Origin of the sequence: Actinophytocola sp. (assembly GCF_035634895.1) — a bacterium.
Classification (GTDB): Bacteria; Actinomycetota; Actinomycetes; order Mycobacteriales; family Pseudonocardiaceae; genus Actinophytocola.
On record NZ_DASQCC010000239.1, the window covers coordinates 1 to 53,273 of the forward strand.

50 protein-coding genes, 3 tRNA genes and 6 pseudogenes are annotated in these 53,273 nt (G+C 68.0%); 41 read left to right on the forward strand and 18 right to left on the reverse strand.

Going from position 1 to position 53,273, the window contains the following annotated elements; genetic code table 11:
• Nucleotides 1-136: pseudogene (locus VET29_RS36950) on the forward strand (IS701 family transposase); the annotation flags it as partial.
• Nucleotides 137-240: 104 nt separating this feature from the next.
• Here the strand turns inward: VET29_RS36950 and VET29_RS36955 are convergent.
• On the reverse strand, nucleotides 241-654 hold the full coding sequence (locus tag VET29_RS36955) for a GlcG/HbpS family heme-binding protein (RefSeq protein ID WP_324929645.1): 414 nt from the start codon (nucleotides 652-654) through the stop codon (nucleotides 241-243).
• Nucleotides 655-748: 94 nt separating this feature from the next.
• Here VET29_RS36955 and VET29_RS36960 point away from each other — a divergent pair, with 94 nt between their 5' ends.
• Nucleotides 749-1,435, forward strand: coding sequence for a TetR/AcrR family transcriptional regulator (locus tag VET29_RS36960; protein WP_324929647.1), 687 nt, complete (start codon nucleotides 749-751; stop codon nucleotides 1,433-1,435).
• Here the strand turns inward: VET29_RS36960 and VET29_RS36965 are convergent.
• From VET29_RS36965 to VET29_RS36975, 3 genes are all read right to left on the reverse strand, one after another.
• The gene (locus VET29_RS36965) at nucleotides 1,425-2,357 is read right to left on the reverse strand and encodes an SDR family NAD(P)-dependent oxidoreductase (protein ID WP_324929649.1); all 933 of its coding nucleotides are present in this window, start codon (nucleotides 2,355-2,357) and stop codon (nucleotides 1,425-1,427) included. The genes VET29_RS36960 and VET29_RS36965 overlap by 11 nt on opposite strands.
• The gene (locus VET29_RS36970; protein ID WP_324929651.1) at nucleotides 2,354-2,995 is read right to left on the reverse strand and encodes an NAD(P)-dependent oxidoreductase; all 642 of its coding nucleotides are present in this window, start codon (nucleotides 2,993-2,995) and stop codon (nucleotides 2,354-2,356) included. Before VET29_RS36970 ends, VET29_RS36965 begins: the two co-directional genes overlap by 4 nt.
• A gap of 114 nt (nucleotides 2,996-3,109) precedes the next feature.
• Nucleotides 3,110-4,837 carry a PstS family phosphate ABC transporter substrate-binding protein gene (locus tag VET29_RS36975; RefSeq protein ID WP_324929653.1) on the reverse strand — a complete coding sequence of 576 codons (1,728 nt, stop codon included), beginning with the start codon at nucleotides 4,835-4,837 and terminating at the stop codon, nucleotides 3,110-3,112.
• A gap of 254 nt (nucleotides 4,838-5,091) precedes the next feature.
• Here VET29_RS36975 and VET29_RS36980 point away from each other — a divergent pair.
• From VET29_RS36980 to VET29_RS37030, 11 genes and pseudogenes are all read left to right on the forward strand, one after another.
• Nucleotides 5,092-5,265: pseudogene (locus VET29_RS36980) on the forward strand (SigE family RNA polymerase sigma factor); the annotation flags it as partial.
• A 187-nt stretch (nucleotides 5,266-5,452) separates the two neighbouring features.
• Nucleotides 5,453-5,614 carry a sigma factor-like helix-turn-helix DNA-binding protein gene (locus tag VET29_RS36985; RefSeq protein ID WP_324929743.1) on the forward strand — a complete coding sequence of 54 codons (162 nt, stop codon included), beginning with the start codon at nucleotides 5,453-5,455 and terminating at the stop codon, nucleotides 5,612-5,614.
• Nucleotides 5,604-6,521 carry a hypothetical protein gene (locus tag VET29_RS36990; protein WP_324929655.1) on the forward strand — a complete coding sequence of 306 codons (918 nt, stop codon included), beginning with the start codon at nucleotides 5,604-5,606 and terminating at the stop codon, nucleotides 6,519-6,521. The genes VET29_RS36985 and VET29_RS36990 overlap by 11 nt, the downstream gene beginning before the upstream one ends.
• Before the next feature lie 90 nt (nucleotides 6,522-6,611).
• Nucleotides 6,612-7,616: an acyl-CoA dehydrogenase gene (locus VET29_RS36995; protein ID WP_324929657.1), complete on the forward strand. Its 1,005-nt coding sequence runs from the start codon at nucleotides 6,612-6,614 to the stop codon at nucleotides 7,614-7,616.
• On the forward strand, nucleotides 7,613-8,935 hold the full coding sequence (locus VET29_RS37000) for a bifunctional PIG-L family deacetylase/class I SAM-dependent methyltransferase (protein WP_324929660.1): 1,323 nt from the start codon (nucleotides 7,613-7,615) through the stop codon (nucleotides 8,933-8,935). The genes VET29_RS36995 and VET29_RS37000 overlap by 4 nt, the downstream gene beginning before the upstream one ends.
• Nucleotides 8,932-9,630, forward strand: a complete 699-nt coding sequence (locus VET29_RS37005; RefSeq protein WP_324929662.1) for a glycosyltransferase — start codon at nucleotides 8,932-8,934, stop codon at nucleotides 9,628-9,630. The genes VET29_RS37000 and VET29_RS37005 overlap by 4 nt, the downstream gene beginning before the upstream one ends.
• A 216-nt stretch (nucleotides 9,631-9,846) precedes the next feature.
• Entirely contained in the window at nucleotides 9,847-10,104 is a 258-nt protein-coding gene (locus tag VET29_RS37010; protein WP_324929664.1) for a hypothetical protein, read from the forward strand.
• A gap of 1,277 nt (nucleotides 10,105-11,381) precedes the next feature.
• A complete protein-coding gene (locus tag VET29_RS37015; protein ID WP_075123646.1) occupies nucleotides 11,382-11,807 on the forward strand; it encodes an SsgA family sporulation/cell division regulator in 426 nt (141 codons plus the stop codon).
• A gap of 95 nt (nucleotides 11,808-11,902) precedes the next feature.
• Nucleotides 11,903-11,975: transfer RNA gene (locus VET29_RS37020), tRNA-Gly, on the forward strand.
• Between the two features lie 41 nt (nucleotides 11,976-12,016).
• Nucleotides 12,017-12,088: transfer RNA gene (locus VET29_RS37025), tRNA-Cys, on the forward strand.
• Nucleotide 12,089: 1 nt separating this feature from the next.
• Nucleotides 12,090-12,164 (forward strand) — tRNA-Val (locus VET29_RS37030).
• Nucleotides 12,165-12,781: 617 nt separating this feature from the next.
• On the opposite strand, the gene VET29_RS37040 is transcribed toward VET29_RS37030, so the two are convergent.
• Entirely contained in the window at nucleotides 12,782-13,375 is a 594-nt protein-coding gene (locus VET29_RS37040) for a CGNR zinc finger domain-containing protein (protein WP_324929668.1), read from the reverse strand.
• 57 nt (nucleotides 13,376-13,432) lie between these two features.
• Here VET29_RS37040 and VET29_RS37045 point away from each other — a divergent pair, with 57 nt between their 5' ends.
• The gene (locus VET29_RS37045) at nucleotides 13,433-14,104 is read left to right on the forward strand and encodes an AzlC family ABC transporter permease (RefSeq protein ID WP_324929670.1); all 672 of its coding nucleotides are present in this window, start codon (nucleotides 13,433-13,435) and stop codon (nucleotides 14,102-14,104) included.
• The gene (locus tag VET29_RS37050; RefSeq protein ID WP_324929672.1) at nucleotides 14,101-14,409 is read left to right on the forward strand and encodes an AzlD domain-containing protein; all 309 of its coding nucleotides are present in this window, start codon (nucleotides 14,101-14,103) and stop codon (nucleotides 14,407-14,409) included. Before VET29_RS37045 ends, VET29_RS37050 begins: the two co-directional genes overlap by 4 nt.
• A 29-nt stretch (nucleotides 14,410-14,438) precedes the next feature.
• Here VET29_RS37050 and VET29_RS37055 read toward each other — a convergent pair whose 3' ends face one another.
• Nucleotides 14,439-15,413, reverse strand: a complete 975-nt coding sequence (locus VET29_RS37055; RefSeq protein ID WP_324929674.1) for a GlxA family transcriptional regulator — start codon at nucleotides 15,411-15,413, stop codon at nucleotides 14,439-14,441.
• A 116-nt stretch (nucleotides 15,414-15,529) separates the two neighbouring features.
• On the opposite strand from VET29_RS37055, the gene VET29_RS37060 reads away from it, so the two are divergent.
• Nucleotides 15,530-16,168 (forward strand): HD domain-containing protein, encoded by a 639-nt coding sequence (locus VET29_RS37060; RefSeq protein ID WP_324929676.1) that lies wholly within the window; start codon nucleotides 15,530-15,532, stop codon nucleotides 16,166-16,168.
• Nucleotides 16,169-16,170: 2 nt separating this feature from the next.
• Nucleotides 16,171-16,668, forward strand: a pseudogene (locus VET29_RS37065) (NADP-dependent oxidoreductase); the annotation flags it as partial.
• On the opposite strand, the gene VET29_RS37070 reads toward VET29_RS37065, so the two are convergent.
• Together VET29_RS37070 and VET29_RS37075 are read right to left on the reverse strand one after the other, a co-directional pair.
• On the reverse strand, nucleotides 16,667-17,488 hold the full coding sequence (locus VET29_RS37070) for an NAD(P)H-binding protein (RefSeq protein WP_324929679.1): 822 nt from the start codon (nucleotides 17,486-17,488) through the stop codon (nucleotides 16,667-16,669). The pseudogene VET29_RS37065 and the gene VET29_RS37070 sit on opposite strands and share 2 nt — an antisense overlap.
• Nucleotides 17,481-17,894, reverse strand: coding sequence for a nuclear transport factor 2 family protein (locus VET29_RS37075; protein WP_324929681.1), 414 nt, complete (start codon nucleotides 17,892-17,894; stop codon nucleotides 17,481-17,483). The genes VET29_RS37070 and VET29_RS37075 overlap by 8 nt, the downstream gene beginning before the upstream one ends.
• Before the next feature lie 91 nt (nucleotides 17,895-17,985).
• Here VET29_RS37075 and VET29_RS37080 point away from each other — a divergent pair, with 91 nt between their 5' ends.
• Nucleotides 17,986-18,582 (forward strand): TetR/AcrR family transcriptional regulator, encoded by a 597-nt coding sequence (locus tag VET29_RS37080; protein WP_324929683.1) that lies wholly within the window; start codon nucleotides 17,986-17,988, stop codon nucleotides 18,580-18,582.
• Between the two features lie 97 nt (nucleotides 18,583-18,679).
• Here VET29_RS37080 and VET29_RS37085 read toward each other — a convergent pair.
• Together VET29_RS37085 and VET29_RS37090 are read right to left on the reverse strand one after the other, a co-directional pair.
• Nucleotides 18,680-18,866 (reverse strand): annotated as a pseudogene (locus VET29_RS37085) (transposase); the annotation flags it as partial.
• An 84-nt stretch (nucleotides 18,867-18,950) separates the two neighbouring features.
• On the reverse strand, nucleotides 18,951-19,166 hold the full coding sequence (locus VET29_RS37090) for a hypothetical protein (protein ID WP_324929684.1): 216 nt from the start codon (nucleotides 19,164-19,166) through the stop codon (nucleotides 18,951-18,953).
• A 74-nt stretch (nucleotides 19,167-19,240) separates the two neighbouring features.
• On the opposite strand from VET29_RS37090, the gene VET29_RS37095 reads away from it, so the two are divergent.
• Nucleotides 19,241-20,527 (forward strand): hypothetical protein, encoded by a 1,287-nt coding sequence (locus VET29_RS37095; protein ID WP_324929686.1) that lies wholly within the window; start codon nucleotides 19,241-19,243, stop codon nucleotides 20,525-20,527.
• Nucleotides 20,528-20,725: 198 nt separating this feature from the next.
• On the opposite strand, the gene VET29_RS37100 is transcribed toward VET29_RS37095, so the two are convergent.
• On the reverse strand, nucleotides 20,726-20,878 hold the full coding sequence (locus VET29_RS37100) for a hypothetical protein (protein ID WP_324929688.1): 153 nt from the start codon (nucleotides 20,876-20,878) through the stop codon (nucleotides 20,726-20,728).
• A gap of 169 nt (nucleotides 20,879-21,047) precedes the next feature.
• Nucleotides 21,048-21,368, reverse strand: a pseudogene (locus tag VET29_RS44240) (PadR family transcriptional regulator); the annotation flags it as partial.
• A 12-nt stretch (nucleotides 21,369-21,380) separates the two neighbouring features.
• On the opposite strand from VET29_RS44240, the pseudogene VET29_RS37105 reads away from it, so the two are divergent.
• Nucleotides 21,381-21,830: pseudogene (locus VET29_RS37105) on the forward strand (VC0807 family protein); the annotation flags it as partial.
• 64 nt (nucleotides 21,831-21,894) lie between these two features.
• Complete coding sequence (locus VET29_RS37110; RefSeq protein ID WP_324929690.1) at nucleotides 21,895-22,026, forward strand: hypothetical protein; 132 nt, start codon at nucleotides 21,895-21,897, stop codon at nucleotides 22,024-22,026.
• Between the two features lie 107 nt (nucleotides 22,027-22,133).
• Here the strand turns inward: VET29_RS37110 and VET29_RS37115 are convergent, their stop codons facing one another.
• Nucleotides 22,134-24,563, reverse strand: a complete 2,430-nt coding sequence (locus VET29_RS37115) for an ABC transporter permease (protein WP_324929692.1) — start codon at nucleotides 24,561-24,563, stop codon at nucleotides 22,134-22,136.
• Nucleotides 24,560-25,234, reverse strand: coding sequence for an ABC transporter ATP-binding protein (locus VET29_RS37120; protein ID WP_324929694.1), 675 nt, complete (start codon nucleotides 25,232-25,234; stop codon nucleotides 24,560-24,562). The genes VET29_RS37115 and VET29_RS37120 overlap by 4 nt, the downstream gene beginning before the upstream one ends.
• A gap of 143 nt (nucleotides 25,235-25,377) precedes the next feature.
• On the opposite strand from VET29_RS37120, the gene VET29_RS37125 reads away from it, so the two are divergent.
• From VET29_RS37125 to VET29_RS37195, 15 genes are all read left to right on the forward strand, one after another.
• The gene (locus VET29_RS37125; protein WP_324929696.1) at nucleotides 25,378-26,511 is read left to right on the forward strand and encodes a sensor histidine kinase; all 1,134 of its coding nucleotides are present in this window, start codon (nucleotides 25,378-25,380) and stop codon (nucleotides 26,509-26,511) included.
• Nucleotides 26,508-27,185 (forward strand): response regulator transcription factor, encoded by a 678-nt coding sequence (locus VET29_RS37130; RefSeq protein WP_324929698.1) that lies wholly within the window; start codon nucleotides 26,508-26,510, stop codon nucleotides 27,183-27,185. Before VET29_RS37125 ends, VET29_RS37130 begins: the two co-directional genes overlap by 4 nt.
• A 228-nt stretch (nucleotides 27,186-27,413) precedes the next feature.
• Nucleotides 27,414-28,166: a hypothetical protein gene (locus VET29_RS37135; protein WP_324929701.1), complete on the forward strand. Its 753-nt coding sequence runs from the start codon at nucleotides 27,414-27,416 to the stop codon at nucleotides 28,164-28,166.
• Between the two features lie 412 nt (nucleotides 28,167-28,578).
• Nucleotides 28,579-29,025: an RHS repeat-associated core domain-containing protein gene (locus tag VET29_RS37140; RefSeq protein ID WP_324929703.1), complete on the forward strand. Its 447-nt coding sequence runs from the start codon at nucleotides 28,579-28,581 to the stop codon at nucleotides 29,023-29,025.
• Between the two features lie 689 nt (nucleotides 29,026-29,714).
• On the forward strand, nucleotides 29,715-31,448 hold the full coding sequence (locus tag VET29_RS37145) for a hypothetical protein (protein WP_324929705.1): 1,734 nt from the start codon (nucleotides 29,715-29,717) through the stop codon (nucleotides 31,446-31,448).
• Complete coding sequence (locus VET29_RS37150; protein WP_324929707.1) at nucleotides 31,445-32,341, forward strand: hypothetical protein; 897 nt, start codon at nucleotides 31,445-31,447, stop codon at nucleotides 32,339-32,341. The genes VET29_RS37145 and VET29_RS37150 overlap by 4 nt, the downstream gene beginning before the upstream one ends.
• 208 nt (nucleotides 32,342-32,549) lie before the next feature.
• Nucleotides 32,550-33,434 (forward strand): vWA domain-containing protein, encoded by an 885-nt coding sequence (locus VET29_RS37155; protein ID WP_324929709.1) that lies wholly within the window; start codon nucleotides 32,550-32,552, stop codon nucleotides 33,432-33,434.
• Nucleotides 33,431-35,002 (forward strand): Hsp70 family protein, encoded by a 1,572-nt coding sequence (locus VET29_RS37160; RefSeq protein ID WP_324929711.1) that lies wholly within the window; start codon nucleotides 33,431-33,433, stop codon nucleotides 35,000-35,002. The genes VET29_RS37155 and VET29_RS37160 overlap by 4 nt, the downstream gene beginning before the upstream one ends.
• Nucleotides 34,999-37,560: a hypothetical protein gene (locus VET29_RS37165; RefSeq protein WP_324929713.1), complete on the forward strand. Its 2,562-nt coding sequence runs from the start codon at nucleotides 34,999-35,001 to the stop codon at nucleotides 37,558-37,560. The genes VET29_RS37160 and VET29_RS37165 overlap by 4 nt, the downstream gene beginning before the upstream one ends.
• A gap of 85 nt (nucleotides 37,561-37,645) precedes the next feature.
• Nucleotides 37,646-38,698, forward strand: a complete 1,053-nt coding sequence (locus tag VET29_RS37170) for a TRAFAC clade GTPase domain-containing protein (RefSeq protein ID WP_324929715.1) — start codon at nucleotides 37,646-37,648, stop codon at nucleotides 38,696-38,698.
• Entirely contained in the window at nucleotides 38,695-40,953 is a 2,259-nt protein-coding gene (locus VET29_RS37175; protein WP_324929717.1) for a GTPase-associated protein 1-related protein, read from the forward strand. The genes VET29_RS37170 and VET29_RS37175 overlap by 4 nt, the downstream gene beginning before the upstream one ends.
• The gene (locus VET29_RS37180) at nucleotides 40,953-42,605 is read left to right on the forward strand and encodes a TRAFAC clade GTPase domain-containing protein (RefSeq protein ID WP_324929719.1); all 1,653 of its coding nucleotides are present in this window, start codon (nucleotides 40,953-40,955) and stop codon (nucleotides 42,603-42,605) included. The genes VET29_RS37175 and VET29_RS37180 overlap by 1 nt, the downstream gene beginning before the upstream one ends.
• On the forward strand, nucleotides 42,602-42,736 hold the full coding sequence (locus VET29_RS37185; RefSeq protein ID WP_324929721.1) for a hypothetical protein: 135 nt from the start codon (nucleotides 42,602-42,604) through the stop codon (nucleotides 42,734-42,736). Before VET29_RS37180 ends, VET29_RS37185 begins: the two co-directional genes overlap by 4 nt.
• Before the next feature lie 18 nt (nucleotides 42,737-42,754).
• Complete coding sequence (locus tag VET29_RS37190; RefSeq protein WP_324929723.1) at nucleotides 42,755-44,134, forward strand: TIR domain-containing protein; 1,380 nt, start codon at nucleotides 42,755-42,757, stop codon at nucleotides 44,132-44,134.
• A 16-nt stretch (nucleotides 44,135-44,150) separates the two neighbouring features.
• On the forward strand, nucleotides 44,151-46,985 hold the full coding sequence (locus VET29_RS37195; RefSeq protein ID WP_324929725.1) for an NACHT domain-containing protein: 2,835 nt from the start codon (nucleotides 44,151-44,153) through the stop codon (nucleotides 46,983-46,985).
• Between the two features lie 143 nt (nucleotides 46,986-47,128).
• Here the strand turns inward: VET29_RS37195 and VET29_RS37200 are convergent, their stop codons facing one another.
• Nucleotides 47,129-48,025 carry an aminoglycoside phosphotransferase family protein gene (locus tag VET29_RS37200; RefSeq protein ID WP_324929727.1) on the reverse strand — a complete coding sequence of 299 codons (897 nt, stop codon included), beginning with the start codon at nucleotides 48,023-48,025 and terminating at the stop codon, nucleotides 47,129-47,131.
• A gap of 114 nt (nucleotides 48,026-48,139) precedes the next feature.
• On the opposite strand from VET29_RS37200, the gene VET29_RS37205 reads away from it, so the two are divergent.
• Nucleotides 48,140-48,508, forward strand: a complete 369-nt coding sequence (locus tag VET29_RS37205; RefSeq protein ID WP_324929729.1) for a hypothetical protein — start codon at nucleotides 48,140-48,142, stop codon at nucleotides 48,506-48,508.
• A 91-nt stretch (nucleotides 48,509-48,599) separates the two neighbouring features.
• On the opposite strand, the gene VET29_RS37210 is transcribed toward VET29_RS37205, so the two are convergent.
• Complete coding sequence (locus VET29_RS37210; protein ID WP_324929731.1) at nucleotides 48,600-49,067, reverse strand: GNAT family protein; 468 nt, start codon at nucleotides 49,065-49,067, stop codon at nucleotides 48,600-48,602.
• A gap of 180 nt (nucleotides 49,068-49,247) precedes the next feature.
• Here VET29_RS37210 and VET29_RS37215 point away from each other — a divergent pair, with 180 nt between their 5' ends.
• From VET29_RS37215 to VET29_RS37225, 3 genes are read left to right on the forward strand one after another with little or no spacing between them, the layout of a single operon-like run.
• Complete coding sequence (locus VET29_RS37215) at nucleotides 49,248-49,973, forward strand: GAF and ANTAR domain-containing protein (protein ID WP_324929733.1); 726 nt, start codon at nucleotides 49,248-49,250, stop codon at nucleotides 49,971-49,973.
• A gap of 26 nt (nucleotides 49,974-49,999) precedes the next feature.
• Nucleotides 50,000-50,740: a GAF and ANTAR domain-containing protein gene (locus tag VET29_RS37220; protein WP_324929735.1), complete on the forward strand. Its 741-nt coding sequence runs from the start codon at nucleotides 50,000-50,002 to the stop codon at nucleotides 50,738-50,740.
• A 33-nt stretch (nucleotides 50,741-50,773) separates the two neighbouring features.
• The gene (locus VET29_RS37225) at nucleotides 50,774-51,517 is read left to right on the forward strand and encodes a Type 1 glutamine amidotransferase-like domain-containing protein (protein ID WP_324929737.1); all 744 of its coding nucleotides are present in this window, start codon (nucleotides 50,774-50,776) and stop codon (nucleotides 51,515-51,517) included.
• A gap of 77 nt (nucleotides 51,518-51,594) precedes the next feature.
• Here the strand turns inward: VET29_RS37225 and VET29_RS37230 are convergent, their stop codons facing one another.
• Complete coding sequence (locus tag VET29_RS37230; RefSeq protein WP_324929739.1) at nucleotides 51,595-52,080, reverse strand: SRPBCC domain-containing protein; 486 nt, start codon at nucleotides 52,078-52,080, stop codon at nucleotides 51,595-51,597.
• An 87-nt stretch (nucleotides 52,081-52,167) separates the two neighbouring features.
• Here VET29_RS37230 and VET29_RS37235 point away from each other — a divergent pair, with 87 nt between their 5' ends.
• Nucleotides 52,168-52,848 (forward strand): TetR family transcriptional regulator, encoded by a 681-nt coding sequence (locus VET29_RS37235; protein ID WP_324929741.1) that lies wholly within the window; start codon nucleotides 52,168-52,170, stop codon nucleotides 52,846-52,848.
• A 65-nt stretch (nucleotides 52,849-52,913) separates the two neighbouring features.
• On the opposite strand, the gene VET29_RS37240 is transcribed toward VET29_RS37235, so the two are convergent.
• Nucleotides 52,914-53,273 (reverse strand): helix-turn-helix domain-containing protein (locus VET29_RS37240; RefSeq protein WP_414636709.1); only part of this gene is annotated, 360 nt, incomplete at its 5' end.

Consider the following 53,273-nt stretch of genomic DNA (forward strand, 5'->3'; position numbering starts at 1 on the left):
AACCGGCCTCGGACTCACCCACTTCGAAGGCCGCAACTGGACCGGCTGGCACCGCCACGTCACCCTGGTCACCGCCGCCCACCTCTTCCTCACCGAACTCCGCCTCCACAGCCCAAAAGCAGCTGGGGCGGCCTAACCCTCTACAAGATCCTCACCGAACTCCAGGTCCTGCTGGCCACCTGGACAGGCCGATGCCCCACCTGCCACCAACGACCACCATGACGAACTAACAAAGTCCTACTAGTTGCCAACGGCGAGCCCGGCAAGTCCCGCTTCGGCGCACTCGTCGTCCTGTTGCGGCAGTCCCCCGCTGACCGCGATGGCGCCCATGACGGTGTCGGCTCGCTGAATCAGCAGCGAACCCGCGCCAGCCAGGATGGGCCGGCCCGCGGCCCGGTCGAGCTGGCTGAAGAAGGCGGGCCATGCCTCCTGCATCTGGCGCAGTATCGCGCCGTCACGACGGATGAGAGCCACACTGGCCGCTTTGTGCTCGGCGATTCCGGCCGACAGCGGCGGCGCGCCGTCCATGCGGCCGAGGGCCTGCAGGTGGCCACCTTCATCGACGACGGCGACCGTGATGTGGGTGCCCAGCTCCTGGGCCCGCCGATGCGCGCTGTTGATCAACTCGTGGGCCTCGCGAAGCGTGACTGGCATGACTCCCCCTTTAGTGGACAGCTGTCCTTGTATGGCCGACTGTATTCTCATGGTCGGTTGTAGTGCAAGATTCGATGACTGGGATGATCTACCGATGGACAGCACCCCGAGAGCTCGTTCAGCCGCCCCTCGGCGACCGAATGCCCGAGGCCAGGGTGAGCTGCTGCGAGAAGAGATCGTTTCCTGCGCGGTAAACGTGCTCGACGAGCTTGCCGACGACGAAGCGCTGTCCCTGCGCGCGATCGCACGCGCACTGTCGATCTCCCCAACCTCGGTCTATCTGTACTTCCCGGACCGCGACGCGCTCGTACTGGCCGCTATGCAACGCTGCCACGAAGACATGCTGCGAACCGCTTCCGGTGCGGAGGCAGGACACGAGGCCCCGGCGTCGCGGCTGCGCGCGCGGATCCTGGCGCAGGCGACCTGGGCGCAGGAACATCCCGGTCTCTACAAGGTGATGCACGAAAGCAAGACCAGCCGGCGTCCCGGCATGCCGTTCAAAGAGGTTCTGCTGGCACGGACCGCGGCTGCCGTACAGGAGTGCATGGATGCCGGGGCCGCTCCTCCCGGTGACCCGATCACCGTGGCCCTCGACCTCCGCGCCGCGGTGATCGGCATGCTCTCGCTACGGATCAACGAGCCCAACCTGCCGTGGCCGCCCCTCACGGAGCAGGTCGATCGATTTCTCACCAAGCTCGTCGGACTCGCACCATCTTCGGTGACCTCTGGCCGGGAGCCGAGGCCTACTGATCAACAACGCCGGAAACCGATCACGGGATAGACCCAGGTCTTTGCCAGTGGGCGAAGTGGGTTTGGCTCAGCGTGAGGAGTCTGTGTTGGGTGGCGGGGTCGTGGGATATCGGCGGGGTGCTTGTTTCCGTGTCGCGGTTGAAGTAGCGGCCGGTGATGCCAGCCATGGTGGGGTCGGTCGCGATGCGTGTCGCGGTTTTCGCTCCCTCGGTGGGGGCGAGCATGCTGCGGCGAATGAGTGTGCGCAAGGGGCGTAGGAGTGGGGGGATGAGGTCGTCGATGATGTCGGTGGCGACGATTCCTGGGTGCAGGGCGTTGAGGGTCACTCCGTCGGCGGCGAGGTCGCGGGCGAGGGCGTAGCCGGCGGTGACGGTCATGAGCTTGGCGCGTGCGTAGGCCTCGAACGGCGCGAACCCGGCAGCGGGGTTGAGTTGCCTGAGGTCGTCAATGCTGGACAGGTCGAGGGTTGCGGGGCGGGGCTTGCCGGCGAGTTTGATCTGGCGGGTGTCGTTGAGGGTGTCGCTGGCGACGTTCACCACGCGGGCCTGGCCGCGTCGTAGCGGTAGGTCCAGCAGGGTGGTGAGACCGTAGGCGGCAAGGTAGTCGAGGGCGATGTGCATCTCGATGCCGTCGGCCGAGACGCGGTGGTCGGCGAAGTGTGCGCCGGCGTTGTTGATCAGGATGTGGATGCGGTCGTGACGGTCCACGATGGACTTCGCCGCGGTCACGACGTCCGCGCGCCGGGACAGGTCCGCGGGGATGACGTCGAGTCGGTTCGCTGCCTGCGAGCCGATGTGTGCACGGAGAGCGTCCGCACGAGCGGGGTTACGGGCGACGGTGACCACGTGCGCACCGGCGCGGACGAGGTCGGCGGCGATGATCTGGCCCATGCCGCCGGTCGCGCCGGTGACGACGGCGACTTTCCCCGTCAGGTCAGGGATGGCGGCGTTCATCGGGTGATCCGCGGGTAGGCGCAGGCGTACCGCGGGGTTTCTGCCTCGTCGACAAGGAACGCGGCGAGATCGGCGCGTCCGACCGAACTCCACAGCCGGATGGGCAGGTTGGTGCCGGCCCTGTACTTCCCGATCGCGTCGTGGTCGGACAGCTTCGGTGGCCGCACAATCGTCCACTTCAGACCGGAGGCGGTGATGAGCGGCTCCATCGTCTCCTTGTCGCGCATCCGCTCGGCCACATTCGCCCACACCGCCAACGAGTACAGGGACTTGTCGTGCGTCTCCAGCACGCCGTGCGCGCTGAGGGCGATCAGGCGAGCCACCCCGACCGCCTTCATCGCCGTGACCGCGGAGCGGATGCCGTCGGTGCAGACCGTCGTCGGCCCCTTGTCCGCTCCGCCCAGCGCGCTGATCACCACGTTCGTACCCGGCAGGGCACGCGTGAGGGCCGAGACGTCGGTGACCTCGGGCCAGGTCACCTCGCTGAGACCCTCCGTCGGCTCGAACGTTCCCGCCCGGCGGACGAGCGCGATCACGTGGTGCCCGCGCTGAAGCGCCGTGGACACCACGTGACGTCCGGTGGCACCCGTCGCCCCGAGGACCGCCAACGTCTTCTTCTGTGATACATCCTGTCTCATATCTCAAGGATGCATGCTGACCGCATTACGAGTCAAGTTGTCTCATAAGATGCTTCGTGACCAGCCCGCCTCACTTCACGCGACGTGGCATGACCGGGCGGATCGTTCTGGTCGCTACTTGGCCTGGCACAACAGGTAGGTCTGGCCGTCCGTGGTGACGCACGGCGTGTATCCCGCCTCGACGAGTTCCGCGTAGACCGACTTGGTTCGCAGGTACCCGATCAGTGACTCGAGAACGGTGCCCTGGTCCGGCTCACCTTTGGTGTACAGGTACTCGATCGCCCAGAACGGGTATCCGGCGGCCGCGGAACTGACGTCCGGGTACTGCCCGTCGAGTTTCTGCACGGTGACCGGCAGGCGGTCGCTCGTCGCCTGGTTGGCGGTCGCCAGGTCCACGTAGCCGATCGCACCCGGGGTGGCCGCGACCTCGTCCACGAGACCCTCGGCCGAGTTCCGCTCGCACCGGATGACCGGCGCGTCGACGACACGGTCGGCGTTTTCGCACGAGTCGGAGGTGAGCTCGCCCTGCGACTCGCCGCCGAGCATGGTCTGCTCGAACGTGCGCCGCGAACCCGATTCCCCACCTCGACCGACAACCCGGATCGGTATCGACGGGCCGGCACGCAACTGGTTCCAGTCCCGGTAGCGGCCGGCGTAGATATCCCGGACCTGCTCGATGGTCAGCTGGTCGACGCCGACGGCGTTGTTGACGATCATGGTGTAGACGATCACCGCCACCGGCCGCGCGGTCATGTCCTGGGTGGCCTCGCCGGCCCTCCCGTCGGACAGCGCCGCGATCTCGTCCTGCCGCGCCGGCTCGACACCGGCCACCTCCCGCACTCCTTCGGCGCTGCCGTTGGCCGTCACGGTGATCTCGGCCCCACAGGTGGCGGAGTACTCTTTGGCGACGTCGGTCATGGTCGGGGCGAACGCGGTCGAACCGACGATCGTCAGACTGCCCTCGGCACAGTCGACGACCGGGCCAGAGGTGTTGATCGGCAGGATCACCACAGCGGCGATCCACAGGCCGGCCAACAGGACCCCGAACGCCGCGGTGACCAGCGGCCACAGAGACCGCCGCACGTTCCGCTCGTCCTTGATCCGCTTGTGACCGACCGGACCACTCACGCCCTTGCTGACGGGACCCGCGCGTTTGCCCTCCGGCTCGCTGAGTACCACGATCAGCTTGAACCGCTCCCTGGCCTTCAGGTGCAACGACGGTTTGAGACGGATGCCGTGCCACACCGGCGGCGGTTCGGCCTCGCGCTCAGGCTCGGCTACCGGTGCCGACCCGGCGGTCACCGGGCGGAACGCGTCCCGCAGACGCTTCGGGAGGGTCCGGCGTACCTCGGGCAGCGTGGCGGGTCTCGGAATCGGCCGCGATGCGGCATCGGTCGAGAAGAACTCCAGCCCGTCGGCCAGCTTCTTGCGGTCCTCACCGTCGGCACGGTGACTCGGGTCGGAGATCCGGGCGTTCCAGATCACCCGGTCGGCGAACACGAACTCGACCGCCTCGCCGAGATCACGGACCGAGACGTCACCGCCGGTATTGCGGATCCGGATCACCACGGAGCTGAGCCGCTTGAACATGTTGGACACGTCGGCCAGATAAGGGTCGGCGTACAGCGGCTGATCACCGTTGAGCTCCATGTCGAGCCCGATCTTCGAGTCGCTCTGCACCCGGTACAGCACCCGCTTGCGACGCGCGGCATAGCGCTGCGCGAAAGGGGTCACGATCGCGGCCACCGCCACCGTCGCCGCGATGGCCGCGATCAGCGGATTCTCACCGGAGAAACTCTCCAGCAGGCTGTACAACAGGTCGCCGAGGAAACCCAACAGCACCGCCCTTCCACTCCCTCACAGCAGTAGAGAATCCAGCCTAGAAGTGGATCGAGCCGCTGAAACACGGGAATCCCAGAAGTTAACCTCGGATTCAGCCGCTGGTCAGTAGGTTCGCGCGCCCGTGGCGACCGTCCAGCCACCGCTTCCGGTCATCCCGAGGAAAACCACCGCTGGACGAGGACGCCTGGTGCGAAGGCTCGTGCAACCTCCCAGGGGCCCACTGCGTTCTTATCCCGTCCAAGACCTGCGGAAGGATGCCGGTGGCCGGTTCAGATGACGACTTCGCCGACTTCTACTCGGCGCGGTTCGACGCGGCGCTACGCACCGCGTACGCGCTGTGCGGCGACTGGGTCGAGGCGGAGGAACTGGCCCAGGGAAGCTTCGTCCGGCTTTACCCGAAGTGGTCACGCGTGGCCAGCGGTAACGCGGAGGGCTACCTGCGCACCATCCTCGTCCGGCTCTTCCTCGACGCCAGGCGGCGGGGCCGCGCGAAGGAACACCTGGTCGCCGAGACGCCCGAGCGTTTGGACCGCTCGCGGGACATGGCGCGTCGACGACCAGCAGTCGCTGCTGGCAGCACTACAGGACGTGCCATCGAGGCAGCGGGCCACGCTCGTGCTGCGCATCGTCCACGACCTGCCCATCGAACAGGTCGCGCAGGTGCTGCGGTGCTCGACGGGCACCGTCAAAAGTCAACTGTCACGAGGGATACAGGCGTTGCGCGCGGCGTACCGCGACGCCGACACACCGGAACGGAGCGTGCGAGATGTGGGATGAGGATGACCTCGGGGCCGCGTTGCGGACCGAACTGGCGCAACGGACCCCGCCACGGCTTCGCGCCGGGCTGGCCGACGCGGTCACGCGTGGCCGGCGCCGGCGTCGGCGCCAACAGTTCGGCGCCGCGCTGGCGGTGGTGGCCGCGGTCGCCGGTGTGGCCACGGTCGCCGTCAGCGCGGGCGCCCTGGCCTCCGACGGCCAGAACGTCGCCGCGACCGAGACGACCCCGACCGAGGCGCCGTGGCCGCGGGCCGACCTGCCGGCACACTCCCCGCACGCCACATGGACTCCGGCGCCGAGCGCACCACCACCGGCCGGCTGGCCGATCGAGCCGGTGCCCAGGTGCGAGATCCCCGACAGCACCGGCCGCAACCTGGACAGCGTCCGCGCCGACCTGCCCGCGCTGCAGGAACAACTTCGGCAGGCCATGGCCGCAGTGGCCGATGACGCGACGGTGGACCTCCCGTACGAGACGCGATTCCCGCCCACCGGACCGAACACTCACGAGGCGTTCACCTACACCGCCGACGTGTCCGACGACGGGGGCACCGGCAGCGTGACGCTCACCTTCGGCCGGTTCACCGGTGATCCACTGACCGCGGCGGACGACCAGGCCTATGACATGGCCAACTGTCAGGCACCGAAACGGCACGTACTGGCGAACGGGACCGTGTTGCAGATCTACGACGTCGCGCCGAGCGATCCGTTCGCGTCGCAGAACCAGACCCTGCGCATCTACCGGCCGGACGGAAAGCTGTACTCGCTGTCCGTGCGGAACTTCGGCAGCCCGGACTTCGCCACCAACCCGGAGGACACCGCACACCCACACCGGGTCGGCCCGGGACGGCCGACGCTGCCGCTCACGGAGGGGCAGCTCGCCGAACTGGGCCTGGCGATGGCGGGCTGACCCTCAGGCGGCATAGCTCACTCGATCAGGAGGTGTGTGGGCGGCGGGCGCGGGTACCTGGAACTGATCAGGCTCAGCGAGAGGTCGACCATGCCCGGACTGCTGTCCCCCACCGCGCCGAAACCACTTCCGCCGCCGAGGACGACCAGCACCGTCGTGGACGAGTTACGCCGCCTGGCCGACAACGGCGACCTGACACTGCCGCCACCCGGCGTCGACACGCCCCGGCGGTGGGCAGCACTCGCCGCGCTCGGCCGCGTGGACCTCGCGGTCGCCCGGCTGGCCGAAGGACACGTCGACGCGCTCGCCATCCTCGCCGAGGCCGGTCGTCCCCCGGTACCGGACGCGCTCTACGGCGTGTGGGCGGCCCGGTCCGGCGGCACCGGGGCCCAGCTGACGGCGAACGGCCTCGAAGGGACGGTCCGGTTCTGTTCCGGACTGACCACTGTGGACCGTGCGCTGGTGGTGGCCACCACCCCCGGTGGCGACGGGTCCACCTGCCGGCTGGTCGAGGTCGACCTGAGCAAGGCGGGCATCGTGCGGGAGCCGGAGCGGTGGCAGGCCGTCGGCATGGACGCCACCGACAGCGGCGACATCCGGTTCGAGGGCATGGAGGTCACCGAGGACATGGTGATCGGGCCGCCGGGCTGGTATCTGAGCAGACCAGGGTTCGCTCTCGGCGGCGGCGGGGTCGCGGCGGTGTGGCTGGGCGGCACCGCCGGGGTCGTCGACGACGTCGTGGCCCTGCTGGCCGGGACGTCGACGGTCGACGAACACCAGCTCGCCCACCTGGGTGCTGTGCACACCGCGCTCCGCGGCGCCGAGACACTGCTGGCCGACGCGGCCACCCGCGTCGATGCCACACCGGACGCCGACCTCGCACTCCTCATGAGCACCTGCCGGGCAGCGGCGGAACGAGCCGCGTGGGAGACCCTGGACCGGGTCCCCAGGATCACCGGCGCGACCCCGCTGTGCCGAGACCACGCGTTCGCCCAAAGCCTCGCCGACCTGCAGGTCTACGTGCGCCAGCACCACGGCGAACGGGACCTCGCCGCACTGGGCCGCGCGGTGCTGACCGAGGCGGCGGCGCGATGAACGAGCCCACGACCGAGCAGACGACCCGAGGCCCGCGCGCCATCACCGACGAGGCCGTCTGGACACCGTGGCTCGACGGTCTACGCACGTTCCCGGACGACGGTTACCGGCACGCCGTGGTGCTCGCGGCACACCCCGACGACGAGACACTCGGCGCGAGCGGCGTGCTGCAGCACCTGCACGACAGAGGCGTCACCGTCGAACTGGTGGTCGCCACCGACGGCGAGGCCGCGTTCCCCCGGCTGTCCGCCGCCGAACGCGTCGAGCTCGGGCGTGTCCGGCGCCACGAACTCCACGAGTCGCTGCGTGCCCAGGGCCTGCCGGATGTGGCCGTGTGGTGGCTTGGTCTGCCCGACTCCGGCCTGGCCGCTCACCGCGATGAACTGGCCGACATGCTGACGGGTCCGCTCGCCGACGCCGACATGTGCCTGGTGCCGTGGCCAGGAGACCCCCACCCGGACCACCAGGCCGTCGGCGAGGTCGGGCTGCGGGTCGCGCCACTCACCACGCACCGCTGGTCCTACCCGATCTGGATGTGGCACTGGCTGCGCCCGCGGGACCTCGGCGTGCCGAAGAGCCGCGCGTTCGGCCATCCGCTCACCACCGGGCAACAGGATCGCAAGGCCGCCGGCGTGGCCGCGTTCACCTCTCAGCTCGAGCCAGGCCCAGACGGCAGTGCCCCGATACTCAGCCCGGCCATGCTGCGTCACTTCGCACGCGACCGGGAGGTCCTGTTCCGCGAGCCACCACGACGCAGCGCACCGGTCGAACGCTTCGCCGAGCTCTATGACGGCAACGCGGACCCCTGGGGGGTGACGGAAAGCTGGTACGAGCGGCGCAAGCGTGCCGTGGCACTGGCCTGCCTGCCGACCGAGGAGTACGGCACCGTCGTCGAACCGGCGTGTGGACTGGGTGCGCTCACCCAGGACCTCGCCGCCCGCGCCAGGCACGTGATCGCCTTCGACCCGGTGGCCGAGGCCGTGAAACAGACGAGCGAGAACACCGCCCACCTGCCCAACGTGGAAGTACGCCAAGCCGCGCTACCCACTGGCCTCCCGGACGGACCGCTGGACCTCGCGGTGTTCAGCGAGATCCTCTACTACCTCGACGACGACGATCTGGCCGAGACCATCACCCGCACCGTGGCCGCCCTGCGACCCGGCGGTCACGTCCTGGCCGTGCACTGGCTTCCGTGGGCCGCCGAGGCACCGAGGGACGGCATGGACGCCCACCGTCACCTGCTGGCGCACCCCGAGCTGGACGCACTGGTCGAGCACACCGACGAACAGTTCGTCGTAAACGTCCTGCGGCGCCGATGATCTCGGCTGTGGCCGTAGTCATCCCAGCACGTGACGAGCGGCAACGTATCCGGGCGTGCCTACGCGCGGTGCACCACACACTGAGCCGGCTGCCCGACGGCATAGCGCACTCTGTCTGTGTAGTCGCCGACCGCTGCACCGACGACACCGAGACGTTGGCACGCACCGAATCACCACAGGCCAAGATCGTGACGACCAAAGGAGACCTGCCCATCGGCGAAGTCCGCGACCTCGGCATGCGAGCGGCACGAACCGCCCTCCACGGACACCTCCCCACGAACACCTGGTTGCTGTCCACCGATGCGGACACGATCGTCCACCGCGACTGGGCAAGCAGCCACGTGCGCCTGGCCGACGCCGGCAACGACGCGATCGCCGGCGTCGCTCACCTCGACCGGCCCGCCGGCCCGACACGCGCCGCGGTGGTGCGCTACGCGGCCGCGGTCGGCCGAGCCCACGGCCCGTGGGGCCACGGCAACGTCTACGGCGCCAACCTCGGTATCCGGGCCGACGCGTTCGACGTGGTGGGCGGTTTCGGAGCCGTTGCGGTCGGCGAGGACCACGACCTGTGGACACGCCTGGGCAACGCCGGCTACACACTTCTCCACGCCGACATCCCCGTCGTGACCAGTGGCCGGCGCATCGGCCGAGCGCTCGGCGGCCTCGCTGACCTGCTCGCCACGCTCAGTGACTGACGACCGGGAGACCGGCGGGCCCAGCTTTCCCCGCCCGCGCAACTACCGTCGACGCCCCGCGAGTGATGGCGGTCCGGCCGCCAACGAAATCCCCCCGCGCACCCGTGAACAAGATGGTCATCCAAAAAGGCAACCATCCACGCACAGGACCGCCTGCGGCGATCGAACCGGCATGAAGTCTTCGATCAACGGGTACCCGCCGTCATGTTGACACGAATGCGCGACTGGCTGAACTCCCTCTTCGGCAGGTCATCGAACGGATCCACACCAGACCGCGAAGGCGACGTTCCGGAGGACAACGGTGTGGCCAGCACCCGCGCGACCGGTGGCCAACCGGACCGCGACCACCACGACGACGCCTCCACGACAGGCCCAGGCGAGAACGGCGAGTTCGTCGGGCGCGCGGGAGGCAACGACGACGTCGGCTCGATCGGCGAGACTGGCGCCGAAGCACGCGCTCGCCACAACGAGTGACGTATTCCCCGAGCCGACATCTGCGGTCCGCGCTGAACGGAATCAGGCGAGTCGTTGGGAGCGAACAAACTCGCGCAGGAATCGCGCTGGCGCGTCCGATGGCTCCCTTCCGGGCATTAACCGACAAAGCAGATTTCATGGCGGACGTGCCTCGCCTGGCGCGCTTGTTCAGTCGCCTCTGCCTGTCTGTCCAACGGTCACGCAGTTGTGGTCGGCCAGCTGAGGCTCTCGGGTTCCTGGTCGCTCGGGCAGGGCCCCTCGCCCGATCTCTTGGGGGCCATCGGTCGCCGCTTCCCCGGTCATCCCTCCTCCGGTCACGCTTGCGGCTTCAAGGTCTCCCAGTGCCCTGCGACCGCCCTCTCACCTACCCTTAGCCCGGCCACCCTTGGCCACCTACGTCCGTGCGTGCTCTTCGCGGCTCGCTACTCCCACAGCGCTCCCCCAAGCTCTCCCCGCAGCGCCCGCGCCGCTCTCCGCCAGTTCTCCCCCCAGCCCCCCGCCGCGCCCTCCCAGCTCTCTCCCAGATCCCTTGCCGCACCCTCTCAGGTCCCCTCGCCGCGCTCCCCGCAGCTCGCTACCCCTCCCTCCATCTTGCGCCGGCCCCCGCAAGACCCTTAATGGCATCCTCGAAACGGCCTCTCTAGTCCGCCTGGCCGCCACGACGTGCGGAGGCCCCCATCCGGCCGGCCATCTCGATGGCCAAGACGTTGGCGGACGCCACCCGTCGTGGGGATTGAGCTGTGGGGTTCGCCACTGGCCGTTGATGGCTGATCGAATAAATCACTCGATTGGCGTCCACGTGTCGTCCGATTGGATGTTCTGGGGCGATGCACCAGGGTCTTGGCCCAGGTCGTTATTGATCACTACTCGGTTGGGATAGTCCTGCATGGACTATCGATCACCCGTTTGGATGAGCGGTGGCCCCTCGGACGTTCACCTCGACGTCGGCTGACCTTCCCTCACAACGCGAGTTGGTGTCGGGTTAGGCGAATTTCTGGTTTGCTGCGGGTGATGTGGTCCTACTCTGAGGTAAGTTGCCGAAGGACACGAGCAACGCTCGGGGAGCGGCGCCACCGGGGAACAACCAACGCTGGCCACGATGAGAAGTGGCAAGGGGGCGTTCTACGGAGAGTCGTCAACCGGGTACGCTCTGCCGCGCCTCTGCCCCCGGATGGGTGAACTGCGGGGGTTATGAGAGCGAAAGGGGCCCTCCAGCCGTCACAGGGGAAGGGACTCAGTCGTTTCACGACTGGGAAGGGAGAGAAGGGGTAGCGACAATGCGCAACGATCACGTGACGCTCCGCTCAACGGCGGTGTTCGATCTGCTGGCGCCGCGGACGCCCGCTGTCCCGGTCAAGGTCGAGCTGCGCTACGACACGCGCGATCCGTACGCAGTTGTCGCGGCCTTCCGTACCGGCCGGGCAGGGTGGGTCGAGTGGGTCTTCGCCCGCGACCTACTGGCCGACGGACTCATCGCGGAAGCAGGCAACGGGGATGTGCGGATCCGTCCCGCCGTCGACGACCCCGAGGTCGTCGTCATCGAGCTGAGCTCGCCATCCGGACACGCGGTGTTCGAGGCATCGGCACAAGAGCTGGCGGACTTCCTGGACCGAACGTACGACGTCGTGGTGCCCGGCAACGAGCACCTGTGGGTGGACGTCGACGAGGCACTCACGCACCTGATTTCCACCGACCTGACCTGAGTGGGACCCCCCTGTGATCGACGGTTCAGGGGTCCGATAGAGTTCCGCTCACACCAAGGGGACAGGGAATCCGGTTCCAAAAACCCCAGGTCTTCGCGGACGTAGCGCAGCTGGTAGCGCATCACCTTGCCAAGGTGAGGGTCGCGGGTTCGAATCCCGTCGTCCGCTCGAGGAGGGGCATCCCATTCACCCCATCCACGCAAAGCCACGGCGGCGTGGCCGAGTGGCTTAGGCAAGGGCCTGCAAAGCCCTGTACGCGGGTTCGATTCCCGCCGCCGCCTCGGGCGATTAGCTCAGTGGGAGAGCACTACCTTGACACGGTAGGGGTCACTGGTTCAATCCCAGTATCGCCCACCACCTGTTTGCGCAGGTCAGAGGCCCCGTTCTTGATCATGAGGACGGGGCCCTAATGACCAACTGGCGATGAAATGGCGAACGTCTCCCGCACCCGCTCGATCCCAAGATCATCAAACAGGATCCTCAGGCGCGGAAACCACCCACCAGACGTCCCCGCTCCCCCGGCGTCAACGCTGCCAGGGATTCCAGCCAGCGGGTCTCCAGAGCGTCAGCACCTGCGAGCGCATGACCGGCGTCACATGGTCGTAGACCCGGGCGATCCCTTTCTTGTCCCAGCCGTGCCCGGCGCGCCACCCCTGGCACACCGTCCTCGGTGAGCCAGGTGGAGTGGGGTGTGCCTGACTTCGTGAAAGGTGAACCAGGGCAGGATCGGCGGCGTGTGATCATCAGCTCAACCGAGGCGGCGACCGTCAAGCCAACTCCGCCCTCCACATGATCGTCATAGCGCGACTTCGCTGGGAACCACGTACCCGCGCCTCGCCCAGGGGTTGAGGTTCGGCACCGTCGCATCCCTTACACAGATCGCTTCCGGCACGCCTGACGTCGCTCGCCACCCCACCGGAGCCCGTTCTACGGGGCAGCACGACCCGCCTTCACTTCCTGAGCCACGTCGTGTCCTACTCCGCGGATGACCCGCGGAACCCTCGGTCCACAGTGGACTGATGGGTCTTGCGGTAGTGCCGCCGGACGCGTTCCCGGTTCCCGCAGTCGTCCGCGCGGCACCAGCGGCGCGAACCGTTGCGGGTGGTGTCGATGAAAAGCCATCCGCAGCCCCGAGCGGCGCAGCGGCGCACGCGGGTCACCTCGGCCGACCGGAGCAGCTCGTGGGTACGCAGGACCACGGCGGGCACCACGTCGTCGGCGTGCGCGACCGGGACGTCCCAGCTCAGCGGCAGGGCCGGGGCCGCGGTGGCACACGCATGGGCCTCGGCGAGCAGCTGCCCGAACCGGGCCAGGGCGGCGGGCGCGGGTCCTTGTTCGGCGAGCAGAGCGTGGATCAGCTCCCGCAGGTCACGCACGGCCGGGAGCACGGCCGCGAGGTCGCCGGGAGGCTCACCCAGGCCGGTCATCCCCAGCCAGTGGGCGAGGAAGTCGAGATGGTCCAGCCGGTCGAACCGGCGGTCGGGGTCGTCGCGCCACGAGACCGTGTTGGCCAGGTCGAGCGCGATGTGGCCACCCGCCAGGTGGTAGCCGCGCCAGCTGTCGTCCACTCCCCCAGTCTAGGTCTCTAATGGGCTAAATAGGACTTAGGTTGTTAGGCTGAGGGCATGGTCTCCACGAAGGGGTACATGGCGGGTCTCCGGGTCGGCGCGGGTTTCGCCGCTGCCACGGCGGTACTCGGCCTCACCTTCGGTGCCCAGGCCCACTCGCTGGGCTGGGGGGTGCTGGCCCCGATCGCCGCCTCGGTCCTCGTCTTCTCCGGCTCGGCCCAGTTCAGCATGGCCGCCGCGCTGGCAGGCGGCGGCGGGCTCGGTGTGGCCGTGGGCGCGGCGGCACTGATCAACGCCCGCTTCCTGCCGATGGGAGTGGCCGCGGCCGACGCGTTCAAGGGTGGGCGGTTGCGCAGGGCGGTGGAGGGGCAGGCCCTCGTGGACGCGTCGTGGGCGGCCGCGCACCTGGGCGGTGGCCGGTTCGACCGCGAGAAGATGATCGGGGCGACCCTCGCCCAGTTCCCGGCGTGGGTGCTGGGGACGGTCGTGGGGGTGCTGGTGGCGCCGCCGCCGGACGTGGTCACGCGGTTCGGGTTGGACGTCGTGTACCCGGGGTTCTTCCTGCTGCTGTTGATCGACGAACTCCGTGGCGAACCGGCGGCGCGACTGGTCGCGGCGCTGGCCGCCCTGACGGCCGCGGCACTCGTACTGGTTCTGCCGGTCGGTCTCGCGCTGGTCGGTACCGCCGCGGCGGCACTGGTCGGCCTGCGTGCCGGGATGCCGGCATGAGCACTCTGTGGGCCACGATCGTGGTGGTGGCGGCGGTGAGCATCAGCCTGAAGGCGGCTGGCCCCGCCCTGCTCGGCGACCGCGAGCTGCCGGCATGGACCTCCGGAGTGATCGCCGCGCTCGCGCCCGCGCTGCTCACGGGTCTGGTGCTCACCGACGTGACGGGGCCGGCGTGGTCACACCTCGACTGGCGGCTGTGCGCCGGCCTTGGCGCGACAGGCGCCGCCTACCTGTTGCGTGCGCCGCTACTGCCGTCCATCCTGCTGGGTGTCGTTCTCACGGCGGGGTTACGCGCGTTGATCTGAGGCGGCTCCCTGTGGATCGGTCCGGGCCCCTACCCGGCAAGACTGTGACCCGCGCGTGCCGTGCCGAACCGGCGTTGGTACGCGGCGGGGCTGATCGACAGCTTCCTGGCGAAGACCCGCCGCATGCTCTCGTAACTGGGGAAACCGGCGAGGGTCGCGGCCTGGGTCGCGGTGTGGCCCTGGTCGAGCAGCGCCCTGGCCATGTCGAACCGGATGTTCTCGACGTAACGGGCCGGTGTCGTGGACAGCTCCTCGTGGAAGAGCCTGGTGAGGTGGCGGGTGCTCACGTTCAGATGTCTCGCGAGCGCACCGAGCGAGTGGTCCCCGCCGGGGTTCGCCGTCACCAGGTCGGTGACCGTGCGGAGGGCTGGCGAGCGGGGCGGCGGTCCCTTCAGCGGCGCCGAGAACTGGGACTGGCCGCCCGCGCGCTGCATGTACACCACCAGAGCGCGGGCGACGTCGCGCGTCAGTTCGGGTCCGTGGTCCTCCTCGACGAGGGCGAGCGCCAGGTCGATGCCGGCCGTCACGCCCGCCGACGTGTACGTGGTGCCGTCGCGAACGTAGATCGCGTCCGGCTCGACGTGGCACGTCGGGCACCTGGCGGCGAGTTCGTGCGCGACCTGCCAGTGCGTGGTCACGCGCTTCCCGTCGAGAAGGCCCGCGGCGGCGAGGACGAACGCGCCGGTGCAGATCGACGCGACCCGGCCGGCCGAGGCCGCCGGTAGCCGCGCGGCGTCCGCCAGTTCGGCGGGGACGCGGGCGCGTGGGTAGTTGTCGGACCCGGCCACCAGGAACGTGTCACAGGCCGGCACCGAGGCGACGGCGCCGTCGACCCCGATCCGGATCCCGAGGCCCGACGTGACCTCCGCACCGGTCGGCGACAGCAGCACGATCCGGTACTCGGCGCCGAACCGGTTCGCCTCCTTGAACACCTCGGCGGGACCGGCGAGATCCAGCAACGTCATTCCGTCATGGACGAGGAACGCGACGCGGTGCACGGTCACCGTTCATTGGTAGCACGCCGTCACCGCGGAGCTCCCGGCCGGCGTGTCCGGATATGAGGGGTTCCTGGCCGGACGGAGGCGGCGCCGCACCCCGGTCGGCGAGCAGCATGGACGTCATGTCAGAGGTCATCGCGGGGTTGGAGGTTCCCGGGACAGCGGCGGTCGCCGAGGCGACCAGGCACATCCGGGAGACGACCAGCCCCCTCATCTACCACCACTCCCGGCGCGTCTTCTTCTTCGGCCTGATCCACGCGCACCGGCCCGGCGTGAAACCGGACCCGGAGCTGCTCTACGTGGCGGCCATGTTCCACGACACCGGCCTCCTGGCCCCGTTCTCCGACGCCGAGCAGCGCTTCGAGGTCGACGGCGCCGACCACGCGCACAAGTTCCTCCTGGACCGGGGTTTCCCGGCCACCGCCGCCGAGACCGTCTGGACGGCGATCGCACTGCACACCACGCCGGGCATCCCCGGCCGGATGGCCCCGGAGATCGCGACCACACATCTCGGCGTCCTGACCGACGTGCTCGGCCTCGGCATGGCCGGACTCGACCGCGAACAGCTGGACGAGATCCTCGCCGCCCACCCCCGAGGGGACTTCAAGAACGAGTTCCTGCGGGCCTGCGTCGACGGGCTCAGGGACCGCCCCGACACCACGAACGGCACCGTGAACTCCGACGTCCTCGAACACTTCCTCCCCGGCTTCCGCCGCACGACGACTGTCGAACGCGTCATGGGTTCGCCATGGCCGAGCTGAGCATGCGCGCGATCGCGGTGCGGGACCGTGACGCGGACCCCGCCCTGACGGACATGCCGTACCCCCACGCCGCGGAGAACGACGTCGTCGTGCGGGTGCACGCCGCGGGCTTCACGCCGGGAGAGCTCGACTGGCCGGCCACGTGGTCCGACCGCGCCGGTCGCGACCGGACCCCCAGCATCCCCGGACACGAGCTGTCCGGCACCGTGGTCGAGCTCGGCTACGGGACCACCGGCCTCACCGTGGGCCAGCGCGTCTTCGGGCTGACCGATTGGGCCCGCGACGGAACGCTGGCCGAGTACACCGCGGTGGAGGCCGCAATCTCGCCCCTCTCGCGGCCGACATCGACCACACCGTGGCCGCCGCGTTGCCCATCTCCGGGCTGACCGCGTGGCAGGGCGCTGTTCGACCACGCCCACCTCACGACCGGTCGGACCGTCCTCGTCCACGGCGCCGCGGGCGACGCCTGTTCCACGGTGGACCAACGGACCCGTGACGCTACCCGGTGACGCCCTCCTCGCCGATGAACGTGCGGAAATCCCGAGCCGGGCGGCCGGTTACCCGGGCCACCGTGTCGGTGAGCCGGTCTTCTCCCCCCGCGGCGATGCCGACGTCCAGCGCGGCGAGGATCGCGGCGAACTGGGGCGGATAGGCCGCGAGCCGCTCCAGCAGCTCCGGCACGTCGACCGCGCGGTGCCTCACGGGCCTGCCGGTGACGTCGGTGATGATCGCCGCCGCGTCCGCGTAGCTGAGTGCCTGCGGGCCGGTGATCAGGTGGTCGGTGTTGTGCGGCCGCTCGTCGGTCAGCGCGCGCACAGCGACCGCGGCGACGTCCTCGGCGTCGACGAAGCCGACCCGCCCCGACCCGGTCGCGGTGACGATCTCACCCGCCCGGACACCGTGCGCCACCGGATGATCGCCGGTGAAGTTGTTCATGAACCAGCTGGGCCTCAGCACGGTCCACTCTGGACTCATCGCGCGTACCAGGCGCGGCAGGGCGCCCAGGCCGGGAGTGTGGTCGGTGACGGCCGACGAGCTGAGCAGCACGATCCGGCGGACGCCCGACTCGACCGCCTCGTGCAGCAGCGGCTCGACCAGCGGGAGGGGGTCAGCCACCCCGATCGGTGCGATCAGGTAGACCGCGCGGACCCCTTTCAGCACCGGACGATGCGTGTCGGTGTCGGCCCACTCGAAGCGGATGTGGCCAGGAACGCGGGGGGTGCGGGTGGCCGCCCGGACGGGTACGCCGCGCTCGGCCAGTCCGGCCGCGACCCGTGACCCCGTGGTGCCGGTGGCCCCGATGACCAGGACGTCACGCATCGCCGCGCCGGGTGAAGTCGGTGTCGGCGGTCAGGCCCAGTGGGGACCAGTAGTCGCGGTAACCGGCGATCTGCCCGTCCCGCACGGTGATCACGCTGATGTAGCGGCTCTGGTAGGGCTGTCCGGTGCGCACCAGCACACCCTCCACCTGGAGCTCGACGATGATCACCTCGGGATCGGTGGTCGTGTGCACGGTCTGCTCGGTGACGTCCTTGATGTCGTAGACCTCGGTGTAGCCGCGCAGGTACTCGCGCACGGCCTCGCGGCCGTCCAGGCGGGTGGGCCAGCCGGGCGGGGCGAACGGGAACTCCATCGTGCCGTCGCTGGCCCACAGGTCGGCGAAACCGGACATGTCCTTGGACAGCAACAGGTCCAACGCCGTCGCAAGCAGTTCGCGTGGTGTCATCTGCGGTGTTCTCCGGAATGGTCGGGACGGTATCGTCCCGACCAGCCTACGACGGACGATACCGTTCCGTCCATTCGCTAGACTGGCGTGCGTGACCCGTCGTGAACCCTCCGGCGCCGCCGTGCTGCAACCCGGCGTCACCGCCGCCATCACCGACGCCGTCATGGCCGAGCTGGTCGAGCGAGGCTACGCGCGGCTGTCCATGGACGGCGTGGCCAAGCGCGCGGGCGTTGGCAAGAGCGCCCTGTACCGCCGGTGGCGCACCAAGCAGGAGATGGTGCTGGCCGCGCTTGCCGAGATCAGCGTGCCGATGGCGGACGTGGCGGACACCGGCACGCTGCGCGGTGACCTCCGCGCGTCGGCGTCCGCCATCGCCGCGTGGCTGACCGAGCCACCGTTCTCCCGGATCATCCCCGACCTGGTGGCCGAGGCCACCCGCATGCCAGAACTCGCCAGGGCCATCGCGACCACCATCGGCGAACCCCGACGAGCGCTAGCCAGGACGAAGCTGGAACGCGCGATGGCTCGCGGTGAACTGCCCGCCGACACCGACCTGGAGATGGCCCAGGACCTCGTGGCCGCGTTGGTCTACTGGCGGATGGTGGTGCGCCAGGCGCCGGTCGAACCGGACTACCTCGACCGGGTCACCGACACCGCGCTGCGCGCCCTGCGCGCGACACCCGAATGAACGAACCTGCGGCGGGCCACACGACATCAAGGTCCAGATCGCGGTAGCGCGACGCCCGTTTGCAGTGCCCCTTTCTCCAGCCAGTCCGAACGCGAGGGGGGACCAGCCGCGGTTCGAACGACCCCCATCCGGTCCAGTGGGACCGCAAGCGGAACATCGCCGACCTCGCTGGCGAGGGTCTTCGGGCTGGTGCCGTTGCGCGAGTTCGCGCTGCCCCGCCCCGCTGGATCACCCTTCTCATAGCCCAGCTCAGCCGGCAATCCACGTTCCAGCACCGCTTTGACCGGCTCCGCCTTGCCATTCAGTTCATGATCGAACACTTGAGCCCCGTTGCCGCGCCGGTGACGGGCTGAGTCGGTCTTGACGGGTCAGCGCACCAGGCGGAAGAAGCTGCGCAGTTCGTCGACGAACAGGTGCGGCTGTTCGAACGCGGCGAAGTGGCCGCCTCGGTCGGGTTCGCCCCAGTGGCGGATGTCGGTGTAGCGGTTGGCCGCCCAGCGGCGGGAGGAGCGGGGCATCTCCTTGGGGAGATCGAGCAGCCGGTCGGCACGGGCGCGGTGTCCTGGGTCGCCTTGCTGAACCACTCGCCGACCTCGCGGAAGCTTTCCAGTAGAGCCGTGCCGAGGAGGTCGCGGTGCGGGTGAGCCAGTAGAGGGTGATGTCGTCGAGCATCTCGTCGCGGGTCAAGACGGTCTCGAGGACCACGAAGAACACCGTCCTGGACGGTGAGTTCCCCACCCTCTTCCTCGCCAGCTCCCGGCACCACCTGTTGATGGCCGAACAGACAAGCCTGCGCAACAACGAGTACGCCGAGATGGTCAGCCTCGTCGCCACCGGTGACGCCACACCCGTCAACGTGGGCTTCTACGAGTCGAACAGCTATATGCCGGCCGCCGCGCTGTCCGGTAGGGATCCGTCGGGCGACCGCTTCGCGTTCGCCGCCCGCAACAACCCGGGTATGTGCGCGACCGCGTTCCCGGTCTACGTCGTCACACCGGACGGCACGGCGACGGAGACGGACATGTCCGCGGCGGTGCCGCCCGGCTTCGTCGCGAACAATACCAACGGCGTCGACGTCCAGGACCTGTGGTGGAGCGAGGACGGTGTCCTCCATGCCACGATCGAATCGTGGACCTGTGACGAGTCCAAACGAGACGAACAGAGCAAGAAGACCGTCCACGGTCCCGCGAGCCTGTGGAAGCTGACCGGGAACAGCTGGGCGCAGGAAAACACGAAGCAGGCCACCGTGGCGCGCAGACTGTCCGGGAAAAGCGTGATCACCCTGCGAATCCCCGAGTGCATAGGGGAAGTCCCACAGCACGCGGACGCGACCTACTGCAACACCGGCTCCCTGGACCTGACCGAAGACGACAGGACGACCCACGTGGCCGACGGGGTCCTGGCCGTCCACACCGCGCCCGCGACGACCGACGCGCAGGTCCCCGCCGGCACACCAACCGTCGACACGAACCGCCTGATGACGGCGCCGGTGCCCAGCTTGTGCGATCACCCGGGCGGCAACCTCGTCGACGGCGAGGTGCCGGGCATCCCGGAGTCGGACGGGTTCGTCGCACTCGCGGTCACGATGGAACCGGAGTCGGCCGCCGACGTAGTGGCGACCGCGGACCTGACCGGCGACGGCGAACCCGACACCGTCGCGGTGTTCGCCTGCTCGTGGGGTGGCGTGAGCTGGCCGCACAACCTGGTCCTGTGGGACCACGACCTGAATGTCCAGGGCGCCATCGACCTTGGCGACGTGACCCCCGCCGAACACGCGGACGTGCAGTACATCCGCACGGAGTCAGGCACCGTCGTCGCACGCTGGCGCTCCTACGAAGGCGCGGGCTACTGCGAGAAAGCCTGGACCGCGCACCTCACCTGGAACGGCACCGCCCTGGAACTCGCCGACCTGACTCAGGTCGGCGCCACGGGACCCGGTTGCTGACCTCGACGCCCGCACCCTGAACCGCCAGTGGCGAGTTCGGCGCGTGCTCGTCGAGCGCCGCCCCCGACGTGGGGGCCGCTCACCTGGCCGGGCCTACCCGCGTGGCGCAGCGCGATGAATTCTCCCCCGGGCTCAGCCGGATGGCAGGGCTTCGTCTGTGGCTGCGTGTGGAGGTCACGACCGGGAGTTGGTGTCGTGTCAGGCGTACGGTTGCCAGGTCAGGGCGCCGGCTCTGATATCGCGGGACACCGCGCGCACCCAGGCCAGTTCCGCGGAGGTGGTGGTCTGGAGGTACTCGTGCTCGAGCAGGTGCAGTCGAGGGACTCCGTGCTCGCGTGAGGCGGTGAGCACTGCCTCGGTCTCGGTGAGCCGTCGTTGTAGCGCTTGTGCCCGCAGTTCTAGCTGTGCGCGCGTCCTGGGGGTTGAGCAGGTGTAGGAAGGACACCACAGCGGGGAACAGGGGGAATTCCTGTGCTGGGGTGGCCATGTTCTCACGCAGGCCCTCCAGCAGGAGCTGCCGACCGTGGGTCGTGACCTCGTAGACGGTGCGTTCGGGGTGGCGCGTATCGCGTTCGACGGCACGGACGCGGATTAACTCGTCGCCGGTCAGCCGTTCGATGGAGGCGTGGAGGCTGGATCGGTTGCGTACGTTGACGACGATGCCGACGCCGCGTTCCTTCATCAGTTGTTGCATCCGGTAGGCGTGCATCGGCTCCTCGGTCAGCAGCGCCAGAACCGCGATCGCGACGGGAGACAGGTGTCCGCGAGTTGCCATAGTACGGACTATGAACTCTGAGCGGCGACCGTGGAACGCGAATGAGGGAGGCCCTATGTCATCCATTGCGCAGCAGCCGTGGGGGTCAGGGCAGGCGGCTTGCTGTCGAGCTTGCTGGAGATCGCTCTTTCCGTCGGCGGCTACTACCTCCTGCGCGCCTTCGACGTCGGCGTCTTCTGGGCGCTCATGGCACCGGCCATGGCCGTCGCTGTCGTTGCGGTGGTGGTCACCGTCCGGCGTCGACGGATCGACTTGGTCGGTCTGCTGGTGCTCTGCGAGATCGCCGCGACGATCGCGCTCTCACTGGCGACGCAAAGTCCTCGCATAGCCGCACTTCGAGAGGCGGCATACGTCCTCATCGCCGGCGTCTTCTGTCTCGTCACACTCCTCTACCGGGCGCCACTCGCGCACGCGAGCGCGATGTCCCTCGCGACCTTCGGGGACCCGAAACGGGAGCAGGCCTTCGAGCGCGCTTGGCGGGAGGTGCCCGCATACCGCCGGTGGCAGCGACTGCTCACTGCCTCGCTCGGTCTGATCATGGTCGTCACGGGCCTCATCAAGGCATACCTCCTCCTTTCGGCTCCGGACAACGATGTTGCTCACGCACGCCGTCGACGTGAGCAACATCGTCACCTTCGTCATGATCGGGACGCTGGTCGCCGTGAGCGCGATACTCATCCAGCGGCCACGAAAGATCGTCGAGCGGCTGCTCGAACCGACATGACCGACCCCGTTGGGGGTCTGTGTCGTGATCCCTCTTCTGGCCCGAAGCGACCGGCTGTCCCAAGTCGATCAAGCGGTAGGCAGTGGGATTGCCGTGGCGGGTTCGCTTCACAGGTACGTGAGTGCCTCGCGGACCGTGAGGCGGGATGCGCGACGGGCTGGGGCCAGGGTCGCGAGGAGTGCGCCGGCGAGGAGCGCGGCGGGCCAGATCGCGTTGGCGGGCCACGATATCCGCATGGGCAGTGGGTCGCCGGCGATCATGTTGCCGATCATGCGGTTGAGAGCCGTCGCGATCGCCAGGGCCAGGGGGATGGCGAGGAGGCAGCTTGCCAGTGCGGTGAAGAGACCTTCGGCCGCGACGGTTCGGCGGACCGTGGACGGGGACGCACCGATCGCGTGCATGATGCCGAACTCGCGGATGCGTTCCAGGACGCTGGTGCTCATCGTCGACGCCATGCCGATGTAGCCGACGATCGCTATGCCGATCGCGATCATGAGCAGTGTCCAGCCCGCGGCGTACACGTGGCCGTCGATCACGCCGGCGAGGCGGCCGGCTGGCATGGCGACCTGGACGGCGACGCCCGCTTTGACGAGTGCCGTGCGTGCCGCTTCGGCGATCGCCGACTGGCTTGCCGCGGAGTGGTCGGCGCCGGTGATCTCCACGCGGTTCGCGTGTCCTTCGTGGCCGGTGGCGGCCGCGAAGCCTTCCGTGGTCACGAAAGCGCTGGGGCCGGCGAACGTCTGCCTGACGAGACCGGCTACCTGCCAGGTGGTCCGGCGCCCGTCCACGGTGAGTGTGACGGTGTCGCCCAACTTCGCGTCCGGCAGCAGGCCGCCTGCTGTGCCGCGGTTGAGCACGATGGCGTCGGTGTCGCCGGGGCGGAGCCACCGGCCCGTCTCCAGCGGTGGGTCGACCATCTTGGTGTTCGCCGGCACGGCGGCCAGGAACCGGGAGCCGTGTCCCTGGTCGGGGTAGGTGCCGGTCACCTCGACCTGACTGGCGTCGCGGGCCACCGTCATGGACACCATGGACCATGTCTCGACACCGGCCACTCCGGGCAGCGTGGTGACGGCGTCCTTGATCTCTTTCGTGTCGCCGAATCCGGCGAGGTCGATCTCGGCGTCCCAGGTCTGCTGGGCGGCCGCCTGGGCCTGGAACGCGTACAGCCCGGTCAACGTGTTCGCGCCGCCCAGGAACAGCGCGCCGGCTGCGGTCAGCAGACCGACCAGCAACACGAAGCGGGCCCGGCGCCGGAACATGTTGCGCAGCCCCATGAGCAGTGCGCGGTCGAGCCCTCGGATGCGGCTGACCCAGTTGGGGGTGCGGACTTCCCCGGTGCTGGCGCCGTGGTGGTCGATGGCTTCGCGGACGGTGGTGCGGCTGGCGCGGGTGATCGGGATCAGCGCCAGGAGCGGCGCGAGGAACAGGCCGAGGACTCCCACCGCGGCGTAGGTCCACCACGGGACGGTGAGGCTGGTCGGGTCCATGTCCTGCATCGTGAGCAACATCCGGGCCAGCAGCCGTCCGAGCAGGAACCCCGGTACCACCGCGACCACGGTCGCCCCCGTGGCGACGACGAACACCATGGTCAGGTACTGCCGCCGGATCACGTGGGCGCGGGCGCCGATCGCCTTCATGATGCCGATCTGCGGTATCTGCTGGCTGATCAGACGGTTGAGCATCGTGGCCACCAGCAATGTGCTGAGCAGCAACAGCGTGCCGCCGAAGACGAACAGGATGCGCAGGATCAGGTCGACCCACTGCCGGTGTGGGTGCCGGCCGGGTTCCGGCACCTGGACCTCCGTCACCGGCGTCCCCTTCACCGAGGACAGCCAGGTCGCGAGGTCACGTCCGATGGTGGCGACGCGCTCCCTGCTCGTGGTGTCTGTCGTGGCCACTTTGAGTTGGTTCAGTGTGGTCGGCTCGCCCAGTGTGGGCAGGGATGCGGTGGAGACGTACCCGTAGCCCTTCTGTTCCTGGCGGGCTTCGGCGAGGCTCGGGTCGTGCACGACACCGGTGATGCTGAGCGTGACCGGCCGGCCATCGGGTGTCTTCACGGTCAGCGGATCACCGACCTCGAGATCGAGGAACTTCAGCGCCGCACGCTCGATCAGGATGCCGTCGGGCGGGGGTGGCCACGTCCCGCGGTCCAGCTCGAACTTCGCCAGCCGCATCGGGTCGTCCGGTGCGGCCACGAACACCTGCAGCGGCTTGTCCGACCACTGCCCGCCGTTCGGCCGGAACTGCGCGGTGAACTGGGTGCGCATGGTCGCGGCCGCGACTCCCGGCCGTTTTTCAATGGCGGCACTCAGCTCGGCGGCGCGGTCTGGGCTGACTCCCTTGTCCAGCAGGAGAGTCGCCGATGCCGGGTGGTTGCTGAGGTAGCCGCGGTCGAACTCCCGGCCGGTGATCGTGCCGGCGTACAGGGTCGCGCCGAAGACGGTCAGGCTGACGCCGACCGCCACCCCCATGAGGACGATCCGGCCCCTGATCGCCGCGAGGTCCCGGACCAGCTTGCGCGGCAGCGTTCCGGTCATGGGGCCACCACCTGGCGGCCGTCGGCCAGCAGCACCTGGCGGCCGGCGAAGTCCTGGACCTCCTGCTCGTGGGTCACGAGGACGACCGTGCGTCCGTCGGCGTTCAGCTCGGCGAACAGCTTCAGCACGGCCGCGGCGGTCGCCGAGTCCAGGTTCCCGGTCGGTTCGTCGCCGAGGAGAATCGGCGGGTCGTTGGCCAGCGCCCGCGCGATCGCGGCACGCTGCTGCTGGCCGCCGGACAACGTCGCGGGCAGCTTGTTCGCCTGGTCCTCGATTCCGACGCGGGACAGCAGTTCCCACGCCCGGTCCCGGCGCCGCGACTTCGGCACCGCGGCGACGAAGTCCATGGCCAGCACGACGTTCTCCGCGACGGTCAGGGTCGGCAGGAGCTGGAAGAACTGGAACACCAGGCCCACTGTCCGGCCACGCCACTCCGCGAGCGCCGACTCCGGCAGTGCCCCCAGTTCGGTGTCGCGCACCGTGATCTGTCCGCTGGTGGGCCGGTCGATGCCGGCGAGCAGGTTCAGCAGGGTGGTCTTGCCGCTGCCGGACCTCCCCACCACGGCGACGAACTCGCCTTCGGCGATGTCGAGGTCCAGGTGGTCGATGGCCGCGGTGGCCGACAGGTCGTAGGTCTTGACCACGTCGCGCAACCGGATGATGGGCGTCATGGGCGACCACGATGCTCGGGAAAGGTCTCGTCGTCGTCGCCGTGGCGCTGACTCGTCGACGTACCGCGGCCGTTGTACGCGCCCGCGCGACGATGCCACGAGAGGATGACGTGCCGGGCGCGGGCCACGTCTACCGTGGGCGCGTGACACAGCTGCGCCTTCGCGCGGTGGACGTGACGGTCGCCGTGATCCTGTTCGCGGTCGCCCTCGTCACCGCGAGCCATGGGTTCCACAGCGGGCTGACCGTCTGGGCCGCACTTCTCGCCGCGATCGCGTGCGGGTCGACCGCATGGCGCAGGCGAGAACCGACCACCGTGTTCGTGATCACGACCGTGGCTGCGGAGGGATACCTCGCGGTGACCCAGTCGGAGGCGGGACTGCTCGTGCTCGCGGCGCCGATGCTCGTGCTGTACACGCTCGCCGAGACCGCGGGCCGGTCGCGAGCGGTGATCCTTGGCGGGCTGGCATTCCTGGTGATGTTGGCGGTGCACACGACGTTTCGGCCGGTGTGGGCCGGGCCGCAGAACATCGCGGTGATCGCGCTCGGCGGGCTGGCGGTCGCCGCCGGAGAGGCCGCGCGCCACCGCCGCGCCTACGTCCGCGAGGTCGAGGAGCGGGCCCGGCAGGCCGAGCGCGGCGCCGAGCAGGAGGCCGAGCGACGCGTGACGGAGGAGCGGTTGCGCATCGCCCGTGAGCTGCATGACGTCCTCGGCCACCACCTCGCGTTGATCAACGTGCACGCCGGCGCCGCGGCGGAGGTGCTCGACGATCACCCGGCCGAGGCGAAGAAGTCCCTGGCGCACATCAAACAGGCCGGCCGTACCGCGCTCACCGAGCTCAAGGACGTCGTCGTGCTGCTGCGCGGCCCGGACGACCGGGCCACACCGACCGAACCGGCCGGCGGCCTCGCCGCGCTCGACGAGCTCGTCGTGTCCTTCACCAGGTCGGGACTGCGTGTCGAGACCGACGTCGCCGGTGTGGCGAGGCCGCTGCCCACCGCGGTGGACGTGACCGTCTACCGGGTGATCCAGGAGTCACTGACCAACGTGGCCAGACACGCGGGCGACACCACCGCCACGATCCGGCTGCGCTACGACCCCGACCAGTTGTCGGTCATCGTCGAGGACGAGGGCAACGGCGGTTCCCACGCGGCCGGCCACGGCATCGCCGGCATGCGTGAGCGCGTCACCGCTGTCGGCGGCACGCTGCGAGCGGGACCGAGACCGACGGGCGGCTTCCGCGTCAGCGCCCGGGTTCCCCTTGGCGTGTCGCGATGACCATCCGCGTCCTGCTCGCCGACGACCAGGCGCTGCTGCGCGCGGGCCTGAGAATGATCGTGGACGCCACACCCGATCTCGAGGTCGTCGGGGAGGCGGCCACGGGCCAGGAGGCCGTGCGGCTGGCCGCGAACGCGGACGTCGTGCTGATGGACATCCGCATGCCCGACCTCGACGGGCTGGCCGCGACCCGCATGATCACCTCGGACAGCGCGCTGGCCGCCACCCGCGTGCTCATCCTGACCACGTTCGAGATCGACGAGTACGTCTTCCAGGCCCTGCGCGCCGGTGCCAGCGGCTTCCTCGGCAAGAGCGCCGACCCCGACGAGGTACGCGCCGCGATCCGAACGATCGCCGCGGGGGACGCCCTGCTGTCCGCGGCGGCGACCAGAAGCCTGATCGCGCAGTTCCTCGCGGCGCCCGAACACACGGGCGCGTCCAGCGCGTCCAGCGCGTCCAGCGCGGAACGACTCGCGGTGCTGACCGACCGCGAGCGCGAGGTCCTCGCACTGGTGGCCGAGGGGATGTCCAACGAGGAGATCGCCCAACACCTCGTCGTCAGCCCGTCGACGGCGAAGACCCATGTGAACCGGGCCATGGCCAAGCTCGGCGCCCGCGACCGCGCGCAACTCGTCGTGATCGCCTACCAGAGCGGGCTGGTCACCCTGCGGTGAATCACGTGACGGCGCGGAAGATGCCCCGTATCGCCGAGACTTTTTTTGTCGACGCGATACCAACAATCCGATACTCGCTTCCATCGTTGTCAGTCATCGGGGTAATGTCCGTCTCTTCGCTTGTGGGCGGAGTCCCGGTAGGACTGTCGATGGACGAGTTCGACAAGGCATTGCGCCGACTGGTGGTTGCCTACCCCAAGGACAACCTTCTGGATGGGGCCGGCGGACATGCTTGAGTTCATCGGCGACCCGTCGTGGGTGTTCGAGTTGGTCTCGACCGACGGCCGAGTGCGCGGGCGGGCGTTGGCCAGGCACCAGTCGCTGATCAAAGCCGCTTTAGAGGCGAACCACTGGATGAATCGGGTGTGGGCGCAAGCTGGCACACCCGCGCCGGAGGAGCCGCATCTGGCCGCCGAGATGGAGCAGGCGCGCGCCGCTCATCGGCACTACATGGGGCAGACCATCCTCGGGCTGCTCAGTGGATTCTGGGACAGGAACCCCCAGATCCGCGAGCAGCACGCACAGTTCGCGCTGCTCTACCTCACCTGGGAAAGACGCCACCCGGCGGACTGGCGCGCGCAGGCGTCGAACGCCTGGTCACCCTGGGCGCGCAAGGAGGATCTACTGCTCGGGATGGCCAAGGATGGCATCCCGGCAGCCGTCCGGCCGCAGATGTCCGACCTCATCATCGATCTCGTGCAGCACCCATACCGCTGCAAGGACTGGCTGTACGCCCCACTCACCCGCCAACTTCGAAACGAAGAGTTCAATTGGCGCTTGCGGAACCTCCTCGCCGCCACCGACCCGATGGTGCGGTTACGCGTCGAGTTCCTGCTGTGTGTCGCCGACAATCCGACTCTCAAGATCAAGCGGCAGACCTTCGCGCACTGGCTCGCCAACGACAGAACGATCCCCGTTCGGGAAGCGACCAGTCCAGGACCTGCTTCCTGGATGCAGTGGTCGGGGCGGGGTCGACCTTGACGCTGGGTCAACCCTCCATCCTTCTGGCGGGGGCCTCGTTGCCGAACGACTGCGGTGGCTCCACGAAGGAGGCGGACGATGACGACACTCATCGAGAAGATCGTCGGCGACAAGCGTCGGTGGCGGGCGTACAGGGCGCGCGTCAAAGCGCTTCCCGCTGGCTATCGCACGACGGGCAAGGCACTGGAGCGGTACTTGACGTACTTCGGGATGATCACGAAGGGGACATCCCGAAGTAGGTCCTGCTGTCGACGCTCGAGGACCTGGCCGAACTGTTCGAGCAGGCCGCGGCACGGGACGCCCCGATCCGCACGATCGCCGGAGAGGATCTGGTGGAGTTCGTCGCGACCTTCTTCCGGAACTACTGCGACGGTCAGTGGTCCAGCAAACAGCGCGTGGGAACCGGCCGACGATGACCTTTACCAGCATTGATCAGCTCGGCTTCGGTGGCGTAGCTGCGTTCCGAATTTCGGTGGACTGCTCGGTCGGCATCTCGGTGTCGGTGTCGAGTTGGCCGCAGTGGCTCGGTCAGCACTGGCGGCCCTTCGAACACGCGGGAGCGTTGGCGCTGGTACAGATGGGCGCCCGGTCCTACAGTCCGGCGTTGGGCCGCCTCCCGTCCGCAGATCCGGTCGAGGGCGGATCAACCAACGACTACGACTACGTCGACGCCGATCCACTCAACCGCACTGACCTCGACGGCTGCTGGTGGAGTTGGTTCAAGAAGATCGGGCATGCCGTCAGAAGGGCAGCCGGCAAGTTCACGGCCGGAGTCAGAGAGCGGCGGCGAACATGGCTGGGCTGGGCCTTACGGGAGCCGCGCGTGGTGTGCACCGGACACAGGTCGTACCTGTGCTGAAACCGGCCGTGCAATACTACGGAACCATAGTGTTCGCGCATGCGTCGTCGCTGGGGTTGCCAGTCGGTACTGGAACTAGGGGTTGCGCGAAGACGGATCCATCTGGACAGGAGACGTTCGTGGGCAAGGTTCGGTGGCTGTGGATTCTGCTGAATTTCTTGACCTTCGTTGTGGTTGCTTTTGTTGGCACCCGATTCATACGTGATGAGCCTTATCGGTCACTTTGGGTGCTGACTTCTGGACTTATCGTGCTAGCAATCTCGTTCTTAGTCGGAAGATCTCGTCGGTGAGAAGAGGAACAGAATCAAGCTGAACTATGGCGGCCAAGCTTTTTGAATGCTGGGCCATCAACCAGCTATCCTAGATCACGCTGAATGAAACGTGACAGCGGGCGATTACCTACCCGACGGCGACACCGCTATTCCACACACACCGGGGCATCGAAACCCTTCTTGACAGGGATTCGCAATGATCAGCAAAAACTGCCCGGGTTGTCTCCGTACCCAGTAATTCACGAACACAACGGGGCATCGCATTCATATCTCCCGGAACGCGCTCATTCTCACGTCTGGCGTACTCCGCGGGATCGCGTCCACCTCGAAATACACTTCTGGTCAAGCTTTCATACACGCCTGCCGGGCAGGCTGCGCGCGCACGCACAACGACACGCGCTGGTCCGGGGGGGCGCTATGAACGACACCACACTCGCTACCGCAGTGCCACATGACACCGATATCGACGACCGACTGCTCGACGCCGGTTCCACCGCGACGCGTCACCTGTGCACGGGGGTGTACGTCGACCGGTCCTTCCGGGACCTGGTCATCCGGAGGATTTACAACGACGCGCGCCACCGGATCGCCCCGTCCTACGGATTCGACCTCGTGCCGGTCGTTCGGCACGCCCGGCGGTCCTGGCTGCTCGAGATCGGGCAACTACTCGCGATGCTGGGCGTCCTCATCACCGGACTGCTGACGAGCGAGCCACTTGCCACGGTGATCGTGGCGTGCGCGGTGTTGTCCTGCCGCCTGTTAACAGGCATAGCACGCGAACTTCCCGACGTGTTCCACGGCCTCGTGCGGACGTTGACCACGCGGCTGGGATTGCCTGTCGGCACTCGCCGGCGCACCGACCCGGATCCCCGGAGCAGGAAGCGGCGCATCAAGGTCATGTTCGTCTGCCTCCTGGCCACGCTGATGGTTCCGCCCGTACTGTCCTACTTCCTCGGCTCGCCCATCACCTCCGCGCTCGTACCGGCCGCCGTGATCGGCTCGGGTCTCATCGTTTGCGCGTTTGTCGCCGGGATTCTGCGACAGGCCCTGCTCATCAGCCTCGTCGGGACAACCCGGCCGCACACGTTGACCCGTCGCGAAGAGATCATCGACGAGCAGCAGAGGCATCCCTGCGTCATCTTCCAGCGGCCACCGCACCGCGAAGGCAGCCTTGATCCGCTGGAACTGCTGAAACAGACGGACAAGCCGTCTCCGTTCGTCGGCAGCGGCAAGCTGGTGAACCACTGGCAACTCGGCAGCCAACTTCTTCGACCGGGCGAGGGATCCATGGAGGAACGTGAGTACATCACTCCGCCGTTCACCGCCCATCAGCTGGTCGAGGCGCTACGGGTCGAGTTGAAGAAGCTCGCCCTTGACACGGGCAGGGAGAGCCTTCCGGGCCTTCGGGTGCGTGACCGGATCTATATCGCTGCCAACGATCTTCCTGCGGACGGCAGCCTCACCCGGAGAGGACTGGGAAAACTCGAGATCCGCGACAGGATCGACGACCATCGTCTCCCCGGCCACCATTTCCTGGAGACCAGCGTGCCGATCGTCGGTGGGGAACTGGTGGCCACCGTACTCATCCAGGTCAGTCTCAAGGGCCGGTCGCTGAGTCTCGACGTTGCCACGTGCGCGCTCACGCGAACGCCGGAGACCTTTCATGTGCCCGACTGGTACGGCGAACACAACTCAGGCGCCCTGCTGCGGTCGGCGGCGCGGCACGTCGCCGCCCTTCCCACCGATGTCATGCGGATATGGCGGTTGCTGGAGATACCGGTCGTGGTCGTTGGCGCCCGGCGAGCGAGACGAGATCACACAACGGTTCCCCGCCGCCGGTCGGTCGGCCCGGATCTGGCGTTACGCGAGGAGATCGCGGACTCGTGGGACAACGCCCAACTCGACAGCACGACCATCTACGACCACATGAAGATCGTTGAGCTGCGAATTCTCAAAGCGACGGAGGATTTCCTACGTAAGCACGAGGTGGACACCTCAGCATTCGAGAAGAAGGCCACCAACATCATCAACAGTGGGGTGCTCAACATGGGCGCCAGCCAGATGACAGTACAGCAGATGGTGGCGGGAATGGGTGCCCAGCTGAACAACAACGCGAACGCGGGCGGGAACGGCGAAGGAGCAGTCGCGTGAACGACAGGATCAACAACCAGGGGATCATGGGCATCGGTAACGGCACGATCAAGGCCGATCAGATGGTCGCCGGATCGCACGCGCGAATCCACAACGCCTACGCCTCACCCCAGTCATCGAATTCAACCACCGCGGAACCCCGTGGCATCGTCGTGATCACGATCAAGCCCGTCGAGATGAGTGCCGTCGTCGACGTGTTCGAACTCACGAAGGAGAAGGGCACGCAAGGCGGTCCGAGTCTCTTCCGGGGAACGGTGGACTCGGCCGACGGCCCGGTCGACCTCTTCGCGGCGCGCACTCTGGAGCAGGGGCAACGCTCGATGATGGCCACACTGACACATCTCCGGCAGCGACTCAACCCCGCCACGTTCGTCGTTCTGGGGATCGGCGGCGCCATCAAACGCGGACTCACCATCGACGACGTGGTCGTCACCACCCGCGTCATCTACTACGACCTGCGCAGGGAAACGGCCGACGGCGTGCGGCACCGCGGTGAGGCGCGAGACGCTCCCGCCGTTATCACGCACGCGCTCAACGACTTCTTCACCGATCACCACGAGCCCGCACACCTCGAGTCGGGCACCGGTCGGTTCCGCGTGCTACACGGTCCTATCGGCTCCGGCGACGCCCTCGTCATGGACGAGGAGAGCTGGATTCGGAAGTTTCTCCTGAACTACAACGAATACACCCTGGCCATCGACATGGAGGCAGCGGGGCTCACCCAGTTCTGTCATGAGACACCGCCACCTCAGCCGGGATGGCTGGTGATACGCGGCATCTCCGATCTCGCCGACCACACGAAAACCCTCGATCACCAACAGTCGGCGGCCCGCAACGCCGCGATCACTCTCCGCCATCTCATTCCGTACCTACCGGCCACCAAGATCAATTGATCGCGGATTATCCGGCCCTGTCCTCGCAGGTGAGAAGGGCAGCAATGGACAATTCCGGGACACAATCATGCCCCTGGCCTCCACCCGACGTGGCTGCGGCTACACTCCCCCTGCTTCGTCGGCCACAACAGAGAGCATTCCCGTTCATTTGTCTAAACCACTGATCTCCCGCCTGATTACCATCACATGCACCACGGTCGTATTCACCGTGTTCGGCGACCTGCATTCTGTCGCGGCCCAGCCGGAGGTTGCCAACCCACACTGGCCGGCTCGTTGTCCTCTGCGGCTCGGACTCGTGATCGACCAGTCGAGTTCGATGGCCCCACGGTTCGACGACGTCCGCACGGCCGCCCGCAACGTTGTGGATTCACTGCGGGACAAGAAGTCCGCAGTCTCGATTATCGGCTTCGGTACGGACGCGGAGGTCATCTCCCAGGACGTTGACGTCTCCGACGACGACGCGCGGCACGAGCTCAAGGACCAGATCGACGCGCTCGACGCGCACGAGGGAGACGCCAGCGCGACGAATTGGGAAGCGGCGTTGATCGCGGCCAGATCGCTTCATCTCCACGTGGTCATCCTGATGACGGACGGACTCCCGAACGTGTACGGGAATCCCGCGCAGGAGGGTTCGGAGGCCGTCACGGCGGCGGCAACGGCGGCCAACCAGCTGAAAAGCGGCGGTACCCGGATTGCCGCTGTGGGAATCGACCTGGCGCCGGGCGGCGAGGGGAACCTGCGAATCATCACCGGACCCGACCGAGGTAACGACTACTTCGTGACGGATACCTCCGGCCTGCTCCACCAACTGTACGTAATAGTCGCGAGGTCGTGCGACGTGCCGATCACAAGGCTGCCGAAGCCGGAACCACCCGACTTCCCCTGGCTCCCTACCATCCTCGGCGCACTGGCCGGCCTGGCACTCCTCACGTTCATCGCCTTCCTGCTCCGCCGACGTGGCGCGGCGGCCGGGCCCCGGGCCCCGGCACGAGCCGGGCGCGGAGTCGTCGCGGACCAGCGCATTGACCACAGCCACCTGACCAAGCAACTGCGCGGCAACAAGAACCCACCCAGCACGAAGGACCAACCATGACTCGTCCGGTACTCGGTATCGACCTCGGAACCACGTACTCGTGCGTCGCCGCTCTCGACGAAAACGGGCGGGTCAGCGTCCTTCCCAACCAGGAGGGCGATCTGACCACGCCTTCCGTCGTGTTCTTCGAGCAGAGCGGAAAGGCGGTTATCGGCAAGTTCGCGAAGAGCGAGCTCAAGACCGAGTCCGAGCGTGTGGTCGACCTCATCAAGCGACACATGGGTGAGGAAGGCTTCACCGTCAGCGTCGGCGGCGAGGAGCGCTATCCGCAACAGATCTCCGCTCTGATCCTGACACAGATCGTCCAGGACGCACTACACGTGCTCAACGTCGAGGTTCCCCAGAGCGGACCGCTCGCCGACGTGGTCATCACGGTGCCGGCCTACTTCGGTGCCGCCGAGCGCCAGGCCACTCGGGACGCCGGCGAGATGGCGAACCTCAATGTGCTCAACATCATCAACGAGCCCACGGCGGCGGCGATCGCCTACGGCCTCATCTCCGCCGGCGAGGACCGGAGTGTGCTGGTATACGACCTCGGCGGAGGCACCTTCGACGTCACGATAATCAACGTGACGGCCAACGAGATCCGCGTCGTCGCGACCGGTGGCGACCACCACCTCGGTGGCGCGGACTGGGACAGCAAGCTCGGCGACCTGATCTGCGACAAGTTCGCCGAACAGCACTCCGAGGATCCGAGGACGGATCTGGACGCGGCCGGAAGCATCGAACTGCTTGCCGAGGAAGCGAAGAAGGCGCTCACCCGGCGGGACGTCTACAGCGGCGCGATCACCGCGCACGGCCGGAGCGCGAAGATCGAGATCTCCCGAAAGGAATTCGAGGAATGCACGGCGGACCTGCTCGGCAGGACACTCGACTTCACCAGGGACGTCCTGGGGCACGCCAAAGATAAGGGCGTCGGCAGTATCGACGAGCTTCTGCTGGTAGGCGGCATGTCGCACTCGCCCGCGGTGAAGCAACGGCTCGGCGAGGAGTTCCCCGACCTTCCGACACCCCAGCTCGCCGATCCCGACCAGATCGTCGCCAAGGGCGCCGCGTTGTTCGCGGCCAGCAGTGTGGCGGAGATCAGCGATTCGACGTCACCGCGTGCTGGCCTGCCCGGCAAGACCTCGTTGCCGAAGATCGTCGACGTCACGTCCAAGGGATACGGGATCGCGACCCTTCGCGACTACCGCAAGTCGAAGGACGAGTTCATGGTCGCCTGGCTGATTCATCCCAACGACGAGATCCCCGCATCCCCTTGCAAGACGTTCTACACCGTAGAGGACAGGCAGCAGGCGGTCGACATCTCCGTGTACGAGTCCACGACGGACGTGTTGAGCGACGAACTCGAAGACAACCTCAAGCTCGTCGAGGGCGAACTGACCGGGTTGCCGCCGAAACAACCGGCCGGTCAACCCATCGAGGTCTCGTTCAACCTCAAGGCCGACGGCATCCTGCGGATCACGGCGGTCGCGAGCAACGGCAAGGAGCTGACGCTGGAGGCCCAGATCAGCGGTCTGGTGCCGGAGGAGGTGAAGCGGGCCCCGCTGCCCGCCATCCAGCGGTGAGCGAGTGGCGCTTCGACAGCGCGCGGTTCGTGGAGGAAGTACTCAAGCCCGTGCAGGACGGCTGGCGTCCGGACGAGGATCTGTTCCGGGTATACCTGCTGCCGGCCGACGTCACCGACGGTCGCACGGTGCGAGCCGCCCTCGCGGAGGTCAAGCGCCAGCTCGGTGGCCAGCAGTACCGGGGCTTCAAGCGCTCCTGTGAGCAGCTGCGCGAGCAGCACGAGTCGGCTACGGCCACACTCACCGACCCGGCGAGGCTGTCCGCCCACCGGCGCGCGGTCATCGAACGCAGGAGCAAGCTCGGCGCGACCCTGCGACAGGACCTGCGGGGCGCACCGGGAATGTCCACCTCGGACATCAGGGCGCGCGCTCGTGGCTCGAGAGGCGCCCTGACACCGACCACGATTCGCGCGGCACTCAAGGAGATCGGGGCGCGTGAGCTCGAGCCGGTGACACTGCCAGACACGCCGGAACCCCGCCAGTGGGCGGGCACTCCCAACCTGCTCGCCCAGTTGCACCACGACTCTCTCTGGTCCTACCTCGCCGCGACGCTCGGCGGCGCCGCACCCACCGCGCGCGACATCGAGCAGCGGCGGGAGCGGCTGCGGGTGTCCCGGGACGCCGGCACCAACGCGGAAACGACGCTCCTGAAGCGGATCCAGCAGTGGCTCGAGGCGGACGAGCTGGTCGCGGCGCTCCGCCACGAGCTGCTGTCCGGACTGGCGGCACATGCGTCGTACGGCTATGCGGAGGTCGCTGCGGCGACGGAGGACGCATCCGAGCGACTGAGGACGCTCGGTCTCCCCGCCGACGCGAGCTCTGTCGCCTACGCGGCCTGGTGCCGGCACCTCGCGAGCGCCACCTCGACGGAACCCGCATGGCACGCCGACTACCGCGCGGCGATCCGGGATCTGCGGCTACGGCAGGCCCTCGCCGTGCTCGACGGGAACCCGGGGCTGACCGACGAGTGGCGCGAACGCCGTGCGGACCTGGCCGCCCAGCTGACCGCGCTCGACGCGGAAATCGCGCGGTGCAAAGCACTCGAGAGCACGGACATCGAGGCCGCGGTAGCCGGGTACCTGAGGATTCGGGAGAGCCTCGCGGAGCGTGAGATAGAGACGGCGATCGAACGCTGCCGCCCGGCAGAACCCGGTTGGGCGACCGCCGCCGCGAACGGCGGCCGGGTCGTCGTGTCTTGGCGACCGAGTACGGCGACCGCCGGCCGCATCGGCTACCGCGTCACGCGTGACGGCGTGGTCGTGTGTGAGGAGACCGGCGGACTGGAGGCGATCGACGAGGATCCGCCCGGCGGGGCGCCACTGACCTACCAGATCCACACGCTTCGTGACGGCAACCTGTCCGCACGGGCGGCACGTACCGAGACCATCATGGTGTTGCGTGAGGTGCTCGAGCTGGACCTCCGCGGCGAGCCGGACGGAATCTCCGGCCGTTGGCGGCTGCCGGCGGGCGGCTCGGGAGCCGAGGTGTCCCGTGACGGCCGGCCGTTGCGGGATGTGCGGTCATCGACCTTCGTCGACCGGGACGTCCGGGCCGGCCGGTCCTACGACTACGTGGTGCGGGTGACCTACCGCCTCGCCGACGGCACGACGGCCAGAAGTGACGGCGTGCACGCGTCCGCTCGGTGCCAGGAGATTCCTCGACCGGTCACCGACCTCGCCGCGGAGCTCGACGGCGACGAGGTGACCGCGCGTTGGACTCCTCCGCCAAGCGGCGACGTTGAGGTGTTGGTACTCGGACCGGGCGCGGATCCACCCGACCAGGAGGTGGTCGGTGTGAAGAAGGCGCTGTCATACGGCAGCGTGTTGAGGGCGGTCGGTCCCGCTGGCGCGGGACGCCTGCGTGGCCGGCTGGAGGCGGGGAACAAGCGGCAGAACCTCGTGCCGGTGACCGTGCTCGGTGAGCTCGCCGCGATCGGTCCACCGTGCGCTGTGGACGTTCGACACGGCTCGGTCCGGTCGCTTCGGCTCAGCAGACGAGGCACGACCGTGCAGCTCACCTGGGAATGGCCGCCGGCCGCTACGACGGCCAGGGTCGTGTGGCGGACGTCGGTGAAACCCGCCGGCCCGACGGACCCCGACGCGTCCGCGCTCGACGTCACCAGGGTGACCTATGACAGCAGCGGCGTGTCACTCCCGGTGCCCGCCGGCGACCATTGGTTCGGTGTCTGCACGGTGCTGTCGGACGGCGCGACACGCAGCTTCGGACCCCTCGTGTGGAAACGCGAGACAACGTCGGCAAACGTCAACTACGCGATCGAGCGGTCCCGCTTCTGGCGGCCGAGCCGCCGGGTTCTCGTGGTGCGGAGCCAGCCGGGTCGCGAGCTGCCGGCGATCGTCCTGACGGCGAAGACAAGCGTCCGTCCACTCGACGCGGACGACGGCGAGCAGTTGCTGTGCGTCAACGCCGGCGCGACGTCGGTCCGTGAGGAGTTCACCGTGCCGGCCACCCTTCGGCGTCCGGTGTACCTGCGGGCGTTCTCCCGCGACGAACGTGCTGTCCTGGTCCCGTCCCGGCCGGACCAGCTCGTACTGACATGACCACCGACAACGCGTGCCGAGGACGAGCGTGGCCACGACGAAATGCCCGTACTGCTGGACCAGTCACCGGCGTAACGAACTGCACATGCGGTGTGGTGAGACCTGCGACCACCGTGGCAGTACCTTTCCCGAACGCGGGCTCAAGAACGGCCGCTGCCCCCACGGCAAGTTGCCGCAGAGCAGGCGGGTGTGCCCGAACTGCGGCCGGGACCAGATGCGGGAGTACGTCGACGGCGGTGGCCGCAACATCGCCGTGATCGGGTCCTCCGACTCCGGCAAGAGCACCTGGGTCGGCGTGCTGGTGCACGAGTTCCAGCGCGGGCAGGTGAGTGAGCGGTTCGCAGGCATGTCTCTCGACCTGCTCGGCGAGGCGTCCCGCGTCCGCTATCACCGTGACTTCGACATCCCCCTGTTCGAGGAGCGCCGGCCGCTGCGGCAGACCGCGTCGGCGCGGGTGAAGGCGCCGGAACCGCTGATGTTCAGCCTGCGGTTCCGTAGCACGGGCCTGTTCGGCGCGACCCGCGTCGCGCCGGTCGTGACCGTCTTCTACGACACGGCCGGCGAGGACGTGGCCCGCGCGGACGCGATGGACCAGTTGATCAGCTATCTCGACGCGGCGGAAGGCATCATCCTGCTGCTGGATCCCTTGCAGATGGCCAAGGTTCGCGAACGCGTCGGGACGAACGGGGCGAAGTCCGGCTACACCGAACAGCTCCACGTGCTCAACCGTCTGAGTGAGCTGCTGCGGGAACGCAGTGGTCGCCCGGTCGACAAGCGGCTGCGGACTCCGCTCGCGATCGCCCTCACCAAGTTCGACCTGCTGTCGGACATGTTCAACGCGGAGTCCCCACTGCACCAGCCGTCCCGGCACGTCGGTCTCTACGACGAGGCCGACGGGCTCGACGTGCACGAGGAGGTGCGCGCGTGGCTCAACCAGTGGTACGACCCGGCGTTCGATCGCAGCATCGCCAACGCGTTCGAGATCTACCGGTACTTCGGCATGTCCGCGCTGGGCGCTCCACCCGTCGACGGGAACCACCTCGCCCCGCAGGGCGTGCACCCCTACCGCATCGAAGATCCCATGTTGTGGCTGCTCGCCCGGTTCGGCGCGATCAAGATGACGAAAGGCAAGCGATGACCATGCACCAGCTGTACTACACCTCGTGTGAGGACGGGCTGGAGGGCATCCAGGGCTTCCAGATCAGCGCCATGACTCGTGGCGCACCCAAACCGCTGGTGGAGCTGGCGGTGCGGGCCAGTGCCTATGAGGCCGGGTCCGGCCTCGCGACGCAGGACAGTGGCACCGATCTCGGCGCGTTCCCGGTGGCTTTCGGCTACGTCCCGTCGGGTCCGGCCGCGACGTTGTTCCAGAGCCGCTACACGGGGTCGGACTTCACCGGCAGGACAGGCAACTACTTCGCCCACGCCCTGTTGCTCGAGGACGCCGACCGCGAGCTCGGGAACAGGCTGCCCATCGACATGTGGCGCAGCCCGACCTGGGTCCACGCCCGGTCGAACGGCACGGACCTGCCCGCGCTCGACGCCATCGCACCCGGTGACACCACGAGTCCACCGATGGTTCGCCAGTTCCTGTCCGAGCATGGGACCGGCCGGCTGGCACTGATGATCAGCGCCGTCCAGCGGGTGCTCGCCGAAGGCCGGGGCCGGGTCGTTCTCGTCGTGCCAAACGACCAGACAGCCGCGTTGTGGCTCGCCGCGCTGTGCCGTTCCTTTCCTCGTCACCTGGGACTCGGCATCTCGTTCCTCACCTACACCTCGCGACCGGAGGATGCCGGCGTACTCGTCAGCTGCACGACGCCGGACGTCTACCTACCCACGTACGGGGACTTCACGGTCGTCGACATGACCACCGACTCGCCGGTCGACGACCCGACCCGGTACGCCGCGCTGCTGGGCCGGCTCTGGGCTGACGGCACGGTGGCGTCGGCGACGCTGACAGCGAACCAGGCCTCTCCTCCGCTCACCGCCGGGGAGCTCGACGCGTTCGCCGTGCTCGTCGAGTGCGCGGAGAGGGCGGCCTCGCCGGCACCCGGGTCGCTGTTGCTGGACGCGGTGGAGCTGGCCGTGCGACGCGCGCCCGGCGTACTCGACGACTCCGGGTGGGACCAGCTCGCCGGCCTGCTCAGGAATGCCGGCGGGTTGGTCGACCTGGCCCGATGGTCCGGCCTCGTCCAGGAAGCGACGCGTCGGGGGGAACCCGTTCCCGCCGACCTGCTGAGTGCCTACTACGTCGCGGCACTCGGCGCGCCGGAGAGGCTCTGGCTGCCGCCGCTGGACGGCCCGCGGCTCGAGCACGTCGCGACGTACTCGGTGCTGCCCGTCCTGACCGGCACGGGATCGAACGTACTACTCGACCGACTCGCCGAACACCCGAGCCTCTGCGACGCGACGGCACGCGCCCTGGAACAGCGCCTGACCGATCCTGACGCACTCGTTTCACTCGTCACGACCATGGCACCGCGAGCGGCCACCCTGCTCCGGCAACGGCAACCCGGTGGACGGGTCACGACGCTGCTCGATCTGGTGCTGGCGCGTGCCGGCCAGGCGGACCGGGTCGCGGTGCTGCTCGGGGTTGCCCATGGCGGCGAGTTGGACTGGTCACGGTTCGGCACGCTGCTGTGGCCGGACGAACCGTCCACTCAGGAGGCCGAACGTGCGCTGCGGACGTTGCCCATCGAGGTGCTGACCCACACCGGGCTCCTCACCCGGATCGCGGACCTGGTTCTTCGCCGGTCCGACCAGGACGAGCTCGGAGCCGAGCACACCCGCCTGGTCGACGCGCTGCTCGACCGGCGAGTCGCGAACGCGCTTTCCCCGAAGGACCTCGACATGCTCAGGGCGGCGAAGCTCGCCGGCCACTTCCGCCAGGCCGCACCAAAACACGACTCCGCCGACATGGTCGGCGACAGTCTGGAGCTGTACCGCTCGTTACCGCCAGAGGTGGGCGGCCGGCTGCTCGGCAGCCTTGCGATGTTCATCCTCCGGGGGGATGTGCCGAGGCACCGTGAGTTGCTCGACATGTCGCTTCGTGACTGCGGCAGTCCCTTCCTCGGCGCCTACGCCGGGAAGGCGATCGACAAGCTCGACAAGGCATCGGCGAGCCATGTGGCCGCCACGATCGTCCTGTGGTGGAGCATCGCCGACCGACGAGCCCGACGGCTGCTCATCGACGAGACTCTCGCCACCGCTCTCAGCAGACGCAGAGCCAGGCAGCTCGACAAGATCGGCGACCTGCTCAAGCCGACCGCCGGCAAGATCCCGATCAGCGTGGCGCCGCCGGACGGCAACTGGGCGAAATGGTGGCGGACCTGGCGGTCGGCCCACCAACGCCGAAGCCTGCTGAGCCGGCTCGGGTTACGAAGGGAACGCTGATGGGCTACGTCTATCTCGCCTTGGTCATCGTGGCGTTCATCATCCTGCTCAGCGTGGGGATGGTCGTCTTCATGCTCGCGACCTACGCCCTCGGTCTCCTATTCCTCGGCAGCGCCGCGATAGGTTCCGTGTTCGGAACCTACAAGTACATCGTCGCGTCGTGGGACGGGTTCACCCCGTACGGTCCGATCGGCCACCTGCGGATCGAACCACCCCAGCAGGCCGGCGCCGATCCGGCCTACCGCAGCTACTACGCGGGGCCGGTGTTGCGCGACTACCGCAAGGTGCTCTCGCAGACGTATCGCGAGATGTGGACGACGCTCGTCGGCGACATCGACCCGGACAAGCCAAGGAGGAGATCCGGTCCGGAGTCATGGGCGGCCAGGGTGTGGCGGTGGGCACTGGACTCCGTCCTCCATCCGGCGATCAAGTACCCGGCCGCGGTTCTGGTGATCGCCGGGCTGTTCTTCGGCGCCGTGGCCGCGAGCACGTTCGTCGCGTTCGCCTCGATGGTGTTCGCGCTGCTACTGGTCCTCCTCGTGCTGTTCGCGATCGTCACCGCTGGCGGGTCGCGGGTGCTCGAGGTGGCCGTGTTGTGGGTGCGCGGCATCACCATCGAGTGCGGCACCTGTCACGTACGTGCGACGCGGCCGATCTACCGCTGTCCGGACTGCCACCGCGAACACCAGCGACTGCTGCCGGGGATGTCGGGCGTGCTGCACCGCACCTGCTCGTGCCAGACGGTGCTGCCCACCCTTCTCGCCAACGGCAAGTCGAAGCTCGCCGCGCAGTGTGCCGAGTGCAAGGCCCAGCTGCCGGTGCACGGTCTCACGGCGCCGACGGTGCACATCCCAGTGATCGCCGGGCCGACCGCGGGTAAGTCGGTGTTCATGCAGACGGCGATCAGCCGGCTCATGCTCGGTGACATCGGCTTCGAGTTCGCCGACGAACGCGCGAAACAGGAGTTCGAGCGAAACCTCAAGCTCGGTGTGCTCGAGGATCCACGTCGCGCCGTCAAGACCGCCGTCACCAGACCGCGGGCCTACAACGTGTACGTGGGCGCGGAAGGCAGCAGGGCCCGGCGGTTGCTGTACCTGTACGACCCCGCCGGCGAGATCCCGGAAAGCCCCGACCAGCTGGCCGAGGCACAGTTCCTCAAGCACACCAAAGGAATCGTGTTCATCGTCGACCCGTTCTCGTTGCGGCAGGTTCGGGCCGACACCGACCGGTCACTGCTCGGTCGGGTCGGTGCGTCGAACACCGCGCCGAAGGAGTCGTTGGAACGGTTCACCGAGGCACTGCGTGAACACCTCCGTACCAAGTCGAGTGAGCGCATCAAGATCCCGGTCGCGGTCGTGTTGACCAAGGCCGACGGCTTGCTCGTGCCGTCCGGACCGTCCCATCCGTACGCGGGGCGCGTGCTGGCGAATCGCGCCGAACATGACGCCGCGGTTCGGGAGTGGCTCAGCGCGATGGGACAGCACGACCTGTTGTCCTCGATAGACAACCACTTTACGACGGTCGGCTACTTCGTCGTGAGCTACCAGGACGCACGGAATGTCACCGGGCATCAGTCGGCCGCCGGCGACGTCGTCAACGACGATCCGGGCTCCCCGCTGCTGTGGTTGCTCGACAGAAAGGCGTTTCGGTGAACAACATCCCACATGCGGTGGTCACCGGCAGGCGGGTCGCGCTGGCAGGCCTCATCATCGCCATGGTGTTCACGCTCCTGGCCATCATCACGTTGATCGCACTCTGGGCCACCCAACCGGTGGTCGTCTGAACCATGTACAGCGTATTCGTGAACTACCGTCGAGGCGCCCATTCAGTGTCGGTCAAGGCACTCGCCGAAAGACTCGCGCAGCATTTCGGCGACGACGAGGTGTTCATCGACAACGGAATGCCGTCGGGTGAGCGCTATCCGCAGAAAATCAAGGAGCGCCTACACGGTTGCGAGGTACTCGTCTCGGTGATCCACAACGACTGGGTGTCGACATTCGGCGCACCACGCAAGAGGGACTGGGTCCAGTACGAGATAGCGACCGCGTTCCGGCGGCGCATCACGGTGATTCCCGTGCTGTTGGAGGACGCCACGGCGCCCGCCTGGGACCAGCTCCCACCGGACATCGCCGACATCACGCTACTCCAGTACGCTCATCTTCGGTCCGGAGAGTTTCGGTCTGATGTGGACCAACTGGTGCGACGAATCGAGCACCACGTCGACCTGTACGACGACCCACCACCGGACACAACCGTCAAGGCCGGGCCGAAGCGAACGGGATGGCGGATCGCCGCGCTGGCGGTCCTACTGTCCTTTCTGACGGCGATCGTCTTCTACGAGGCCGGACCGCTGTGGCGGATGTTCGCCTTTCCGGCGTTCGGGTCGGCCGTGATCCTCGCGCTCGCCTCCTCCGCGACGGTGATCCTGACCTGGTCTCTGAGAAGGCTGGGCGCCCGGTGGGAGCAACGTGCCGGCATCCGCACCCATCGTGAGGCGCTGTCCAGAACCTGGATACAGCCCGCCCTGCTGATCGTGCTGTGCGCCTTCTTCGTCTCGCGGGCCATGGCCGAGGGTGGGTGGCAGGAATGGGAGCGGTGGATCCTCATCGTGACCGTCCTGCTGGCTGCGGCCTATCTTCATCGCTGGTGGCGCCTGATCACCGCGGGAGACAACGCCTGGCCACCTCCCGTGACCACGGACCACTGGGTGTTCCGTCGGGCCGCCCTCCGGCTCCACGACAAGCTGACAACCGAGAAGGAATGGCGTTACCCGCGATCCCGGACGGCACAGCGGCAGGCAGTGTCGCTCTACCTGGACTTGGCCCAGGTGCGCAAGGACCTGACCGCCAGAGCCACTCTCTCCATCACCGCGTGGATCCGCGGCGGCTACAACGGACAAACCACGTTCTACCTCAGCTGGTTCACGAGCATCGTTCTGCTGGACCTGTTGTCCGTAGCCGCGCTGGTGTTCGGCGAACCTGGGCCGGGATTCCCATTGCGCCTCTTCGTCGTCACTGTCGCCGGGGCCGCACTTTTCACCACGGCCATGGTGACGACCTACTTCCTCTTCGACCGCTACCGCGTCAGGAGCTGGATCGACGAGCTCACCGACTGGCAGCGGAAACTCGGTCCGCTGATCTTCTGCGCCGACGAGCGGGCGCTCGAGAAGGCTCGCCAGTAGAACCGGGAGCACAGCGATGGACACCATACTGTCGTGGTTCCTCGGTGGCGCCACCGCGGCGATGTCCGGCACGGTCCTGTACGTGTGGCGGCGTCGGGTGGCGCAGTTCGCCAACTGGGTCGACAGGAAGCTCGAGCAAGGGCTCAGCCGCTTTCCCGTACGCTACCGCCGATACCTGGTACGCGAGTCGCAGTACATCGACCTGAAGGGTCTGAGCACGTTGGGCTCGACCCATCCCGAACTCGACGACGTGTTCGTCGAGGTGAGTCTCGAGCATCGAGCCCCGCATGAGATCGCGGTCGGTGTTCTGCCCGACACCCGAAGCGACGCGAACGGTCGGTACCGCCTCGACGATCTTCTTGACCAGCCGCAGCCGCGTGTGCTCGCGATGCTGGGCGCGCACGGCAGTGGGAAGACCACACTTGTTCGGCACACCGTTCGGGAGATTTGCCTGTCTCGCCGCGACCGGCGCCGTACGATCCCGATCCTCGTCTACCTGCGGGATCACGTCGACGACATCGTCGAGAACCCGAAGATCGAGCTGCCAGCACTGGTCCGCCGCCAGCTCGGTCGACTGGGCCGGGCCGAACCAGCGGGTTGGTTCGAACAGCGGCTGGAGAACGGAGACTGCGTCGTCCTTCTGGACGGGCTGGACGAGGTCGCCAGTCAGGACGTCGTCGCGGACTGGGTGGAACGGCTGACCCGCCACTATCCGAAGAACGACTTCATCATCACCTCCCGGCCCCAGGGCTACCGCGCCACGCCCATAGACGGAGCCACCGTGTTACAGGTGCCTGGCTTCAGTGACGCGCAGGTCGCCGAGTTCGTGCGTGGTTGGTACGGGGTGGTCGAGCGGGAAGTTCCGGAGGAACGTCCCGGCGATCTCGAGAAACGCGTCCAACGTTCGACGAGCGATCTCCTGCGCCGGTTGGAGGACACGCCTGAACTCGGCGATCTGACCGTGAACCCGTTGCTACTCACGATGATCGCCAACATTCACCGGTACCGCCCGAAGTTACCCGGCACCCGCGTCGAGCTTTACAGCGAGATATGCCGGGCGGTCCTGTGGGGGCGGCAGAAGGCCAAAGGGCTACTGACCGAGCTGAACGGTGAGCACAAGGAAGGACTGGTCCGTGAGCTCGCGTTCACCATGATGCGCGACCGGAAGCGGGACCTGCGAGGCGACGATCTGCTCAAACACCTGCGTGGCTCACTCCAACACATCTCGACGTCACTCACCCCGGAGACCCTGCTCTCCGATCTGGGTTCGAGCGGCATCCTGGTCGAACGGAAACGGGGCTGGTTCTCGTTCGCGCACGTGGCGTTTCAGGAGTACCTCGCTGCGATGCACATGTGTGACTCCGGACAGGTCGGTATGCTGGCCGCGGCCGTCGATGACGTGTGGTGGCGCGAGACGACGCTCATGTACGCGGCCAGGGCGTCCGCAGACGAAGTGGTGACCGCTTGGCTGGTGTCCGGGAAGGTCACCGCACTCGCGCTGGCGTTCGACGTGGCGGACAGCGGGTCGGACGAGGGCGACATCGCGCCCGAGTTGCGCCACGCACTCGACGAACTGCTCAGTAGGTCGGCGGCGGACTCCGAACGGCAGCGCCTACGCGACGGTGTGCTCGTAACCCGCTCCCTGCGTCGGTCAACAGTTCGGACACGAACAGGAGCGCGTGTGTGCGTCGTCCCGGTCGGTCAGGAGATCTACCGGCTGTTCGCCGGCGAGCAACGGGTGCCTGCGCCCGACGGTCCGGCTGCTGATCCGGTCACTGGTGTGTGGGCACGGGATGCGGTCGAATTCGTTGCCTGGGTCAACGAGGTCACCGGCGGCGTGCCCGGATACCGGCTGGCCACCGCCGCGGAACTCGACGAGCTCAAGCGCCGCCCACTGGTCGGCAACAACGGTTTCAGCGTCTGGACGAACCCGGACGCCGATGGCCCGCGACTGTGGACACCGGACCCGGCCTGGCAACCGCACCGCGTCGACGCCGAAACGCTCCTGAGCCACATACACGCGGACTTCACCCGCACGATCCCCACCCTCGTCCATCTGGCACTGATCGAGGCCCGCCGGTCAGGACCGGACGACTGGTTCGACAGCGAGGCGACGAGACTGGCACGAGCGTTGATTCGCGAGCATCTCGTCAACGAGACCGACGACGACACACCCGGACGGCACCCGTCGCTGTCCATCATCAGACAGGACGATGTGATCCGTGGAGTAGTTCACGGTCGCAGCTCCCTTGACCTCATCGAGGAACTCGACACCGCGCTCCAACGCGACGGCGACCTCGGCCATGTCACCAACCTGGCAAGGAAGCTCGTGCGTCAACAAGCTCGCGCCCGCGAACTCGACCTGACCGTCGACATCCCGGGCTCCCCCGCCCTCGACATGGTGGCGCACGCGCTCCAGCCGCTCCTGCGCCTGGTCACCGAATCCGACAGTCAACTAACGCGGACGAACAGCGGATCGCTCGCGGACAAGTTCATCCACACCAGCTGGGCCGAGGAAGCCGCCCGGATCGTCGCCCTGGACGAACTGGAGGCGACCATCCGCCAGACCGCCGCGGAGACGCGGACCCGATCGGCCATGCACATTAGCAAGATCGCCGGCAAGCTGACACAGGTCGCGTTGCCGATCGTCGCCAGGGCGACACCGGTCACGACGAGTCTCGCGACCGCCATCCGAACAACCGCACTGAGCCTGGCGGCCGACGCCGGTTGCGCCGGAGCCGACCGGCTCAGCGACAGGTACCGCGAGATCGCGGCCGGCATCACCCTCATGGAACGCCGTGGCGACGGTCGATCCCGGCCGACCGAGACGCTGATACTCGCGATCTCCTGACCTGTCGGCGGTGGGACTGCCGGGCCTAGCTCGTCGTGGCACTGGAACGCGGCCATCGTTGCCCGATGAGGATTCCGTTGAAGAGACCACGCCGAGGCGTGTCTCAGACGAGTGTCCGATGGTGTCGACATGGGCCGGCTGCATCAAACGCCCTTCAGGACACGATCAAGTGCCGCCCGGCCTTGGGGTCCCCAGTTCGGCTTGCCGCCGGGGAGGCCTCGGTCTCCGTTCTGTCCCATGAGCATCAGGAAGAGGCTCTTCATCGCGGCCAGTCCGCGGGCGCGCCGGATCGCTGCGTCGTCTGCTTGCGCGTACCTGTCGAAGAACCGTGAGGCCGTGCCTGGGGGTAGCAGCACCCATGCGGCGGCGAGGTCCCACGCCGGGTCGCCGGCGAACATGTCGCCGAAGTCGACGATGCCCGAGATCGTTCCGTCCGAGACGATGACGTTCGCGGGATGGAGGTCGCCGTGCACCCATACTGGCGGGCCCTCCCATGCCTGGGCCGTCACGGCGTCGTCCCAGATGGACCGAACGTCGGCAGCGATGTCGTTGGGGGCGACGGCCTGGAGGAAGTTTTCGAAGCCGTCGGTGCAGTTCCTGGGATGGGCACCGCGGTCCCTCGCGGTCGGTGCCTCGGCGGGCGCCTCCACATGGAGCGCCTGGAGGAAATCCGCCAGAGTGTCGGCCGCGTGGGTGCCGTGGGTGATCGAGGCTTGGTCGAGCGGCTCGCCGGGGACCCACGTCATCACCGTCCAGTGCTTGGGGAAGCGCTCGGACGGCTCGCCGTGCCGCACAGGAGTCGGTACCGGGAGCGGCAGGCGCGGCGCCAGCACGGGTAGCCACCGTCGCTCCTTGAGTTGGGGCTCCGGGGTGGGGTCCATGCGCTGCATGCGCACGGCCAAACCGTCCCCGAGGCGCCACATGTGGTTGCCCCAGCCGCCCGCCACCTCGCGGATGGCCAGACCCGCCAGGTCTGGATGTTGCTCCTGCAGCAGGTCACGGACCAGGTCCGCGGTGATCCCGAGTTCGGTGCCGGTCATATGAAGTCACAGTACTGAGGCGGCCGTGCATGGCGATCATGGTGAGCGGGTGGGTCCGTGGCCAGCGGTGAAATCTGGCGCGACAGAGCGCCTGGAGGTTGAGACCCTGATCGCATGCGTATGAACTCGCTGGCGTGGCCTTATCGCTTCGATGAGGTCGCGTGGGGTGAGATCGCCTCCCGGTTTCGTCAGCTGGCTGCCGAACACTCTGAGTTCCGGCATATGGCGGACATCGTCGACAGCGTTCTGGCGTGCGGGGGCGAGCAGCGACTGGCGGGGCTTGTCTCGATGCATGATCTGGTGGTCACGGCTCGCCCTGTCCCGGAGGCTCCGCCGACCGAGGTCGTCATCGTCCGGTCGCCTTCGTCCGGCCATGTGGGCGCGGGCGGTGTTTTCATCGAGCACCGTTCGACGACTGGTCACGATGATGGGATCTTTCGAACCAGTGATGAGGCAGTGTCACTCTCTTCTGGCGTTTCATGATCGAGAAGTTCGGTGTGGAACCGACGCGATCCCCGCCCCTGGGCGCAAATGACTGACATCTCGGCGGCGTTGGGCTCGTTTGTCGGAACCGTCAGCTCTCGTCGGCGGCTCCCTCGTCGAGCTTGAGCACCGCGAACTCGAGGTCGCCATCGTGTTCGGTGCCGACTCGTCGGAAGCCACAGCGTTCTAGGAGTCGCACCGAGGCGGTGTTGCCCGCGAACAGGTCGGCGTGGAGGCGGACCTGCTCGCGCCGCAGGAACTGTCGCAGTGCCGCGGTCCCGACGCCGCGGCCCCAGAACCGCTGTCCATACCAGTAGCCGACGAACCGCTTGTCGTCCTGCCACCACGCGACGATGTTGCCGGCTACCTCTCCGTCGACCGTGACGGTCTGGGCGCGCCCGGTGGGGTTGCCGAGCACCTTCGTCCGCCAGTGCGTCAGGAAGCGGTCCCGGTCGCGGGCGGGAAACCGCGCCCGCCGCACTGCCTCCTCCTCGCGCTGCTGCTCGTAGAACACCTCCAGGTCCGCATCGTCGACATCGCGCAACAGCACGTCGGTCATGTCGGCTCCTCCTTGGTTGAGCGTGCATCGTGGATCATGCGGGACAGTGTGCCTGGACCCACCGACAACACCGGACCGGCGCAGGGCTGGTCCGTGGCGCCGTATCTACAGGGGAAGCTCATCAACCTCGCACCGGAACACCTAGGCTGTCGGTGTGTGGGGGTGGAGGTGAGAGGAGTCGTGGACGGTTACCGGCGACAGCGGCTGCACGCGCTGCTCGTCCCGAACGGCCAATCCGACGCCGGATCCCGCATTCGACGAATCTGCGATCTGTGCGTGTCCGAGGTGGAGGTCTCCGGCGCCGGGGCGACAGTACTCAGCGAGATCCGCGAACCTGGCGGCTCCGGACATCGACGTGGCCTGGTGCATGCCAGCAACCCCGTCAGTGCCGGGCTGGAGGACCTGCAACTCACCGTCGGGGAGGGCCCGTGCGTCGATGCCTTCGCGGCAGGCGGCCCGATCCTCATCCCGGATCTGGCGGCCGACCCCACACGCTGGCCCGCGTTCGGGCCGCAGGCATCCGCCCTCGGCGCGAGCGCCGTGTTCTCCTTCCCGCTGCAGATCGGTGTGGTCCGGCTTGGTTCACTTGACCTCTACCGTGATCGGCCTGGCGCGCTGACCTCGGACCAGTTGACCGACGCGCTGATCCTGGCCGAGTTGGCCACCCACGCCGTGACCGACCAGCTCAACGGACATGCCACCAGCGACGTCACGTGGTTGTCCGATCCCCACGTCGAAGTGCACCAGGCGGTCGGGATGGTTCGGGTGCAGCTCGGTGTCACCGCCGACACCGCGCTGCTACGGCTGCGCAGCTACGCCTACAGCCACGGCATGCCACTGCGCGAAATCGCTCATCGGGTCGTGACCAGGACCCTGCGTTTCGATCCCAATGACGAGCCCACATGATGTCGGGCGAAAGAGAGGTGCGTTCCATGAACTCGAGCCCGGACCGGCGGCTGGCCCGCACCTTCGTCACGCTCGCCGACACTCTCGTCGCCGACTTCGACGTACTGGACTTCCTCGTGCTGCTCGCCGAGCGCAGTGCCGAGCTGCTCGAGGTCGACGCCGCCGGCGTCATTCTGACCGACCAGCGCGGCGGATGGCGCCCGGCCGCCGGCTCGTCCGAGCGTGCCGAGCTGGTCGAACTACTCGCCGCGCAGACCCGCGAAGGCCCGTGTTTCGACTGTGTGGCGTCCGGCAAGCCGGTCACCGGCGCCGATCTGGCCACTGACACCATGCAGACCCGATGGCCACGGTTCGCGCCCGCGGCGATCAACGCCGGCTTCCGCGCGGCCTCCGCGGTGCCGATGCGACTCCGCGAGCAGACCGTCGGCGCACTGACAATGCTGAACCACCAGCCGGTCGACCTCGACGTCACCACCATCGAGGTCGGACAGGCGCTCGCCGACGTGGCGACGATCGGCATCCTGCACCACCGTGCCGCCAGCCGCGGCGAACTACTGGCCGAACAACTCGAAGCGACCCTGCACCACCGCACCGTGATCGAGCAGGCGAAGGGCGTGCTCGCCGAGTACGGCAACCTCGACATGCACGACGCCTTCACCCAGCTGCGCAGGTTCGCCCACGCCCAACAACGCCGCCTGTCCGACGTCGCCCACGACCTCGCGGTCGGCGCACTCGACCCCGCTGACGTGACGGACCAACCTCGCTAACGGCGCGGGCACCCGCGCGTCGACGAGCGGTTCATGCGCATCCCGCATGCGTCGGACGCGCTCGGATCCTGGTCTTCAGGCACATCCACCTTCCGCGTGAACTTGGAGGTACGTGTGAAGCTCTTGCTTACTTCAGGTGGCGTCACGAACCCGAGCATCCATGCGGCGCTCGTGGAGCTTCTCGGTAAGCCGGTCTCCGAGTGCCACGCACTCTGCATCCCGACAGCACAATGGGGTCACCCGATGTGCGGTCCGACGTCGGTGCGTGGGTTCGTGGCCGCCGAGCCCGTGTGGCGGCACTTCTCGGGACTGGGTTGGGCGTCGCTCGGCGTCCTGGAGCTCACCGCGCTGCCCACCATCGGCGCGGAGCGATGGGTTCCGTGGGTTCGGGAGGCGGACGTGCTCCTGGTCGACGGCGGCGACGCGACCTACCTGTGTCACTGGATGCGGGAGTCGGGACTGGCCGAACTGCTGCCGTCGCTGCCCGACACCGTCTGGGTGGGGATGAGTGCCGGAAGCATGGTGATGACGCCTCGAATCGGGGCGTACTTCGTCGAGTGGCCGTCCGCGCCGGACGACCACACCCTGGGAGTGGTCGACTTCTCGATCTTCCCGCACCTGGGCGCCTTCCCGACGAACACCCTGGCTGACGCGGAGCGGTGGGCGGCCGAACTCGGCGTCCCGGCCTATGCCATCGACGAGCAGACGGCCATCACGGTCGTCGATGGCTCCGTCGAGGTGGTCTCCGAAGGACAGTGGACGAAGTTCGAGTCATAGCCGGCCGTCGCTCGTGACCTCTTCTGCCGATGTCATGGCGTTCCGCTCGAAGGACGCGAGTGCCTGCGCCGGGGAGGTCATCGGGGTTGTGGCAGTCGCAGTGTCGTGTCCGGGCGCAGTGCACCGGTCTCGTCCAGTTCGGCGAGCAGGGCGGGCACTCCGACGGTGAGCATCCTGGTCCGGACCGAGCCGAGGATCTTGGCCATCGCGAACCCGCCGATTCCGGTGAAACCGGTGTGGTGGTAGGTGAAGCGGGTTCCCTCGGGGGTGGGCGCCAGCTGGTAGAGGACGTGGCTGGGTGTCTCGCCCTCCGCGCCGACCCAGGTGTAGCGCAGCAGTTCTCGTTCGCGGACCTCCAGCACCTCACAGTCGACGATCCCCCGCCAGCCGGGCATCGGCTTGGCGACGAACTGGAACCGGGTGCCGACGACGGGCTGGAAGCCGACGGCGCGAGCGCCTTTTCCGGTCGACGTCCAGTACGGGATCAGGGCCGGGTCGGTCATCGCCCGCCAGACCTTTATGGGCGAGTGCGGGTAGTCGCGAACTATGTGGATCTCGGACATGGTGGGCTCCATCGGTACAGGCAAGCTTCATTGGCTATAAAATTACTGTAGCAGAACTTTTCTGGTGGCTGAAGTATGATGGGTCACGTGGCGACAACGGGAACCGGCCGGCCGGCTGTCGAAGGGTTGCGCGAACGCAAGAAACGCGCGATGCGCCAGCAACTGTCCGACACGGCCGCACGGATGTTCGTCGAGCACGGCTTCGACGCCGTTCGGGTGGCCGACGTCGGTGAGGCGTGTGGGGTGTCCGAGAAGACCGTCTTCAACTACTTCCCGAGCAAGGAAGCCCTACTCCTGGACCGGCTCGAACCGACAGCCGACGCGTTGCGCGCACACCTGTCGAACCCGGCACTCCCCCCGGTCACCGCCATGCTGACGGTCCTCGACCACGAACTGGGCGGCATCGCCTCGGGACTTGCCGCCAACCCCGACCGCGCGCTGGCGCAGTACCAGAAGTTCGGCGACCTGATCCGCGACACCCCCTCGCTGCGGGCGTACCAGAGCGACATCGCCGACCGGTTCATCGACGTCGCCGCCGAGGTGCTCGCCACCCGGACCGGGCTGCGCCCCGACGACCCCGAGCTCCAGATTGTCGCGGCCACCCTCCTCGGCCTCTGGCGGGTCCAGTTCCGCTCGCTGCGGACCCACCTGCGACCCGGCCGTCCCCTACCCGACGCGATCGACGCCGTCACCCGGGAGGTCCGCCGCGCCGCCCGGCTCGTCGAGCACGGACTGACCAGCTTCGCCCAGCCCGCGAAACCACGCTGAAGCGCGACCGTCGGGTTCCCCGAGACGTCGCATCCTCGCCTCTGCGGATGCCAGGTCGGGACCGCTCAGTCGTCGGCTTCCGTTGCGGCGGCGGCGATCGGCTCGAGCCCGGCGATCAGCTCGTCCAGCTCGTCGGGGGTGAGCACGTCGTACGCGGGCGCCGCGAGCTCGTCGGTGAGGGCTTCGATCCGCTCCTTGGTCGCCCGGCCGGCGTCGGTGAAACCGCCGGCGGCGTCGGTGAGGCCGCGGCGGCGCATCCCGTCGACGACACCGGCCAGCTGTGCCTGGGGCAGGTGGTGGACCCGGCCGAACTCCTCCGGCCTCATGCCGAGGGAGGCAGCGAGCAGGACGTGGGCCTCGGTGCCGCCGATGCCGTGGGCGAGGAGGGCGGCGTTGTGGCCGTCCCCGCGGTGCTCACGCAGCAG

Bases quoted from the DNA above. Each gene is read 5' to 3' on its own strand.
- VET29_RS36955 (WP_324929645.1), bottom strand. From the start codon at position 654: ATGCCAGTCACGCTTCGCGAGGCCCACGAGTTGATCAACAGCGCGCAT.
- VET29_RS36960 (WP_324929647.1), top strand. From the start codon at position 749: ATGGACAGCACCCCGAGAGCTCGTTCAGCCGCCCCTCGGCGACCGAAT.
- VET29_RS36965 (WP_324929649.1), bottom strand. From the start codon at position 2,357: ATGAACGCCGCCATCCCTGACCTGACGGGGAAAGTCGCCGTCGTCACC.
- VET29_RS36970 (WP_324929651.1), bottom strand. From the start codon at position 2,995: ATGAGACAGGATGTATCACAGAAGAAGACGTTGGCGGTCCTCGGGGCG.
- VET29_RS36990 (WP_324929655.1), top strand. From the start codon at position 5,604: ATGTGGGATGAGGATGACCTCGGGGCCGCGTTGCGGACCGAACTGGCG.
- VET29_RS36995 (WP_324929657.1), top strand. From the start codon at position 6,612: ATGCCCGGACTGCTGTCCCCCACCGCGCCGAAACCACTTCCGCCGCCG.
- VET29_RS37000 (WP_324929660.1), top strand. From the start codon at position 7,613: ATGAACGAGCCCACGACCGAGCAGACGACCCGAGGCCCGCGCGCCATC.
- VET29_RS37005 (WP_324929662.1), top strand. From the start codon at position 8,932: ATGATCTCGGCTGTGGCCGTAGTCATCCCAGCACGTGACGAGCGGCAA.
- VET29_RS37010 (WP_324929664.1), top strand. From the start codon at position 9,847: ATGCGCGACTGGCTGAACTCCCTCTTCGGCAGGTCATCGAACGGATCC.
- VET29_RS37015 (WP_075123646.1), top strand. From the start codon at position 11,382: ATGCGCAACGATCACGTGACGCTCCGCTCAACGGCGGTGTTCGATCTG.
- VET29_RS37045 (WP_324929670.1), top strand. From the start codon at position 13,433: ATGGTCTCCACGAAGGGGTACATGGCGGGTCTCCGGGTCGGCGCGGGT.
- VET29_RS37050 (WP_324929672.1), top strand. From the start codon at position 14,101: ATGAGCACTCTGTGGGCCACGATCGTGGTGGTGGCGGCGGTGAGCATC.
- VET29_RS37060 (WP_324929676.1), top strand. From the start codon at position 15,530: ATGTCAGAGGTCATCGCGGGGTTGGAGGTTCCCGGGACAGCGGCGGTC.
- VET29_RS37070 (WP_324929679.1), bottom strand. From the start codon at position 17,488: ATGCGTGACGTCCTGGTCATCGGGGCCACCGGCACCACGGGGTCACGG.
- VET29_RS37075 (WP_324929681.1), bottom strand. From the start codon at position 17,894: ATGACACCACGCGAACTGCTTGCGACGGCGTTGGACCTGTTGCTGTCC.
- VET29_RS37095 (WP_324929686.1), top strand. From the start codon at position 19,241: ATGTCGTCGAGCATCTCGTCGCGGGTCAAGACGGTCTCGAGGACCACG.
- VET29_RS37110 (WP_324929690.1), top strand. From the start codon at position 21,895: ATGTTGCTCACGCACGCCGTCGACGTGAGCAACATCGTCACCTTCGTC.
- VET29_RS37115 (WP_324929692.1), bottom strand. From the start codon at position 24,563: ATGACCGGAACGCTGCCGCGCAAGCTGGTCCGGGACCTCGCGGCGATC.
- VET29_RS37120 (WP_324929694.1), bottom strand. From the start codon at position 25,234: ATGACGCCCATCATCCGGTTGCGCGACGTGGTCAAGACCTACGACCTG.
- VET29_RS37130 (WP_324929698.1), top strand. From the start codon at position 26,508: ATGACCATCCGCGTCCTGCTCGCCGACGACCAGGCGCTGCTGCGCGCG.
- VET29_RS37135 (WP_324929701.1), top strand. From the start codon at position 27,414: ATGCTTGAGTTCATCGGCGACCCGTCGTGGGTGTTCGAGTTGGTCTCG.
- VET29_RS37140 (WP_324929703.1), top strand. From the start codon at position 28,579: ATGACCTTTACCAGCATTGATCAGCTCGGCTTCGGTGGCGTAGCTGCG.
- VET29_RS37145 (WP_324929705.1), top strand. From the start codon at position 29,715: ATGAACGACACCACACTCGCTACCGCAGTGCCACATGACACCGATATC.
- VET29_RS37160 (WP_324929711.1), top strand. From the start codon at position 33,431: ATGACTCGTCCGGTACTCGGTATCGACCTCGGAACCACGTACTCGTGC.
- VET29_RS37170 (WP_324929715.1), top strand. From the start codon at position 37,646: ATGCGGTGTGGTGAGACCTGCGACCACCGTGGCAGTACCTTTCCCGAA.
- VET29_RS37175 (WP_324929717.1), top strand. From the start codon at position 38,695: ATGACCATGCACCAGCTGTACTACACCTCGTGTGAGGACGGGCTGGAG.
- VET29_RS37180 (WP_324929719.1), top strand. From the start codon at position 40,953: ATGGGCTACGTCTATCTCGCCTTGGTCATCGTGGCGTTCATCATCCTG.
- VET29_RS37195 (WP_324929725.1), top strand. From the start codon at position 44,151: ATGGACACCATACTGTCGTGGTTCCTCGGTGGCGCCACCGCGGCGATG.
- VET29_RS37200 (WP_324929727.1), bottom strand. From the start codon at position 48,025: ATGACCGGCACCGAACTCGGGATCACCGCGGACCTGGTCCGTGACCTG.
- VET29_RS37205 (WP_324929729.1), top strand. From the start codon at position 48,140: ATGCGTATGAACTCGCTGGCGTGGCCTTATCGCTTCGATGAGGTCGCG.
- VET29_RS37210 (WP_324929731.1), bottom strand. From the start codon at position 49,067: ATGACCGACGTGCTGTTGCGCGATGTCGACGATGCGGACCTGGAGGTG.
- VET29_RS37220 (WP_324929735.1), top strand. From the start codon at position 50,000: ATGAACTCGAGCCCGGACCGGCGGCTGGCCCGCACCTTCGTCACGCTC.
- VET29_RS37225 (WP_324929737.1), top strand. From the start codon at position 50,774: ATGCGCATCCCGCATGCGTCGGACGCGCTCGGATCCTGGTCTTCAGGC.
- VET29_RS37230 (WP_324929739.1), bottom strand. From the start codon at position 52,080: ATGTCCGAGATCCACATAGTTCGCGACTACCCGCACTCGCCCATAAAG.